This window comes from Novosphingobium sp. BL-S-19 (assembly GCF_055521675.1).
The window spans coordinates 1,649,770-1,706,568 of record NZ_CM145498.1 but is presented as its reverse complement, the minus strand read 5'-3'; the positions used below and the strand labels follow the sequence as shown (position 1 = coordinate 1,706,568).

The window sequence follows — 56,799 nt, the reverse complement described above, 5'->3', positions numbered from 1 at the left end:
GCTCGAGGCAGCACCTGGCATCAAGTACAAAGCCGCGCTTGGCGTTGCCTATGGTGCAGGCCTGCGCGTTTCTGAGGTCGCCCACCTCAAGGTCGACGATATCGACAGCGAGCGCATGCTGATCCGGGTTGAACAGGGCAAGGGCGGGCGCGATCGTAACGCCATGCTGTCGCCGCATCTACTTCAACTGCTCCGTCTGTGGTGGCGCGAGGGCAAGCGACGCGGCGTGATGTTTCCCCATGGCTGGCTGTTCCCCGGGCGCAGCTACACCGATCCCATCTCATCGCGGCAACTCCACCGCGCCGTCCAGGAAGCTGCTGAGGTCGCGGGCATCCGCAAGCGCATCAGTCCGCACACGCTGCGCCACAGTTTCGCCACGCACCTGCTCGAACAGGACGTCGATATCCGCGTCATCCAGGTTCTGCTCGGACACGCCAAGATCGATACCACTGCGGTCTATACCAAGGTCTCGACCCGCACGATCCAGGCCGTCGCCAGCCCGCTAGACCGGATCGTCGCTCTGATGGAGGGCAAGGCCCCTCCCGGTTGAGACCGTCCGCACCTCACTCGAGGTCGCCGATATCTTCCGCAGCGCCGGGCCCGGTTACAGGGCGGCCCATGCCGGACACCTGAGCCTCGCTCAACTCAAGGTCATGACGGCAATCGAGAACTGCCGCACCGCAGCCCTCGGCGGCCACATCGAAGCGTGCCAGGACTGTGGGCATTGGCGTCTCGCCTACAACTCGTGCCGCAACCGGCATTGCCCCAAGTGTCAGGGCGCGGCCGCGCGCACCTGGTTGGCCGAGCGCGAAGCTGATCTCTTGTTAGTGGGCTACTTCCACGTGGTTTTCACCCTGCCCGCCGAGATCGCCACCATCGCGCTGCAGAACAAGGCCCTGGTCTACGACCTGCTGTTCAAGACGGCGTCGGAGACGATGCTAACCATTGCTGCCGATCCCAAACATCTCGGCGCCCGCATCGGCATCACCGCCGTCCTGCATACGTGGGGGTCGGCGATGACCCACCACCCGCACGTCCACATGATCGTGCCGGGCGGCGGCATCGCGCACGATCGCAAACGTTGGATCGCTTCCCGGCCCACCTTCCTTCTGCCCGTGCGTGTTCTGGGCAAACTGTTCCGCCGCCTGTTCCTCGCCCGCCTTGCCGAGTTCCATCGCGCCGGGCGGCTCGGCTTCTTCGGGTCGCTGGCGGGTCTCGCCGATCCCCATGCCTTCCAGCGCCACCTCGCCCCTGTCCGCAAGAAGCCATGGGTCGTCTACGCCAAGCCGCCGTTCGCCGGTCCCGAAGCGGTGCTCGCCTATCTCGCGCGCTATACCCACCGCGTCGCTATCTCGAACCGCCGCCTCATCGCCTTCGACGAGAATGGGGTGACCTTCCGCATCAAGGATTACCGCCGTGACGGCGCCGACCGTCAGCGCGTCATGACGCTCGAGACCCACGAGTTTATCCGCCGGTTCCTGACCCACGTCCTGCCCCGGGGCTTCCATCGCATTCGCCATTATGGCCTGCTCGCTGGCTCCGCGCGCAAGGCCTCGCTTGCCTTGGCCCGCCACCTCCTCGATGTTGCCGCCCCGAGCGAGCCGCAGCCCGAGGAGGCTGAAGACTATCGCCCACCGTGCCCGTGCTGCGGCGGCCACATGCTCATCATCGAGGCCTTCGCCCGTTGGCGCCAGCCAAGAGCACCACCGCCACCGACCACGTTCGCCCGGATGCCTGCGCCATGACCCGGCATGGCTCGCGCCTCTCCAAGTCCGGCAGATCCGTACGCCGGGCAACCACCCCGCACGCATCTCATCTTATGAGCACCTGGCTCGGCACCCAACGAACGCTCTGGAAGCCCCTCTCCACCCTTCCGAAACATCCGGGCACCGTCGGCGCTAGCCCGCGTCGCACCGTGCGCGGTGGCCCCAACCAGACCACCCCAAAGCACAAATCCCCATAGACCAGCCTATGCGGCCCGCGGGTTCCTCCATGTTAGAATTTCGTACGCAAGCGCCCGAAATCCTTCGACATATCGGACGCCCAGCGCCTAATTTCCAATTCCTGAAAGCGGTCGTTCGTTCACGTTTGACCGGCCTGCCCAGCAAAGGAAAAGCTCCCAGTCGACCGCCATCCCCGTGGCGGATATTGCTGCGGCGGACTAAGAGTTCGGTATGCCGCCCGCGAAACCGCCGATGCCGCCACAAAAGCCCTGCGAACTCACGCCAGAGCAGGCCTCATTCATCCGAGAAACCGCGCGACGCTTTTTCGGAGACAATGTTGTCGTCCGCAATTTCGGCACCGATCCCGGCGCTCTTCGTATCCATGTCGAAACCAGCAATGGAAACGGAGTCGTTGCCGACTTCCTCGGCGCTCTTTTAACGCGCATCGATCACATACCGAGTGTGTCGGTCACCGAACGCGGGGCCAAAGTTCAAGGTGATGCGAAGGTCGCATACCGGCAGGGCGAGGTGCTTTAAGGCACTTCGCCCGACATCTGCTTCGCACGATTTCAGCCATTCGTGACACCCCCTAGCTCACCCAAAACCGGCCACCCAAATCGAAGTGTCATATTTCTGTCATATTGACCACTTGCGACTGATCGTCCTACCTCCCGGCCATTGGAGATAGTTCGTGAAGCTCAAAATCTCGATTGCCTTGGCCACTGCGGCTACCGTTCTGTTTACGGCAAACGCCGATTCTGCCGAGCGCCGCCGCGGCTACTTGGAGGCCGGTGAGTTCGACGTCACTCATGTGATCGAGCCGGCGCCGCGTCCAGGTGATCCGCGTTACGAGACAGATCGCAAAATCTTCCGGGCAACGCGCAAGCTTGCCGGATCGCCCCGTTGGAAGCTTGCAACGCAGGATGCTGACTACAGCGTGCCCGCTCTTGCGAGCGATTTCAGCTGCGCCGTTGGGGTTAAGCTCACGCCGGAAAACGCCCCTAAGTTGATGATGCTCATCGAGCGGGCAGGCTCCGATACCAGCGCACAATCGGGCAAGGCGAAAGCCGTATATGAGCGGCACCGGCCCTTCACGATCGACAAGGGACAGATCTGCCAGCCCGCTTCCGAGCTCTACGATGAGAAGGCCCATCGAATGAGCTATGACTATCCCTCCGGCCACACGACTTGGGGCTGGACATGGGCACTTGTCTTGTCGAGCATTGCACCAGACCGCGCACAGCAGATCCTTGAGCGCGGCCGGGCCTATGGCGACAGCCGGTTTGTCTGCGGGGCGCACAACGAAAGCGCCGTTGAGGCCGGCATGCTCTCGGCGACAGCCACCATGGCACTCGTGCAGACCAAGGCTGACTATTTGGCTGATCGCGCTGGAGCCAAAGCCGAACTCGACGCGCTGCGTGCTAGCGGCGAGCGCCCCACTGGATGCGAGGCCGAGACAGCCTTGGTGCGCGAGAGGGTAATGCCTCGCCTCTGATCAGGACAGCGGAAAGCGCCCAGGCAAACGGCTGCGTGATCCTACCGATATTTGCAATGTGACTTCCTAATTCCATCCGGACACATATGCTTCCCGCTGTCCGATCGCGCTTCACCATTGGTAACGAGTCGAAGGATGCCCGCTCAGTCGAACGCCCTACCCTACCGCCTGAATGGCGATATCTGCGAAGTCCTTCTGGTGACCTCGCGGCGCAAACGGAAGTGGATCCTCCCCAAAGGCAAGATCGAGCCGGGCGAGACCGCTTCGCAGCGTGCGGCGGCCGAAGCCTTTGAGGAGGCCGGCGTACTGGGAACGATATCTAAAAGCCCGCTTAAGACATCGGCGATGTTCGATCCGAGCCGGGCCAAAGTCTACGCCTTGCAAGTGGAGGAGGAGTTGGAGCGTTGGCCGGAAATGGCGTCACGCAAGCGGGCCTGGTTCTCGCTGTCCGAAGCCCGCACGGTTCTTCAGGATGAAACGCTTCAGCGAGCGCTGAAGGCCTTCGCCGCTGCACGCATGGAAGAACCGCTCAGGAAGTAGACTGAGTGGTTCCCAGGGCGGCAAGCGCCCCCAATTCCGTCATTCAGCGCACAGGCACGCATGACCCAAACCGGTCGTTCAAATTGCCGCTCCCACTTGGTTATTGGCCCTTGGCAGAATGGCACCGGCGCTGTTAGACAAACCACATCGGGATAAAGCAACCTCCCGGTCAGGCGTCACCGCCCAAGCGTTGCCTTGATTATCCGTGCTATCGCGGATGGAAAGGCATTGGTCAGAGTGACAGTCACGACGCCTAAACCCGAGTTTTCCGAACTCCTACGAGTCTTCGCCCGAATTGGGTTCCTTAGCTTCGGTGGTCCGGCTGGACAGATCGCGCTCATGCACCGCGAACTCGTGGATGAGCGGAAATGGGTAAGCGAAGAACAATACCTTTATGCCTTGAACTTCTGCCATTTGCTCCCCGGTCCCGAGGCCCAGCAACTGGCGACCTGGATCGGGTGGAAGCTCCATGGCCTGCGCGGAGGATTAACGGCAGGCCTGCTGTTCGTACTGCCGGGCGCTTTCGTCATTCTCTGCTTATCGATCCTTTATGCCTACGCCGCACACCTCGGCTGGTTTGCCGCCCTCTTCCTCGGCATCAAGGCGGCGGTGTTGGCGATTGTCGTGCAGGCGCTTATCCGCATCGCGGGGCGCGCACTCAACACGCCGGTTAAGCGGATACTGGCACTGGCGGCGTTCATGGCGCTCTTCCTCTTCAGCCTTCCCTTCCCGCTCGTGGTGCTTGGCTCTGGCGCAATCGGTATGGCGGTCGCCGCTTGGCGACCCGAGCTACTCGCCCTGAAGGTAAGCGGCGACAGCCCTTCCACCGCACCGCGACCATGGGGCCAGTCCTTCCGAGCGGTCTGCCTGTGGGGAGCGATCTGGGCCGCACCCATGGCTTTCGTCTTTGTTACGGTGGGCCCGGACCACGTGCTTTGGCGGATAGGCTGTTTCTTTTCCCAACTTGCAGTGGTGACCTTCGGCGGCGCCTATGCAGTTCTGGCCTATATGGCCCAGGAAGCTGTGCAGGGGCATGGCTGGCTATCGGCTGGCGAGATGGCGGACGGCCTGGGCCTTGCCGAAACGACGCCGGGGCCACTGATCATGGTGACCCAGTATGTCGGCTTCCTTGCTGCTTTTCGCACTCCGGAACCCTTCAACCCCCTGCTTGCCGGCCTGCTGGGCGCCGCGCTGACGACATGGGTGACCTTTGCTCCATGCTTTTTGTGGATCTTCGCATTTGCGCCATGGATTGAGCGCCTAGAACACGCGAAACGGCTGAAGGGCGGCCTGGCAGCCATCACTGCTGCAATCGTCGGCGTGATCGCCAACCTTTCGCTCTGGTTCCTGATCCACGTCATGTTCGCCAGCGTGAACGAGCAACGTTTTGGGGCCGTGCGGCTTTTCATTCCCGATCGGGGAAGCTTTGACTGGCGGGCGGCCGTACTGGCTGCGCTGTCAGGTGTTCTCATATTTCGCTTCAAAAGGAACGTGATCACGGTGTTGATCATAGCCGCGATAGGAGGTCTGCTGCTGGCAAGCCATTGAGCGAGCTTGCGTGGGATTCCCAACCTCACGGGGTCTATCTTGATGGGGTGAACCGCCGGTCGGCTAGCGCCCCCATTCCGGTCGCTCAAGCTGTCGTGTGTAGCTTCCTAAAGCGGCCGTTAGCCGAGGCCGAAACGGACCGAGTTCGTTTGCAATCGGACGAGCGTACGACCCAAATCATACAAGTCCACATTCCTTCCATGCCGCCAGCCAGCAACGACACGGAAGGAATGATGCCGGGAAAGGGACCGGTACGAATTTCGGCTCTTAATTTTGATTCGGGCTGGCGGTAGTGATCTTTTCCATTGCGTCGCCAACTGTAAAACTGGCCGCCTTGGCCCGAGGCGGGAACTCCTCAAAGCTCTCAAGGAGCTTCGCTACGATGGCCTGTGCGGGCACGAACAGGAACATCCGGTGCGCCGAATAGTCTCCGTAATAGATGCTCTCCGGTCCGCGCTCGAACGGGTCCGAGCGCAAATTGTACAGCATCGGTGCGCGTAGCGGAGTGAAAGCGCCTTGCCAGACACCAAGCGGGGTCTTGTGATTGGTTTCGGCGTTCTGCTCCAGGAACGCGACCTTCCACTGGTGCAGGCGAAGCGCCATCAGGTCGCCGTCATCGCTCCAGTAGGCAAAGCCTGGGCGCGGCCATTCCTTCGCTTCACCCTTGAAGCCGGGAATCAGATTATGGCCGTCAAGGTGCACTTTGAAGGTCTTGTCGCCAATCTTGCCGCCTTTCCGTACGCGGTCGACAACGTCGACATCCCCAGCTGCGGCGCCAAGCGTCGGCAGGAAATCCTCGTGCGCGCAGATCTCGTTGACCACCGTGCCCGGTTCGATCGTGCCTGGCCAGCGGATCACGCAGGGGACGCGAAATCCGCCTTCCCAGTTGGTCGCCTTTTCACCCTTGAACGGCGTGGTGCCGCCATCGGGCCAAGTGAAGCATTCCGCGCCGTTGTCCGTGGTGTAGACGACGATCGTATCGTCCTTCACCCCAAGTTCGTCGACCAATGCGAGCAACTCGCCGACATGGCCGTCATGTTCGACCATGCCGTCCGGATAGAGGCCGAACCCGGTCTTACCCTTCGACTCTTCCTTGAGATGGGTGAACACGTGCATCCTGGTTGAGTTGAAATAGCAGAACCAAGGCCCGCCTTCTTCGTGCTTGCGCTTGATGAAATCCTTGGCATCGCTGAGGAACTCCTCGTCGATGGTCTCCATACGCTTGGAGGATAGCGGACCGGTGTTTTCTATGGTTTGACTTCCTTTGCCGTCGGTCTTGCACTTCAGCACGCCGCGCGGGCCGAACTTCTCGCGGAATTTCGGATCCTTGGGATAGTCTTCGTTTTCCGGCTCTTCCTCGGCGTTGAGGTGGTAGAGATTGCCGAAGAACTCATCGAATCCATGCATCGTTGGTAGATGTTCGTCGCGGTCTCCCAAGTGGTTCTTGCCGAACTGCCCTGTGGCATAGCCTTGCGCTTTAAAAACCTCGGCGATGCAGGGATCGCTCGGACCCAGTCCAAGATCTGCGCCCGGTAAGCCCACTTTCGTCAGTCCGGTGCGGATCGGCGATTGTCCGGTCAGGAAAGCGGCGCGCCCAGCGGTGCAGCTCTGCTGCGCATACCAGTCCGTAAACCGGGCGCCTTCACTCGCGATCCTGTCGATGTTGGGCGTCTTGTAGCCCATCATTCCGCTGTTGTAACAGCTGGGGTTAAACCAACCGATATCATCGCCCATGATGAAAAGGATATTGGGTTTGCCGTTCGGCATGCTTCGCTCCTCATGCTCGCGCGAGAGTTTCACTGGAGGTCCTGGTGGAGCGAGCCTATTCGTTGCGTAACCGATGGGTATCGTGATTAACCCGCAAAATTGGAGCGAGAAACCTCAGAGGTCGTGCACACATTTGACGGCCATATTCCGCGAGGTGGTTTAGCTGAGCGGCCGGTCGGCCAAGCGCCCAAGTCGGTCGCAGCGTGTTTGATTTGACGCAGCAGGGAGCGGACCGACCGGTTTTCTTTTGCCGAGCAGGTTCGTCAGCAGCGGAGAGGGGGAGAGCGGAATGGCTGTTTTCGGTAATGTGGATGGCGATAGCGCCATTCAGGACTTGGTCGCTCGAAGCGGTACACCGCGCCTTCCGGTAAGATCACCTACTCAACGGCACGCGTTCCCGTCAGCAAAACCAGCAGGACATGATCAACCAGGTCGATCAGCCGCTCGCGTGTAACAGGCTCCCCGGCCGGTCCGCCGTAATGTGCGAGCATTGCAACGACGGTATCCCGCACAAGATCGAGTTCGACACTCGAGAGAGGCTTGTATCCCTCCCGGAGGGCACGAGCCGCGAAGCCTTCCAGTTCCTCACGCACGAAGGTACCAAAGCGGCCGGAAACGGTCCGATATAAGTCCGGGTGCGACCGTGCCATCTCATATATCGCGCTCACTAATTCCGAGTTGCCATCGCAACTGCCGGCTTGCTCTAGGAGCGCAAGCAGATCGTCGCGCATCGATGTGCCGGGGTAGCGCGGTGTCTTCATAGGGCTCAGGGTGGCAACGGCATCTGCCACGAGGTCTGCCTTCGCGGTCCAACGCCTGTACAGCGTCGCCTTCGACACGCCCGCCCGCGCCGCGACGTCCGACATTGTCAGACCGTGATACCCATTGGAGCTGAGAAGATCGAGCGCCGCATTGATGATGAGGTCGTCACGGCTGCTGTCTTGTGCGCGACCGCGTTGCGCTGGGGGCACGGGCGGATCGTCTCGACGGGCGCTTGGGGCATGGCTGGCCCAAGCCGAGCGGCGACCATCGACACACCATACAACCTTGCATCGCTGACAAAGCCGCTGACGGCAGAAGTCATCTTGCGTTTGGTATCGGCCGACAAGCTGTCGCTCGATGAGCCGATGGATCGCTACTGGAGCGACCCCGATCTGTCGTCCGATCCCCGGCGGACGAAGCTGACGGTCCGCATGGCGTTGAGCCATCGCACCGGGTTGCCGAACTGGCGCGATGCGAAGGGGCTCGCGTTCGATCATGATCCTGGCACAACCACGGGCTATTCAGGCGAAGGGTATCAATATGCGGCGCGCTACGCTGAGCGTCGCACCGGGCAGTCGTTCGAGGCGCTTGCAGAGCGGTGGCTGTTCGCCCCGGCCCATATGCCCGCATCCGGTTATGTATCCGCTCAAGGAGCGACCCAGCCACTCGCAGTGCCCTATGACGAAACGGGCAAGCTGCTGCACGTCGAGCCGGTAACGCGCTTCAATGCTGCCGATCTGGCCCATGCAACGGCGCGCGATTATGCGCGCTTCCTAATCGAGGCCCGCAATGATCGGGGCATTGCCGCTTCCATCGCGGCAGAGCGCAATCGATCGCAGGCCGACCTGACGCCCGACATATGCGTCGGAGCGAAGGCAACCACCTGTCCGCCTTGGACCGGTTTCGGGCTTGGCTGGCAGCTTCTCGGCTTTCCTGGCGAGACGACCATGCTCCACACTGGCAAGGATGCCGGGGCTTTCACCTTCGCTGCAATCAATCGCGCGAGCGGTGACGGGATCGTCATCCTGACCAACAGCGACAACGGATGGCGGGTCATCCTGCCCATACTCGAACGCACCGGCAGCGATCCGAGACTGATCGCCTTTCTCCGCGGCCAGATGAACTGACAGGAGCATGAGCATCAAGACCGCCATCGCCGTTGCCGCAGCGTTGCTAGCGGCGCCCATGCCGCCTCCGGCCGATCAGTTGACGACGGAGATTGGCGCCCTCGATGCCAGGGTATTCGACGCCTACAACCGCTGCGACCTGCCGACCTTCTCCGGCTATTTCGACCCCAAGGTCGCCTTCTATCACGACACCGGCGGTGCGACGTTCGAACGTGACGCGATGGTAGATGGTGTGCGCAAATACATTTGCGGAAAGGTGAAGCGCGAGCTGATCCCGGCCACGTTTCGCGTCTATCCGATCAAGGATTATGGCGCGATTGAGGAAGGCGAACACCGCTTCTGTGAACTCGCTACAGGGCGATGCGAGGGTATCGCCAAGTTCGTGATGGTCTGGGCGAAACAGGACGGCATCTGGCGGATCACCAGCGTCCTCAGCTACGGCCATCGCGCCGCGACGCCCGCCGAGCAGCAGGGCGCTGCTGGAAAATAGATCACAGTCCGCTTCCCGATTGGGAACATCCAATGGGACAGCTTGAGCGCAGCACGCGCCATATTAGCCCAGGGGCTGCAGTTTTCCCGAAATCTGATCCTGATTGCTTTGTCTCGAAACTGCCCCTCGAGAATAGAGAAATGGGACTGCGCGAATGGCGTGCTCAAGCAACCGGTATCGTCAGGAAATGACGCACGACGGATCGATTTTGATTGGAGAGATGGTGGTCGCCTGGCCAAGATTGGCAACTGACCGCTTTCGTCCGGAGCAGCCATCCGGAGCACGCTTTGTGGACGACTTGGGTTGGTAGAGATCGACGTTCGCGAACGGCAGCTATCGCCATATGCCAGCCCTGAACCGGACATTCGCCTATCGGCCAGATTTGCGGGAACTGCCGGGCGGCACTGCGCCCACCCCAGACCCCCGGCAGTCATTTTGACGGCCCTGGCTGCAGCACGTCCGCTTTACCACCTAGGCCCACAAACGGCTGGAGGTGGTGAACGATCCTTCCGTCGTTGATGATCGGGATTAACGGGAAAGCCGTCGGTGGGACAAACTACGATCGGAAGCGATCAACCGAATGCGCGGGATTTCCCCGATGTGCAACGCGCCCGTCATCAAGCAGAATTCCGCCGCTAAGTGACAGGAAATCGGGCGATGGAAGAACCTTTGCACGCGATAGCCGAATACATTGCAGCAGCAGTCAGTCTTTTTGCGATGCTGGCGATCGCTATCGGCGCTCTGCAAGGGGCGATAGGGCTTTCGAGATTGCTGATTTTCCAAGCCAGCGACGATCAGCTGAGGCCCGTGTGGCTGTCTCTCGCGAGATGGCTTGTTGCAGGCCTCACCTTTCAACTCCCCGCCGATATCGTGGAAACGACTATTGCACCGACCTGGGATGATATCGGCAAGTTGGCCGCCATAGCCGTGCTCCGGACATTTCTGAATTTCTTCCTGGACCGTGATCTTGATGGTTTGCGGGAGAGGGAAGCCAGGGAGAAGGAAGCAGAACGTGTCGCTGCAGCCCAAATGCCCGATGCCCACGTGCCAAAGCTTTGAATGTGCATATGGGAGCGACGAAAGGTTCACAGTAGTCAGGCGACTGGACATGATTTGCATCTCAAGTTTCCGGTCGAATGCCGAGGGCTCAGATTGAAGCAATGTAATGCTAGGAGAACAACGGGTGCCATCACCTCCATTTTGGGCTCAGCGGAACGCCAGTCGCGTTTTCTCCTTAATTACCTTCGATGCAGAAGGTGCAATAAAGCGCGTAGCGCACGAATTTCAGGGTGGCACTGCTGCTCGGAACTTCAAGCGTGCAGCTCTGGCAATCAAAGACCGCAGGATCGTCGCCAAAGGGCGCGGAATGCTGATTGGATGGCGGGGCGCTCTGCTTGCCGAAGATGAAAGTGAGATCGCCGATAGAACAATCGTTCTTACAGGCTTTACCCCTTACTATAACTCAAGCGGATTTGGTTACCACTGCGACATGCAAGGGATTTTTATTCAGAAGCACGCTTTGGCGCGTTTATTCGAAAGAGCCATTCAACCGCCAGAGATCGTCGCAGAAGCCCTGCTTGATCCCGCGTTCTTGCAGGTCTTTTCTGATTCCAATTTTGACGAAGCCAATCTGGGCTTTGCCGTTCCATTCAAAAATGGCCGGTTCGTCGGGTCCGTCGAATATGCGCGTGGCGTTCAAAATCAGCTTTATCCGACGTTCGCAATTCGAACCTGGCTTCCTGATCCTCTCGACCGTTTCATCTGGACAAACAAAGCCAGTCGCTCACTCCTAAAGGCCTTTGAGGTGGACAAGGCAAGACGGATTCTGAAGCTCATCGGAGCAGCCGAAGCAGGACCATCTTCAGCGCTCATTGATAAGCCATACGTCCTTTTCGACCTCCGTTAGGACGCGTAAACGCCTGTGCGATTCCGTCCATACCTTTACCGAGTACTGAAGGTGAGACCTCAATCCGGTGCGCGAGCGTCATGCGCCCGATAAAACCGCCCGCAGGCGGTTCGCTTCCCGCAGCAAAAGGACAAATCTTAGCGGGGTTTCCTAACGCTCCGAAAGCGGAGCGTTGCGTTGCCAATCAGCAGAAATCGGTGACCGATGATCCGCACACTCAGTGCCACCCTACCCGAGTATCGGGGTTTCACCCGATCCCGGCCGCGACGGCCGCTTGCTAACCAAGGCGCTCCAGAAAGCCTATCCGGAGTTGCGAGATGCCCAATGGAAAGCCCAATATTCTCGTCATTTGGGGCGACGACATCGGAATGTGGAACGTGGGTGCCTATACCCACGGCATGATGGGCGACACGCCCAACATCGACCGCATTGCCAAAGAAGGCATGATCTTCACCGATCACTACGGACAGCCCAGCTGCACCGCGGGTCGCGCCGCCTTTATCACTGGCCAGATTCCCCTTCGCAGCGGGATGACCACAATCGGCATTCCCGGATCGGCGCTTGGCCTGCAGAAGGAAGACCCGACGCTGGCAGAAGTGCTCAAGGAAGCCGGTTACAAGACCGGCCAGTTCGGCAAGAACCACCTTGGCGACCGCAACGACTTCCTGCCGACCGTCCACGGCTTCGACGAATGGTTTGGCAACCTCTATCACCTCAATGCCGAGGAAGAGCCGGAGCAACTCGACTATCCCGGCCAGAAGGATCCCGAATACCTCAAGAAGTTTGGGCCGCGCGGCGTGCTGCACGCCTGGGCGACAGAAGAGGATGATGACACGGAAGACGGTGTCTTCGGTCGGCGCGGCAAGCAGAAGGTTGAAAACACCGGCATGCTCACCCGTAAGCGGATGGAGACCTTCGACAAGGAAGTCCTCGACAAGACGATCGACTGGCTGGACCGCAACAAGGAAGGTCCATTCTTCTGCTGGTTCAACACTACCGCGATCCACATCTTCTCGCATCCGGCACCGAAGTACGTACAGATGGCGGTCGACGAAGGGCGGGCTGAAGAAGACGTCGTCCGCGCCCGCATGATCGAGCACGACGAACATGTCGGCGTGCTGCTGAAGTGGCTCGATGACAACGGCCTCGCCGAAGACACGATCGTCATCTACTCGACCGACAACGGTAACGAACTGATGTTCTGGCCCGATGGCGGCTACGCCCCGTTCCGCGCTGAAAAGGGCACGACTTGGGAAGGCGGTGTACGCGTGCCCATGATGGTGCGCTGGCCGGGCCAGATCGAAGCCGGCAGCAAGTCAAATGCTTTGCAGAGCCATGAAGACGCCTATGTCACGCTGGCCGCCGCAGCCGGGCTTACCGACATCAAGGAAAGGCTGCTCAAAGGCACTAAGCTGGGCAAGAGCGAGATCACCTACAAGGTTCATCTCGATGGCTTCAATCAGCTCGACCTGTGGACCGGCAAAACGACCAAGTCGGCCCGAAACGCTTATTTCTACTACGACGAAACCGACCTGATGGCCGTACGCGTCGGCAATTGGAAAATGCACATCGGCGTGAAGAAGGAAAACAGCTGGTGGAATGAAAAGTACTGGCCTTCGGTCCCTTACATCTTCAACCTGCGGATGGATCCGCTGGAAAAGATGGACCCTGAAGATGCCGAATGGGGCTATATCGGTCGCAAGTTCGTGGGATCGAAGTTGTGGGCTCCGAACGCGGCGTCCCCCTATATCGCGGCCCAGATGAAGAGCATCATGGATTATCCGCCGCGCCAGGGAGCGGACTCACTGAGCGTACACGCCACGCTCGAAAAGGCGATGGCGAAACTTCAGAACGCTAGCGCAAGTAGCAACTAGTTTTGTTGCCATTTGGCCGATGAACAAGGAATGGGCCGGCGCCTTCACGCCGGCCCATTCTCTTTTCGCAGCAGCAGCTTGATGGGCGCAAGTTTGCCCCCTAGAAATGAGGCGCAGCTATGTCTGCCTTGGCGGAGAACGTTTCCTTGAACCGGAGAGCAGCCGATCCGATCCGCGCGTTTTACACGGCCCACCCTTATCCGCCGCCTCTTCCCGATCTCGAGGGCGTTCGCAAGGCGTGGAGCGATCCCAACCGTGCGCGCGGCGAGTTTCACCTCTTCTGGCCGGATCGCCCCTACCGCACGGATATCGACATCCTTGTCGCCGGTTGCGGCACATCGCAGGCCGCTCGCCATGCGATTTCTTGGCCGGAAGCATCGGTCATGGGGATCGACGTCAGCTCGACAAGCCTGCAGGAAACCGAGAAACTCAAGCAGCGATACGCGCTTGCCAATCTCGAAACCGAACAACGTGCGATCGAGGATCTGGACAAGCTTGAGCGCCGCTTTGATCTGGTTGTTTGTACAGGTGTCCTACACCACCTCGCCGATCCTGAAGTGGGCCTCAAGGCCCTTCGTTTGGTGCTCAAGCCCGGCGGTGTCCTCTACCTCATGCTCTATGCGCCGTATGGCCGCACCGGTATCTACCTCCTGCAGGATTATTGCCGCCGACTTGGCATCGGCACTTCGCCCGAGGCAATCGCCGAATTGGTCGAGGCAGTGGAAGCGCTTCCCTGGCAGCATCCCCTGCGGCCGGCGCTCCAGCAATCGCGCGATTTCCTCGCCCCCGATGCACTCTCGGACGCGCTGCTCAATCCGCGTGACAGGGCCTACAGCGTGCCCCAACTGTTCGACGCCTTGGCCGCCAACGGGCTGACGTTCCACAGGTGGTATCGGCAGGCGCCCTATCTTCCGGCATGCGGGGCGATCGCCAAGACTGCGCATGGCGCGAAGATCGCTGAACTGGACATGCCGGAGCAGTATGCGGCGATGGAACTATGGCGCGGGGCAATGGCGACTCACAGCATCGTCGTCGGTCGCGACGAAGATGCTCCTGGTGCTGCGATCGATTTTCGGAAGGAGGCATGGAGGGGCTACGTGCCGATCCGTCTTCCTGCGACCTCCTGTGTCGAGGAACGGCTTCCGCCGGGGGCCGTAGGCTTGCTGTTCAATCGGACCCACAAGTTTCACGACCTCATCCTGCCCATTGGCCCGCAAGAGAAGGCTATGCTCGGCGCCATCGACGGAAAGCGGACGATTGCCGAAATCACGGATCGGGCAGGCAAGGACGCATTGCCGCTGGCGCGCGCGTTCTTTGACGCCTTATGGTCCTACGATCAGGTCATTTTCGACGCTTCGACCGCGCGTTGACGCAGCATCGCTTGCTGCTCCGCACAATAGACGCTTCCTCGCGCTCGAAACTGCCCAATGGATTTGGCCGGCTGTCATCCTTTCTAAGCGCGTAGCCAATACTCAATGGCAGCTTTCTCATCTTCGTCGCCGAAAGCCGTCGGTCTCTTCACGGCCACAAGCCGTCATTCTCGCTCACTTGAAATTTCGCCCCTTTCCGAACGTGTCGATATGCAAATCGGGGATCAGAATGTTGCGGGCGGCAGGATGCTTCTCGACCGGATCACGCGGATCGGGCCCGCCGCCATTCTTCGCTCCGTCGCCGCGCCCGAAAGGCAGCGGGAACGCGTCGTGAGTGCCGCCGCGCTCGCGCCCCACGGCAGATAGCAGCGGTGTCAGATCGACCAGCGTCTTAGCGATGACGTGGATCACGTCTCCCTCTCGCTGAACCACGCCCTCGACGCCTAGCATGCTCGCGCCCATGACGATCCGGCGGTTCTCCTCGAACATGCGCGGCCAGACGATGAGGTTGGCGATGCCCGTCTCGTCCTCGATAGTGATGAAGAGCACGCCCTTGGCAGAGCCTGGCCGCTGGCGCACCAGTACGAGACCTGCAAGCGAGATACGGCGCCCATCGCGAATGCTCTCGAGCGAGCGGCAGGGCGCGATCTTCCTGGCGTCGAGGTCCTCTCGGAGAAACGCCACTGGATGGCGCCTGAGCGTCAGGCCGACATGGCCGTAGTCCTCGACCACCTCCCTGCCCTCGGTCATGGCGCGCAGCAGAACGGGCTGTTCGACGATCTCGTGAATGAAGCCGTCAGCCCGCGCCTCCGCAGCGGCAAAGAGAGGCAATTGCTCATCGCGCAGCGCCTTGATCGCCCATAATGCTTCGCGCCTCGCCAGCTGCAGGGAGGGTCGAAAGGCGTCGGCCTCGGCAAGCTTGCCTAGAGCTGCCGCCGGGACATCGGCCCGGCGCCACAGCTCTTCAACGCTGATGTAAGGCTGATCCGCTCGCGCGGCGACGATCCTTGCCACGTCTGCTTCCGCCAACCCACGCACCATGCGCATACCGAGACGCACCGCAAAGCGATCATCCTCGCTGCTGTTTGCCGTGGGTTCGAGCGTGCAGTCCCAGCGCGAGGCATTGACGCAGACTGGCCGCACCTCGACGCCGTGCGCCTTGGCATCCGCCACGATTTGCGCCGGAGCATAGAAGCCCATCGGCTGCGCATTGAGCAGGCTCGCGCAAAAGACATCGGGATGCCAGCACTTCAGCCAACAAGACGCATAGGCAATCAGCGCGAAGCTTGCGGCATGGCTCTCGGGAAAGCCATAACTGCCGAAGCCCTCGAGCTGGCCGAAGGTCTTCTCGGCGAACTCGGCGGTGTAGCCGCGCTCGGTCATGCCTGTGACGAGCTTCTCCTTGAACTTCGAGACGCCGCCGGTGAACTTGAATGTCGCCATGGCGCGGCGCAGCTGGTCGGCCTCGGTCGGCGTGAAGCCCGCGCACTCGATCGCGACGCGCATGGCCTGCTCCTGGAACAGCGGGACGCCGAGAGTCTTGCCGAGGACCTTTTCGAGTTCGGGCTTGGGGTAATGGACCGGCTCCTTGCCCGCGCGCCTTCGTAGATAGGGATGGACCATGTCGCCCTGGATCGGTCCGGGCCGGACGATCGCGACCTCGATGACCAGATCGTAGAACGTGCGCGGCTTGATGTGCGGCAGCATCGCCATCTGCGCGCGGCTTTCGATCTGGAAGGCGCCGAGCCTATCGGCGGCGCGGATCATGGCATACGTGCGCGGGTCCTCGGGCGGGATGGAGCTGAAATCCATCTCGATGCCCTTGTGCTGGCTGAGGAAGTTGAAGCCGCGCTTCATGGCGGTCAGCATCCCGAGCGCGAGACAATCGACCTTCATGAACTTGAGGATGTCGATATCGTCCTTGTCCCATTCGATGACCTGACGGTCCGGCATGGCCGCCGGTTCGATCGGAACGAGCTCGTCGAGCCGGTCATGGGTGAGCACGAAGCCGCCCGGATGCTGCGACAGATGCCGGGGTGTGCCGATCAGCTCGCGCGCAAGGTCAATGGCAAGCCGCAGCCGCCGATCACCGAGATTGAGGTTCAATTCCTTGACGTGGCGGTCCTCGACGCCGTCTTCGCTCCAGCCCCACATCTGGCCGGACAGCGACTTGATGAGGTCTTCGGAGAGGCCGAGCGCCTTGCCGACATCGCGGATGGCGCCCTTGGCGCGGTAGCGGATGACCGTCGAGCAGAGCGCGGCGTGATTACGCCCATAAGTCTCGAAAACCCACTGCATGACGATTTCGCGCCGCTCGTGCTCGAAGTCGACGTCGATGTCGGGTGGCTCCTTGCGCTCCTGGCTGATGAAGCGTTCGAACAGCAGATCGGAGCGGGCAGGATCGATCGAGGTGATGCCGAGCACATAGCAGACCGCGCTATTGGCCGCCGAGCCCCTGCCCTGGCAGAGGATTTCGCGGCTGCGCGCGAAGCGGACGATCGAATTGACCGTCAGGAAATACGGCGCATAGCCAAGCTCGCCGATGAGCGAGAGCTCGTGCCTCAGCAGCCGCACCACCTCATCCGGGAGGCCCTCGGGATAGCGCTGCTCGGCTGCTTCCCAGGTCAGTTTTTCGAGGACTTGCTGTGAGGTCAGGCCGGGGATCGCGGTTTCTTCGGGGTATTGGTAGCACAGTTCATCGAGCGAGAAGCGGCAGCGCTCGGCGATCTCGATGGTGCGTGCCAGTGCCGCCTCATAGCGGCCGTGGAGACGGTACATCTCGGCAGGCGGCATGAGGAAGCGGTCGGCATTGGTTTCGCGCCGCGCGCCGAGTTCATCGATCGTGCAGCGATGGCGGATACAGGTCATGATCTCCTGCAACACGCGGCGATGGGGATGATGGTAGAGCACGTCTCCGGTGACGACAGTCGCCACCCCGTGCCGTGCAGCCAGAGTGGAAAGCGTATGGAGCCGCATCTGGTCGCCGGGCCGGCGATGCAGCGTCAGGGCGAGATAGCACCTGCCTGAGAAGATCCGCTCGAAGCGGGCAATGACGCGTTCAGCGTCCTCAACTTCGCCCGGAAGCAAAATCGCCAGCAGCCCTTCGGCATGATCTGCCACATCGTCCCAGCCGATCAGGCACTTGCCCTTCCCGCCCCGCTGCTTGCCCCGGCTGAGGAGTCGGCAAAGGCGGGCATAGCCTGCCCGGTCCATGGGATAGACGAGGAGCGAGTGCCCTTCGCTGAGATCGAGCCGGCAACCGACAATCAGGCGGATGCCCGTCGAGCGAGACGCGTCATAGGCGCGCACGATCCCGGCGAGGCTATTGCGGTCGGTGATGGCAAGCGCCTCAAGCCCGTGCGCCGCCGCCGTGGCGAACAATTCCTCGCAGCTCGACGCCCCGCGCAGGAACGAGAAATGCGAAGCGCATTGAAGTTCGGCGTACCGCATGGCTATTCAGCCCTTCAACAAGGCTTTCTCAGGCGTGCCCGTCCGCGAACAGGGGCAGCGCGGCGCCCGCTTCCCGCTGCTCGAAGCCCGATACCGTCACGCCGACAAGGCGCACGCCCTTTTCGGTCGGCAGCACCTGGCGAACGAGTGCGAGGCTTGCTTCGCGCAGCTGCTCAGGACTGCGCACGGCCATCGGAAAGGTCTTGCTGCGCGTGATCTGCTGGAAGTCGGCGTATTTGACCTTCACGGTCACCGTCCGTCCAAAGGACTGCGCCCGTTCGCACCAGGTCCAGACATCGTCGGCTTGGCCCAGCACGCCTGCCTCGATCTCCGTATCCGCGACCAGATCACGGTCGAAGGTCGTCTCGCTCCCCGACGACTTGCGTTCCCTATCCGGGTTCACCGGCCGCTGATCAATGCCTCGCGCAATCTGGTAGTACCATTCGGCGGAGCTGCCGAAATGCTCCTGCAGGAAGCCGAGCGTCTTGGCGCGCAGGTCGGCGCCGGTCTCAATGCCAAGCGCCTCCATCTTGCGTGCGGTGACCGGGCCAACACCATAAAAGCGCTTCACCGGCAGGGTCTCAACCCAGGCCGCGCCCATGTCGGGCGTCACGGCAAACTGTCCGTTGGGCTTCTTCTGGTCGGAGGCAAGCTTGGCGAGGAACTTGTTGTAGGAAATGCCGGCGGAAGCCGTGAGGTCGGTCTCCTCGAGAATTCGCGCACGGATTTCCTTGGCGGTCAACCAAGCGGTGGCAATCGACCGCCGATTGGCGGTCACATCGAGATAGGCCTCGTCGAGGGAGAGCGGCTGAATGAGATCGGTGTAGTCGGCGAAGATCGCATGAATTTGCCGCGAGACCTCCTTGTACACGTCGAAGCGCGGCGGCACGAAGATGAGGTCAGGGCAACGCCGTTTCGCGGTAACGGAAGGCAGCGCCGAAGGTGCGGGCCTCGTAGCTTGCCGCTGCGACCACACCGCGCGCCGCCGGATACCCCACAGCAACCGGCCTTCCTCTCAGCGAAGGATCGTCGCGCTGTTCGACCGACGCGAAGAAGGCGTCCATGTCGATATGAATGATCTTTCTGAGCGGAGACTCGGCCATTTGGCGAGCCTACACCAAATGGAACATTTCAGGAACAAAAACCAGCGCCCGATCAATGCCGAGCCTCCCGAAAGCTGGCATGCGTAGATCGGGGACTCAGAAATCACTCAGCCACCGCCAGGCTCACTCTTCGATCACGAGGCTCGAAGCGACCGTCGGCTGGCCATTGGCGGCTTCGGCGTCTTCGGCCTTGATACGCTCGGCAAACGATGAAACGTCGATTCCGATTACCATCATCTGCGGTGCCAAAGCATCAACAGAAGCCATCTCCCGTGCCATAACCTCTAAGTGTGTGATGACTTCGGCGAACGTCAAGTATGCGTCGCCCTTCTTCCAACCTTTGGCACGCACGGTGTTGTGAACGACAAGAAGAATGCCGAAACGATTATTCTTGTCGCGCAGATATCGTCCGCGCAGTTGCAAAGTCAGCGCATGCTCTAGGCGGCGTTGACAAATTAAGGGTGCGAGGCTCGGCGTTTATCTGGGTTGATCGCCCGTCGCAAATTGCACGACGAAGAACAGCACTGCGCACCCGCACCAAAAGATCGCCCATGCCGTGAAGGCCCTGCGGAACGTCGATGGGTATTCCGGTTTTTGGATGAACCAGACAAAGATATAGGGGCACCAGAGCGTCAGAAAGCCCATGACCGCCAGCTTCAATGTCGATGCCTTGGGCACAGCTTCGTCTATTGGCGTGGCTATCATAGGCACCTTATCTCGGAAAGCAGCGGCTTTCGCAATCGAACCGCTGGAAAGGCGCGCAGCGATTGACGTAAGGCGATGAAGTTGATTCAAGGCTGCTTTTTGGAGGCAGGCTTGAGCAGGGGCGATCTTACCGAGGCGGAATGGCGCATCCTAAAGGACTTGCTGCCGATCGAGTCCGAGAACCGTGGCAGAGGCAGGCCGCCCGAGCAGAACCGATCGATCATCAACGGTATTCTTTGGCGGCTTCGCTGCGGTGCTCCGTGGCGCGACGTGCCGCCCAAATACGGCAGTTGGAACACGATCTATCGCCGGTTCCGGCGCTGGAGCGAAGCCGGGGTTTGGGAAATCGTGGCGGTGACGCTGGCCGAGATTATGGCGGACAGCGGCCACTACAGCATCGACAGCACAACAGTCCGCGCCCACGTCTCGGCAGCGGGCGGAAAAGGGGGACTCATCGACGCGCTCTTGGCCGCTCGCGGGGCGGGTTCACCAGTAAGCTTCACTGCCTGGCTGATGCCCTCGGGCGACCGCTTGCCTTCCACCTGACGGTCGGGGAAGCGGCAGACTGCAAGGCGTATGATGCGCTCATAGCTTTGCCCGAGCGCACGCCCGACGCCCTGCTCGCCGACAAGGGCTACGACGCCGATTCCATCCGTGCCGATCTCGCCAAGCGGAAAATCGAGGCCGTCATTCCTGGCCGGTCAAACCGCCGCGTGAAAATCGAACATGACCGGGCGCTCTACGTGCAGCGCAACCGCATTGAGCGCATGTTCGGCCACCTCAAGATCAATCGCGCCATCGCCACCCGCTACGACCAGCTTGCCAACAGCTTCCTCGGCATGGTTCATATCGCTACCGCCAGATACTGGCTCAAATTTGTCCACGCCGCCTAGCTGCTGAAGCGACCAGCTGCCGGCCACCTTAATCTCAATTGGTGACTTCGCTGACGGATCTCGGAGAGAACCTAAACGAATGTCGGGCTCCTTTTCGTCCGCAACATGGGGTTCGCGTTCGAGCGAGTAGCTGTGGCTCGCCAAGGAAACCAATCTGTCAGCGAACCAGTTCTGGACGTCGACCTCATGAGGAAGTCTCGCGACAGTCAGGCCTTGATTGAAGTCGCCTTCCCGGAGCTGGTGTGAGATGTCGCCAAGGCGTGCCGCCGCGACCCGTTGCAAATCTGCGGATGTTGCCGGAACGAGTTCATGCCGCGTCTCGAACGTGAAGACATCCATCGCACGCGACGCTGCCGGTTCGGAATCTGCCGCCGCGCGATCGTACGCGAGCTCACGCAGGCGGCGATCCCAAACAGGAAAGTCGGGAATCTCTCGAAAGCGCTGAATCGCAGCGTAGGTGGCATAACCAGGCGTGCTGACCAGCGTATTGAACAGTCCGCTCCGAACGTCCTCTGCATCATCACGCTCATCTGGAGAATAAGCCTCACCGGCCGAGCGCTTGTTGTCCTCTTCGAGCCGGATTTGCTCAAAGGCAAGAAGGACCAATTGTTCGAGACTAGCAAAAGGAACTGGCGAAAATTTGAACTGGTCGAGACGATAGCGTGACCCGAACGCGCGCGGGAGCGCTGCCTGCGCGAGAAGCACCTGATCCCTGCGGTTCATAGTTTGAAACGCCCGGATCAACAGATCTGTAGCGACCGCCGGGTCGTGGGCGAATACAAGACCTATATATGCCGCACGCACCCGCCGACTGAGCGGCTCGAGGCTGCGGCGAGAGGCCAGCGGAATGGCATCCGCAAGGGTAACTGGGTCTCGTGCAATCAGTCGCAAAGCCATGTCGAGCGCACCGTCAGCAACGTCGGGTTGCGCGTTGAGCCAGCTCAGCATCAGCGGAGCAATCAGTGCTACCACCATTTCACCGGCACCAGCTACGTTTTGCAGGCGGATGAGGTCATCAGTCGCGTCGCTGGGCCCCAGGTCGACTGCTAGGTAGCGCCAAAGAATGTCCTTCACGATCGCCGGGTGTGTCACTGCGAGGTCGTCGATCCATTTCGGGAAGCCATTGAGCTCACGCATCGCGAAACGCGTGGCAAGCTCGGCCTCACCTTTGTCGAGCGCCCCTGCCCATCCCTTGTTGCTGCCCGCCTCCAGGGTAACGCCGACTATGCCGAGTAGATCTTGAGCCCCACTGAAGCGGCGCTGATCGGGGGGAACTTCAGACGGAAGTGATGTATGCAGCAACCGCCAATATTGCTGCATCGCCTTTTGGAAATTCTCCACTACCGCGTCACCGAAAAGCGGTCGAAGTGGTGAAACATCGGCAATCGCACGATGCGAACTGTTTCCGCCGATACGGCTTAGAAGCCGCCATAGGTGGTAGAGTCTTCGATCGACATTTCCATTCTCAGGCTTGGCATAACTGAGCAACTGACCCGGATCAGATTGCAGTTCGTTGCGAAAATCGATCCAGCTCTGATCTGCTCGCGCCTGTTCAATGGCGTCGTGCGCTTCCCGTTCCCTTTGCTCTTCTTCAAAACGCTCATGTTTGGGATCACGCGAAGGAGTTACGAGCCAGCTTTCGATTGTTTGCTGGACAACGGCTGCAGGACTAGCAGCGCGGATTTGTGACAGAGCTTCCGGATCTTCGCCGCATTCATGCCAGATGCTCATAGCTCCGTTCGTGGCCAATCGCAGATCATGCTCATCCGACCGCGACCCGATGTCAGCGACAAGCCAATCAAGGTCTTCCGCTTGAATGCGCGGCGCAAAACCGATGAACCGCAATTGCCAAGGATGGTTGAGCGGCGCCTCCCTCGCCAACCGAAACTGATCTGCGCACCGCCACAGTGCGATCCTTCGCCGCTCCGGTGTGCGGTTGATTTGAGCCTCGAGATCCAGATCATGTTGCTCACGGGAAGTTCGGCGGCGTCGCCCCATCCGTCGACTTTCTCCGATCCGGATGCCGGCATCGATGATGCTGTGAGGCAACTGGGTCGCCGCGATCAGGGTTGCATAACGGGCCGCAGCGATCTCGAGCGTTTCGAGAATCTGCTCATCTCTTGAATCTGAACTCTCCCGAAAAAGGTCCACTTTAACGACCAACCGTTCAAGCAACCCCTCTACAATGGCTTGAGCGGACGCCGTGTCCTCAATTCGGGAGGCCAAGCGGGGGCCCTGATAACTCAGGTCAGCGCCGCCATCACTATCCTTATCCCGTACTGAATCGATCAGAGCGAGCAGATTCTCGGCGGTAACAAACGTTGGATAAAGCTCATCGAGCGCATCCCAGATCACGCTGGGATGAAGCTCCACAGCATGCTCGACCAGAAACCGCACATACTCGTTCAGCTGTTCGGTCGAGCCGGTCGACAACAGCGCGCGTCCGGCAAAAATCGGCGTGTAGCGATCTCCATATCTGCCTTGCACAGCCTCAACGGCGATGTCAGCGCATCCATCAAGCTTGCCGAGGCTGATGAGCAACATCAGCAATGTTCGGGCCCCGGGTGAATCTTTCAGTTCAGACCAACGGTTGCGAAGGTAGGCCGTGAGGTCTGCCTGCGCGAACCGACGTAAGGCATCATGATCCGGTATGGCGAAATGCTCATCATTGACGGCGTCTTTCAGAATACCGTCGAGTGCCGCGACCCTGATTTCGAGCTTGAGGCTCGACGGGTCGCCTGCATCCATCAGCAGGCGGGGATCGCGCTTGACGATCTCTTGGGCGGTTTCAGCATCCCACAACGCAAGCCATGCAGCGGTGGCGCGCATTGAGGGGATTACCAGCTTCACGCCGTAAGTTTCGGCGAACAGGAGTTCGAAGATGCGAGACACCGCAAGGTTACCCTCCCTGCGCAGACGCACGAGCCATTTGGCAGCGAGAAATCCACGTACCACGCCTTGGTTGTCGTTATGCAACCGGACGAAACCAGGAGTAGCGGGGTCGAATATGGGCCGGCTACTGAGGGAAACTTGCTCGCCAGGCGTCAGATCAGATGCGATATCAGCGAGATCAAGAAATGGGACTTCGTGTCGGGCTTCGCTGTCAGTGTCGGGAACGACGATCGTGTCCAGCTTTTGCAGCACAAGAGCGGCGCCGATCCGCTCGACGACTTTCCTTGCCTTCATAGCGTCCAGCACCTCGCTGCGCGCTCGCGACAAGTTTGTCTCTTTTAATCGCTCGCCAATCGAGACATCCAGCATCTCTTGCAGTGAGCCGAAACGGCCATGGGTCCGCCAGTAGCCAGCTAACCAATCGAGATCTGTCGGTCGCCGGGCAAATGACCAGAGATTTTGCTGATCAAGCTCAGCGAACATATGATCGACGTCACAGATCCCCTTGGACCGAGCAAACGTTTCGACGCGGCCGCGGTCGAGCGCCGCCATCACTACGACCAAAGGTCCTTCAACCGCCGCTTGTTCCTTTCCTCGCCATTCATTGCGGACTGCCCGGATAAGTTCCTGGTCAGCGCTTATGGGCTCCAACTTCTCATCAGGTGGCGGTAGCGGAATCCGCTCAAGCAGCGTTTTTAAATCGCGTTTGAATTCCCAGTCGCTTACCCGACCACTCAGCACGATATGTATTCGCGCTGAGAAGCCGAGGATCGCATCGGCGACGTCAGTCAATATGTCCAAAAGCGAATATTCTGCTCGCTTTGCTTCGTCGACGGAATCCAGAAATAGCCAGCACGGTTCGGCGGTAGACTGCCATTGTTCGAAGCGGCGCCATTCGCTTGTGCCGAGCGCCGACTGTAGACCGCCTCGCTGTCCGATCTTTTGGAGCGTGGTAATAAATGCCTCTCGACCTTCGGCCCGTATGCGCTCGGCTTGCGCCGTTAACTCCGTCGACTTGCCGCTGCCCGCTTCTGCAAGAATGACCACACGCCGCCGCTCGAGAAGGGCTTTCCAGTCGTGATTGCCCGAATGACTCTCCAGGTAGCGGAGCCAGTCGACATCGATTGCCTCATCCTTGTCCCAACGCAGGAATTGACGGTCGAGTGGCACAAGTTCTGACATCTGGAGTTGTCTCGCTAAACGGCACTATCGGATCGCGAAGGTTGATGGCATCCCTCGCCAAGTTTCGATGAGAAAGTTTCGCCAAAACAGTGCCGTCGCAATCCGCCACACATCAGTTACGCACAGATCATATATTCCCAAGTCGCTTAAGGTCTGCAGATCTCAACCAAACAGGCCATGCAGGAACCAGCCCTGCCCGCCGGTTACTGCATCCATGCCATCGCCCTGCCGGAAAACCCAGTAGCGTGCGCCGGTCTCGTCCTCGACGAGGAAATAGTCGCGCACGCTGAGCCACTCCGCCTCGCTCAGATGCCATTCGCCGTAGATGCGCTCGGGGCCATCGGCGCGCTTCACGCGCCGGCGAACGCCGCGCCACACAAAATGAACCGGCGGATGGTCTGGCAGAAGCGCCATCGTCTCAATCGCCTCGGGCCTTGCGAAGAGGCGCGCCGGACGCGGCCAGCGCTCCGGCCAGCGCAGCAATGTCGGATCGGCCATCGGTGCGATCCGCATCAACGAACGCTCGGGAATATGGCTCTCGCGCGCCGCAACGCGAAACAGCCGCTCCTCGCCGACCCGATTGCCGAGGATATCAACGAGCGCCGAAACATCGGGAATGGGCTTGTCCCCGAGGCTCGACATGGTCCGAAGGCCCAGTGGCTCGATCAGCGGCGCCGACAGCACCATTCGTTCGATGCCGTAGCCGGGATCGACAGTCTCGATCCTGTCGCACAGCAGCCGGGCAATCTGCTTTTTCTCGCGGCTCGCCTTGGCAAGCCCGGCGCGGATGGCTTGGACGGCGTTATCGACGCGGTGGAAGCGAAGATCGAGCCGGCGCGCGCCGAGCCCCGCCTCTTCCAGCACTTGGCAGAGCGCGTCGACCAGTTTTCGGATGTAGCGCGCGATCGTCTCCGGGGCGCCGATCGGCTCGGCGAAGCGGCGCTCGACTTCGATCTGCCGCGGCGCCTCGACCGGTTCAAAGGGTTCAGACAGCCTCCCATAAATCTGGTCGAGCCGCCGGCCGGGATCGGAACCGAACCGCAAGGCGAGTGAAGCCCGCGGCATGGCCTCCAGCTCCGCAAGCACCTCGATGCCGAGCGCGGCGAGGCTTTCGATCGCCTTGGCCTCCAGACGAAGGGCCGCGAGCGGCAGGCGCGCGACCGCTTCGACAAGGTCTGCCGGATCGATTACGGCAAGTCCTTCGCTCCGCAACATCTCGCCGCCGAACCGCGCCAGTGCATGGGCCGCTCCGTAGGTCGGCGCGCAGACGGCGCGCGCGTCGGTCTCCACTTCGGCGAGCCGGCGCAGCATGTCGGCAAGCAGGCCCCTGGCCCCGCCGTGGCTATGGGTTGCCCCCGTCACGTCGAGCATCAAGCCGTCGGGCGGATCGAGCGCAATGAGCGGCGAGTATTTGCGCAGCGACCAGACCGCAAGGCGCTCCAGCGCCTCATCGTCTGCGTCGCGGTCGGCATCCATGATCAGCAGATCGGGCACCAGCGCCTGCGCCTGGGTTAGCGCCATGCCCACGTGTAGGCCGAGAGCGCGCGCACGCGCGCTCACCGCAGTCAGCACGCGGCGACGGCCTTCCACGTCCGCCAGGACCAGCGGCGCGTCAGGCGGCGGTGCTTGCCGCCCAAGCCTGCGCCGCAGCCGGTCGATCGGCCAGGTCGGCAGGAAGAGCGAGACGACCTGTCCCATCACAGGATTCCAGAAGAAAATCGGCGCTCTCGCCAGCCCGGCACCGGATGAGCTCGACGAACCAGCGCGGCCGCCCGACGCCGGGGACCGGCAAGACTTCGGACGGGACCGCCGTCACTCGCCAGCGCGTCGCGGCGGCCGTCGGCTGCCCGAAATCGGCCGCATCTTCGCGCCTCCGCCAACGGCGCAGCGCGATCCCGATCGCGCCGCTGTTTTCCGCAGCCAGCAGCAGGCGGCGAGAGACGGGCATCGAGAGCCGCGACACTTCGGCAACCACACCGCCGAGCCCGCCATGGCGCAGCCCCTCCTCGAAGCAGGCGAGCACTGAAGTCTCATCCTGCGCTTCAAGATAGATGACACGGTCAGGATCGAGCCCGGCCTGGGCAATGGCCGGCGCGAAGAGATCGGCCTTGGTCATGCACCAGAGGATCTTGCCTTCCACGCGCGCCATGATCCCAGCCGCAAATAGGGCAGCAGCCGCGCCGTCGGTAACCCCTTCAGCACCGCCCGCCACTTCATGAAGACTGCCGAGCGCGAGACCGCCTCCCGGCAACCGGGAATCGATAGCATCAAGCTCGAAAGGCAAAACATGGCACACACGCCTGTCGGTGCCCTCGATCTCGGCAATCCGGGCGCGCAGCGCATCGATACGTGAGGGCGACCCTCGATCTGTCATGAAGGGCCTCCTTGTGGCTCTGTGATGGGAATTATGTTCGCATTTTGTTCCAATCCGCCTGCGTGTCAATGGCCTCGCCAGTGACCGAGCTCCCCGGAGCCACCAAGCCAAGGAATACCGGAGGAAATTCACTTCCTTTCGGAGAACAGCGCGGCACGGAACACCAGGCGTTGGAGCATAGACGCGGCCGCGACGGCCCGAATCGATACTGTGCCCAGCCCCTTGGCCAGCAGGCGAGGTTGCCTTACTTTCCCCTTCCAGCATTCGCGAAAGGAGCGGCGCCATCTGCAATCTCTACCGCCTGACAACGCCTGCGGACGCTGTGGCTAAGCTGTTCGATGCGGTGCCATCTCCGGGTGCGAACTATGCAGCGGAAATCTACCCCGGCTATCCGGGGCTCGTTGTCGCGGATGGCCGGGTTCAGGCAATGGCATGGGGCTTTCCGCGCAAGAATGTCAGCAAGAAGACGGGCGCCCTTCTGAAGCCGACCAAAGTGAACAACGCGCGCGACGATCAGATTCGAGGCAATCCGATGTGGGCCGAGAGCTTTCACGAGCGCCGTTGCCTGATCCCGGTCACAGCCCGGGCGGAAGCCGAGGGGCCCGGCGGCAGGATGACGCGAACCTGGTATTCACTTCCCGGTGGCACGGACTTCGCCGTTGCAGGCATCTGGCGCCCGACTATCGAGTGGGGAGACGCCTATTCGATGGTCATGGTGCCGGGCTCGGAGCAAATGTCCGACGTTCACGACCGCATGCCAACGATCCTGCGGCGCGAGGATTGGGAGCAATGGACCTCGGGAACCTCGCAGGACGCGTTTGAGCTTTGCCGGACCTGGGAAGGCGAGCTGATCGTCGACCGCACGCCTGAGCTCTGGTTCAAGGCGAAGCCAAAACCGGGATCGAAATCTGAACCAACGGGGCCGCTCCTCTAGCATGCTCATGCGAACGCGGTCCCTTTCCAAAGGCGGCCAGCGTTCGCCTTACCGGGTTACGAAATTCCCGGTCCGGATCTTCCGCGACCGAACTGCCAGTTGATCCCGGCCTCGCGCATGATCCCGCCCGCCTGCTTCCCGACCTGTTTTTCCATTACCGGCCGCCATGGAACGAGCGTGAACTCGCGGCTCTTTTCGATCAGTGCGAAGCGGCCGGAAACAGCATCGATCCGTCTGGTCAGCTTACCCTCGATCCGCTCTCCGATCTTCGCTTCTGTGAAGGTCTTGCCGAGTTCATCGGAAAGGCCTTCCGAAATCCGCAAAAGCTCTCTCCGCTGCAGCACGGCCAAAATGCTGCGCCCGACCCGAGTGCTGCCTTCCTGGAGCAGCCCTTCATGGACCAACCATTGACGCCGGGCATCGAGCGCAACGCGCACCTCGCGCCCGAACCCGGTATCACGCATCTCCCGACCCGCAGAGCCGGCCAGTTCCCGGTCCAGCCATGACGCGCCCTCCACAGATGCGAGACGGTCTGGCGCCAAGGATGCCAGCACCTCAACGCTCACCGGCCGCGCTCGATGCTGCCTGGCCTCATAGCCTTCGACATGCGCCAGATGATCGGCACCGATCGACCATGTCCCATCGACGTCACGTTTCAGATCGCTGCCGCCTCGGCGTATCGCCTCCAGGCGGCGCAGGTGACCTTCGGCAAATTCTGCCGAAACCGATGGGTCGTGCGCCCGGTGCAACGCCGACGAATACCGCCCGCCATTAGCCTCAGCCACGGCCAGGATGGTGCGGTCCATCTCGCGAATCTGCGGTGGCCGGGCGGTCACCCGGATCGTCGCTCCGGCCGGCAAGACTTCGACCGATCCTACATTGCCGATCTCGACGTAATGGGAGCGTCCATCGGTGCCGTCGACGAGCAGGTAATGCCGATCCCTATGCTCGTCGGACAGGCCTCGCTGGACCACCCGGCCGATCAAGGTCGCGGATTCAGATGTATGAATTTGATGATCGCGCCGGTCGATCTTCGCGCGGGTCAATTCGCGCTGCATCAGGCGGATGATATCGCCTCGCTCACCCAACGCCCGGAGTTTCTCGTCTAGGCCTTCACCAAGCCGCCAGGATCCGCTGCCAAGATCTTCCGCCAATCCCATCTTGCCGAGCACGTTAAGCCGGCCGGTTTCAAGCGACTGAAAATAGCCGTCGCCCTGCTGGGGAACTACAAGCCGATCCGGCCCGACCCGCGCGAGCATGCGCCGGTCGATAACTGTCAGGCGCTCCTGGGTCACATCGTGTCGCAAGCGTTCCTCGATTTCGAGGTCGGTCCGCGGTCCCAGATCGCGCGTGATTATCTCGGCAGCGCGCTGACGAAGACCGCGCGAGATATACTCGCGGGCGATGATCAGATCCTTCCCCTTTTCATTCACGCCCCGCAGCACGATGTGGGTATGGGGATTTCCGGTATTGAAGTGGTCAACCGCAACCCAGTCGAGTTTCGTTCCGAGGTCATGTTCGACCTGTTTCATCAGCGTTCGGACATAGGGTTTGAGATCCCCATACCGGTCGCCGTCTTCGGCCGAAACAATGAAGCGGAACTGGTGTCGGTCGTCCTTGCTGCCGGCGAGAAAATCCTCACCCGAGATCCTGTCCGCCTCGGGGCCGTAAAGGACGCCCGGCTTGCCCTCCCGAGTGACCCCGTCGCGCTGGATGTAATGAAGGTGCGCCCGCGCTGCGCCCAGTCCCTTCGCCCCAAGCCTTGCCAGCCGCGTCTTCACGATCACCCGGCGCACACTCAGCCCAGTCGCGACCTCGCGCATGGAGAGCAAGCGCCCGACCGCAGCTCCGCGCCCGATCCTGCTGCCGTCGAAGCGGCGCGAGCCCCCGCCCGGCCGCCTGGCATTCAGTCCGGCTGCAACGGCAACACGCGCGGCGTAGCGCTGCGGCTTGCTCCGCCCGGCCCCGCCTTGCCGCCCCAGTTTGGGCTCGAAATCGTCGCCGTCAGGCATCTCGATGGCCCGTCAAAAAGGGCCTCGCAAGAGCCTCGCGTCGCGCCGACGAGGCTCGCGGTAACATGTTGTGCAGACCCGAAAATTGCAGGGCCGCGAGGCTCTGCTTCTATCTTGTTGTCCGCGCCCCTTCCCGGTAACCGTCCGAAGTTCGCACATTGTTCCGAGCCATATCGATGTCCCATTTGATTTGCTTTCCGAAGGGGAGGTGGCTCGATGTCGCGCCGAATATTCAGGAACAGGGGGAAGCGGGCCTGGTGGTCTGTGCACATCAAGGCATGGCGCGAGAGCGGACTTTCGGTTGCCGCCTATTGTCGTCAGCAGGATCTGACCCGCAGCGAATTCAAGGCTTGGCACGTCGAGATAGAAGAGTGGGAAGCGCAGAAAGCCGAGGCTAGACGGCGCTTTAAGCTGCGATATGCACGAGTATCGCAGGACAGCAGACAACGAGCGACGCAGGCGTTTTGGGCGATGCATGTGGAAGCCTGGCAATGGTCGGGTCTGCCATTGCGCGACTATTGCTCGACGCTGCGGCTGTCGTCCCACAGCCTTAGACGATGGCGCAATCTGATCGAGGCCGAGCAGGTCACGATCGACTGGCGAGCACTTTTGCATCCGTCGTCGAGGCCCCTCATAAGCACCAAACGAAGCACTAGGACTAAGGAAACCGAGCGCGTTCAGGCCTTGACAGCCGAGATTGAAGCCGCCGCTGAGCCGCTCAAAAAAGCGCGGCGCAGACACTTCTCGACCGAAGAAAAGATCGCGCTGTTGCTGGAGGCCGAACGTCATAACGAGACGATCTCCTCTGTCAGTCGACGCCATGGAATATCGACCAGCGTGCTGTTCCGGTGGCGCGACCAGTTCGGGCTGGGACGCGAGAAGCCCATGACGCTGGCAACGGTGCAGGTGGTCGAGGACAGAACCAAACCCGGGCGACGTGAAGCTTCGCTGTTGGCCGGGCTCCTTCCCTGCCCCGAAGACATGAAAGAGGTCGAACTGGCCGATGGACGACGTGTGTTCGCGCCCATCGAGGCCGATCCCGATGATGTGCGCCGCATAGTTCTGGAGCAGGAGAAACGCTCATGATGATCGTACCTTCGAACGTGAAAGTGCACATGGCGCTTGGCGTGACCGACATGCGCAAAGGCCTCGATGGTCTGTCGACACTGGTACAGGAGACCCTGAAGAAGGATCCGTTCTGCGGGCACATCTTCGCCTTCCGAGGCGGACGATCGAACATGGTGAAGCTGCTGTTCTGGGACGGCACGGGCCTGTGCCTGTTCACCAAAAGGATAGACCAAGGGCGCTTCGTCTGGCCGAGAATGACCGTACCGGGCGAGACGATCCCTTTGTCTCCGGCCCAGCTTGCGATGTTGCTCGAAGGCATCGATTGGCGACATCCCGAACGGGTCTGGCAGCCTAAAAAGGCGGGCTAGAATCGGCAGAAATCCGCCAATAATAGTTGGTCCGGCACGTAGATTCTGGTAGTATCGGGCATGCGGCTCGATCTCGATAATCTGCCGTCCGACACGGCCCTGCTGCACCAGCTGGTGCGCGATATGGCGGCCGTCGTCGAACACCGCGAAGGCGAGATCGAGCGGCTTCAGGCCATCATCAAGAAGCTCCAGCGGATGCAGTTCGGTCGTAGATCCGAACGGCTTGATCCCGACCAACTCGCACTTGGTCTGGAAGACCTCGACGCCGACATTGGGCGTATCGAGGCAAGCCGTCCGGTCATCATCGGCGCGACTGCCGAACCACGACCGCACCGCAAACCGCTGCCCGATCACCTGCCGCGTGAGGATGTGCTGATCGACACTGCGCACGATGCCTGTGCGGGCTGCGGCGGCGCACTGCACGGTATCGGCGAGAGCGTCAGCGAGATGCTGGACTGGGTTCCTGCACAGCTTCGCGTGGTACGGATCACTCGTCCCAAATACGCCTGCCGGACATGCGGCACAGTAGCTCAGGCGCCCGCACCGGAGCGTCCGATCGCAGGTGGTCTGGCGACGCCGGCGCTGCTCGCGCAAGTGCTCGTCAGCAAGTATTGCGACCACACTCCCCTCTATCGGCAATCGCAGATCTTCGCGCGGCATGGCGTAGATCTGGCCCGTTCCACGCTCGCGGGTTGGGTCGGCGGAGCGTGCTGGTGGCTCGAGGCCCTGCACGAAAGGCTGTGCGCCGACGTGTTCGCCAGCAACCATCTCTTCGCCGACGACACCCCCGTTCCAGTACTTGATCCGGGCCGGGGAAAGACAAAAACAGGCCGATTGTGGGTCTATGCCCGCGAACAAAGGGGCTGGAACGGGCCGGCACCTCCAGCTGCCGTCTACCTGTTTGCGCCGGACCGAAAAGCCGAGCGCCCGGTGGCGCATCTCCAGCACTTCAAAGGCGTGCTGCACGTCGATGGCTATGCCGGGTTCGAGCGTGTGGCAGCACGCGATGGCGTGAGGCTGGCCGCTTGCTGGGCGCATACCCGGCGCAAGTTCTACGACGTCGAACAACAAACCGGTTCCCCGATCGCGGCCGAAGCGTTGCAGCGCATCGCGACGCTTTATGAGGTCGAAAAGAAGGCTCGAGGACAATCGCCGGCACAGCGAATGGCGTGGCGCGAGTCGTTCTCGCGCCCACATCTCCAGTCCCTGAAGCTCTGGCTGGAAGCTCAGCTTGCCCTCATTCCAGCGCGCAGCACGCTCGCTGAAGCCATCCGCTACGCACTCGCCCGTTGGCAGGGACTTAGCCGGTTCCTGGATGATGGCCGCATCGAACTCGACACCAATCCGGTCGAGCGGGCAATCCGACCCGTGGCCATCGGACGGAAGAACCATCTGTTCGCCGGCAGTGATGGCGGTGGCCATCGCTGGGCGGTGATCTGCTCGATGATCGAGACGGCCAAGCTCAACGGCGTCGAGCCATATGCATGGCTGAGCGACGTGCTCACCCGCATGGTCGAAGGCCATCCGGCCAGCCGACTCGACGAACTTCTGCCGTGGAACTGGGCGGCCAATCATCCCGCTGCCGCCTGATGTGCTTCTACCGGACGCATACCCTTCCCGACCAGAAACCCCTCCAGCTGCACAATCCGAAGGGGCAGCACCGAACCGGCGCCGCCCCAGAATGCCCTGGCGTCAGTGCGCCCGGGCATAGGCCTGTTCAGCGGCCTTGCGCCTGGCAAAGTCGCGCCGCGCGATGAGCCCGAGGACCTCGCCGTCACCATTGACGATGACTGTCGCCGCGAACCACCGTCGCCCCAACCGCCCGACGACCGCGACCCGATCAAGCTCGATCTCCTCTTCGGTATCAAGGCATTCGTAAGCGCCGAGCCAACGCTCCGAGACGCGCGCATCCCAGAGAAAATCGCTTTCCTCGGCATCGATGAAACGCTCCGCAAGCGCATGGCCCGCGCCCTCTCCGAACTCGACTTCGAGTCCGTGGACGAGACTTGCAAAGACGCCGCTATGCTTGCCGGCGATGGTGCGATCGATCTGCATGTGAAGCTCCTCAAGTGACCGTTCCCGACGATGAGAACGGCCCCTCGAAGACGGGCGGTGGGCGGTCTGTCAGGGCCGCAGGGCTTCAGCCCTGCGCCGCGAAGCGGACGTGGGGGGAACCGATTTGCGCAGCAAATTGGGGGGTACCCGCGGGCCTTGATAGACCGACCGGCGGCCGTCACACTTGGAATTCTCAGACGAGCATAAAACCTCTCGTGTGGGCACAACCTCTCAATGCGCATCGTGACGAACCGCAAACAACGGATCGATGGCGGGCGCGGTGATTTCGGTGGCAGGCGCTACCTGCTCCGAACCTTCCGCTCGATTAGCGAACAAAGACGGCGCCACCCCCAGAGTAATCCCGCCGCCTCCTGAACCGACCGCAGAGAGATACCCGATCGTTTCGGCAGGCAGCGGCACACCCGCGAGGTACTTTTCGTAGCGCCCCGGCCCCGCATTGTAGGCGGCGAAAAGCCCGGGGTAGCCGTAATGATCATAGAGCTGGCGAAGGTAGAACGTCCCCGCCAGGATGTTGTCGCGGGGATCGTCGGGGTTGTTGCCGAGCCCCAGCCGAAATCGCAATTCGGCCCATGTGCCCGGCATGAGCTGCATGAGCCCCATCGCGCCTTTGGGGCTACGGATCGGGCGGCCATCAAGTTCGACGCGCCCTCTACTTTCGGCATGCATGACGCGCAAAATCCAGCTGGCGGGCACCCCGAAACGCTGGGACGCTTCGGCGATCAACGGATCCCAACGCGTAATTTCGTCCGCGGAAACACTGGATGCTGCGACCATCGCAATGGCAGCGACAAGCCCTCTCAGCGCGCCCAAAGCAGCCTCGCGGGACCGGTAATGTCGGATGCGGTGGAAATGCCGAAGTAGCGACCATCGAACGAGTCCGGGCTGCCCCTCATAAGCAGGAAGAACTGCCCCTGCTGCAGACGAAGACAGCCCTCCCACCACGGCATGATCCGGCCCTGCCCGTCCCGCGTCCGGCGAACCGCCACGGGCGCGCCCTCCACGAAAACACGGGGACCGATCCCACAGACTTCGTCGCCTGGCCCTGCTGCGACGCGCTTCACAAGCGGCACGTTCGAAGGGAGGTAACGCCGGGCCGCCGCAAACTCTCGCCAGGAATCCGGCAGCCACGCGATGACCATGTTCCCGGTCGCGATAGGTGCGCCGGGATCGACGGAATAAAGGCCGATAGTTGCGCTGGCGCTGGCATTCCAGACGACGCGCGGCGCAGGCGGAAAACCAATCGTCAGGCCAACCGAGCTAACCAAGACGCCCAGGCCAATCGCGGTCCGGCGAACGCGGCGTTTGCGTCTGCGGGCAGCACGCAAAATCGAGCCCCAGGCGTGCAACGGCGCATCGCCGCGCGAGGTTCTGAGGGCGCTCATCGCCCTACTCCCCGACCGAGATTTTCCTCGCTCCAAATGTCCAGGTCATCAATGTGATACTGGAGATACTTGCCGTGACGCCGATAGTTCGGCCCCTTGCCGGTCTGCCGCATCCTGCGCAGAACGCGGGGCGTGAGCTTGAGATAATCGGCTGCCTGAAACGGGTTCAGATAAGGCGAACCATGCTTGGCCCGATGGGCCCTTTCAATGTCGTGAGACTTGTCCATGTCGGGGTGCCTCCCTGACCGCGGACGGCCCTATGCCGGCCGCATGGACACCTCATCTGTACCGAAAAAAGACCTCGCGGCAGGGTCGAAAACGGGGGGTGCCGTATTCGACCCCCTTCCCTGATTTCAAAGGTGCAGGTCGGGCGGCGATCAACGCCCCGGAATGGCCCTCGATCGAGCTGTGATCAGCCAGGCTTTCGCCTCAGATTTCGGAAATGCGCGTCTCGGCCAGCGCCTTCACTTCGGCCTGGAGCAGTTCGACGCGCTCGACGATCCACTCGAGTTCGATGTCGCGGATCTCGTAATGGGGCGAGTAGCGGGCCTTGATGTAGGCTTGGTGCAGCAGCTCGAAACAGCGCCGCGTAAACTTGGCATCGCGGGGCCAGATCGGGATCAGATCGCGGGCAATGTCCTCGGCCCGGCCGCGCAGGAAATTGATGTTGTGCGAGCGCGGGCTGTAGAGCGTCTGCACCAGCAGCACCGTGTGATAGAAATGCTCGGTCGCTTGGTGAAGCATGAACGCGGCGTGGTTTCCCAGGCCTTGTTCGATCATGAGCTTTGCACCGATTAGGAACCCAGAGGCGCTCTTGAACCACTGGTCGAAATGGTGCTGCGTTTCTGCGCGAATTTCATCGGGATTGAGGAGCTTCGGCGTCTGGAACGGCGTTGCGTCCATCTCGTAAAGCACGATCCCGTCGCGCAGCATGTCGACGAAAAACGGACGCCCCCGCGAGAGCTGGTAGTTCACATCATCGAGCGAATGAATGACGATGTTTGCCGGTGCAGAAAGGCGCTCGAAAATGGCGTATTCGCGCGTCAGCGTATCTTTCGCCTTGCCCCAGTACTCGATCTCGTCGGCAAGCCTCTCGTCGCTTACGACGACGAGCAAATCGAAGTCCGACTTGTAGCCGTTCACGTTGTCGTCGACCCAGTCGCCGCGCGCGTATGAGCCGTATAGGATCACCTTCAGGATCCGGCCCTGCTTCTTCCAGCCTTGCGTCGCAAGCGCGCGAACGTCCTCGAATTCGGTGAAGATGATCTTCAACGCATGCGCGAGGTCGCGGCGCTTCCTGTCAGGCAGATGTTCAAGATCGGTCTTCATAATCACCTGATTCTAGACGAGTTCGGGGAGAGAACAACAGCCCTGTTGCGCCCTTGCGGAAGAAATCCCCGCGCCTTTTGCGGCGCGGGGACGGAGCGTCAGTCGGCCGGATTCCAGATGATGGCGAAGCTGTCCTCGTCATCCTTGCCGGCAGCACGGCCGAGGTTGGCGTAGAGCCGCCGGGGTCCGAATTCCGGCGCCGCGAGTGTCAGCGACACGTAATCGTTGCCCGACGCTTCGCTGCGTCGAAGCCAGCCGGCACCGACCTCGATGCCGCTGGAAGTGACCCGGAAATCCGGCTGGGTATCAGTGGTCTTGCGGTTGTTAGGCGCGATCTCGATGTCGGCACGGATCGAGAGGGTGCGAAGCTGGCCCTTGAAGCTGCGGCCTTCGCGGGTGACGTATCCGATTGCGGGCATTTCTCGTCTCCTTGAGCGGTTCGCCCGAACCACTTCCGGGCGATGGCCCGAACGTCAGGGACGGTTGCAGCGCCGCTTCGAACCGACAGGCCGAAGCCTTGGCGAAGGACCGGAGACGACGGTCATATTTGAAAGCGCAGCGGCCGCGAGGAGCCTGCCTCAGCAGGCGGGGAAATATGCCGATCGGCGATGGTTTCGAAGCGGTGCGACCGTCCCAGGTCGATGGCCGAAGGCTGGATTTGGTGAGCAAACCTCGCAGAGTCGAGAGACTGCCGAACGGTTCACTTCACGAGGTGGCCATCCACGAAAGGCGCGCTATGCAGCCTCGACAACCGCGTGACACCAATCATGCCATCAACTCAGGCAAATTGCCTGAGACCATCGATTTCCTCTACTCCCCGAGGAGGCAGGCCATAGCATTTGGCGAGCCCGTTGATGGCAGCAGCGACAAGGTCGACAATGCTCGCCTGATCAATCGAGGTGAGCGTGCCTTCGAACCCAAACGAGCTCGCAAGTGCAGTGAACCCCGTGTTGCTGAACGCGCTTTTAGGGGGCCACCAACTGTCTGAAAGACCAGTAATCCCTAGGCGCACATGAAGCGGCAAGCCTCCCCCTGATGCCGCGGCAAGTTTGGCCTGCCTGGCAACGAATTCATACCAATGCTCGGCTGCATAAGTGGGCGAAACCATTCGCCGGCCATCACCGGAGGTACTCCAGAAACCGTTGTCTATTCCCCAGACTTCTCCAGTTTCCTCGAACCACTGCGTCAGTGCGCCGGTTTCTCGCCAATCCTGAACCTGCTCCTCGCACCGGTAGGTCATCGCACCACCCTGACAAAGCCCGAAACCGATAGCGTTCCCCGATCTGCCAAGGACGCCGGGCCGGCCACCTGTTGAACAAATGAATTCTCTGGAGGTTACTGAGCGGTCCCAACGGGACGGAATCATGCGGGCGTAGCCATGGTGGCGCTGTTTGTAGCGAACTAGTCCGGTTCCATGATCTGGATCATTTACCGGCATCTTCTGCCCGGTCTGAAACCAAAAATCAGACAAATTTCCAGTCGTCGATTGCCATTCGATAGCTTCAGGAGCGGCCACTTGCGCTTCGCCGAAGACTGCCAAAAGAGCAACCTTCAGTACTTTGGAAAGTTCGGTTCGAACCGCCCTGAGAGTACCTCTATCGGCATCAACCGGAAGATTGAATCCAATGGGTGCACGGCACCCTCTCAGATCGAACGGCAACCCATCTAGGTTCGCACCTGCGAATGCCGTGTTCCAGACTTGGATAACGCGTTCGAACCCCAAAGACTTAACGGCATAACCCATCTCAAAGAGGACATTCGGATTGGCGATGGCCTTCCCAGTGCCGGACATCGCAATCGGCGTTACATCTGCAACGAAGGCCCCCGACGTCGCGATTTTCTTGAGAATAGTGGGCACGATTTGAGGAGATCCGGGCACCCCCTGAGTGTCGGATGTCACGGTTGGGCGGTCCGCCTCGTTCAGTTCGGCCGCAATGCTGGCAACAGCGTCTTCGAGAGCGACGCGGACGACGTCGCGCGTCACCCGTTTCTCAAGATCACTCTGCCATGACCAAAAAACGATCCTGCCCACTAACGTGTTCTCCCACTCGCACCGTCGCAACCGTCCTACAAAAAAACAGGGATATCAATGCCTAACAGCGCACCCGCCACTCCGGATGAGCACTGGCGCTTACGCCTCTAAAACGGCAGAATTTCCGGAACAACGAACAAGCCCGGGAGAGCTACCGATGGATGAAGATGCCGTGTTTGCATTCGGCAGCGCGCTTGCCGCCATCGCCGGACTGCTCGAGGAAAAAGGCGTCTGCACTGCGACCGAAGTGTCCCAGTCGCTCGGCCATGCCGCGATGGTCCACCTCAAGGCCGGCGAGGAATACCATGCGCGCGGACATTACCTCAGGGCCTGGGCCGTTTCGGTAAAGGCGGCTGCTGACGGCGCGAGTGGCCCCAAGCGGCACTGACGCCCGATCCGTCGGGCATGGTGCGCCCTCGCGCCATGTGACATCGCCTGCAATAGATGTCGCGGGAGACGACAGTGTATCGGCGGCGGAATTCTGCCGATTCCGACAGGAACCGTTCAGGGGAAATGCTCTCGATAAGCCGCGCGGGACGCGGCGCATATCGAAGGAGCATCCTCATATGATATCGATTATTCTGAGAAGCCTGCGCTGCCGGTTCGACCGGCATCGCCCCGAGACCGGAAAGGTCTTCTGGGACGGCCTTTGCTACGTCGGAAGGTGCAGGAATTGCCGGGCGGCAATCCGCCGGGCGAGCAAGACGCGCTGGCACCGCGAAGCTCTGGGGAATGGCCCCGGGCTCGCCTGAGCCTTAGCTCCCGGCACTATCCCCGAAAGGGCAATCCATCGTGAAAAACGGTTCTGTGACGGCAGTTCAATGACGCTTTGTGACGAGGCGAATTTCTCCGCACAGACTGCATGTGTCTTTCCTGCGTTCGAAGCCATTCGAACCTGCCAGCTCGCGCGCCGCATGGTCGGCGTTTTCGAGGGGAGAAAGGCCAAGCGTCTGGGTAATGCAGTCATCGCAGACCGGCTCGGGTGAGAGCCGTGTGACGAGCTTTTCGATGGAGTGAAGTTCGGTCATGGCCCTGCCCTGGTTCTATCGCTTTCCTGATGCGGTGGCGTGCCGGGCAGGCAAGGGCAACGAACTTTTAGTGTTAGCGGCGGGGCCGCGCCTATCAGGGCGCGGCCCCGCCGCAGAATTTTCCAGCCCCCTCAGGAAGATCGACCGGAGACGGAATTTTCCGCCTCCGGTCCATTTCATCAGGCAGCAAGCCGATCATCGCCAGGGTGAGGTTCGCCTGCAGGATCGGGGGCCGGATCGTCCCCCGAATCGGCGCCACGGCAGGCGAGCGAATCGTCTGCTGGTCCGTCCGCTGATTCGCCCGAAACACCGGGTTCCGGCTGGCCGTCCGTCGCCCCCACCTCAGGGGACTCCGCCTCAGGCGAGTCGAACCCGGCAGCCTCGCTCGCTTGTTCGCGCGGTTCCGCAGCCTCCGTTTCGGGGCCGGTTTCGGCACCATTCTCGGCCCCGTCCTCGGCTTCGGCTACGGTTTCCCCTTCGGCTCCGGTCTCGTCTTCCGCCTCGCTCTCGTCCTCTGCCGGGCCTTCGCTATCCAGCGCCGCGAAAGCCTTTGCATGGGCCGCGACCGTGCCCACACCTCCGCGCGCCGTGTAGCTGGAGGGCGGGAAGGCCATCCATCGCGGCACCCAGCCCTCTCGCCTGGTGCGCCCGCCCTCGCCTGTCAGATGCCCGCGAATGATCGTGCGCAAGGTCTTGGCCTTTTCGTTCGCGTTGGCGTCCGCCACCAGTTTTCCGGCGACTTCCGCCACCATGCCCAGCAGCACCTCGCGGTCGCGCAGCGTATCGAGGAAGGCATCGTCCGCTTCCCACCACTTGGCCATATCGATCTCGATCTCGGTGCCGACTGCCTCGATTGCCGCGCTTCCTGCGTCCAGCGCCTCGCCCATGACGATGGTCAGGACTTCCATCACTTGTGCGTCGGGGAGTGCGAGCAGGCGTGCGAGCAGCCTGCACAGATGGCGCTGCGTGCCGCGCATGCCGTAGCCCGATCCGCCGATGATCGTGGGTTCGTCATCGGGCAGACCCAAGAGCGCCAGAACGGCGCGCCGCCGCTCGTCGAAGACGGCTTCGGCCCAGCTATCGTGGACACTGGCCTTGACCGCGTCACTCTTGGCGGTCTGAGGTTCCACCACGATCCTCCAGAGGGAGGAGCCCGCAATCGCATGAGCCACCATCAGGCGCAGTGCGATCCCCGGCCGCTCGATCATGGCCGCGCGAACGGCGGCATGGCGGTGCAGATCGATATAGGTCTGCGTCACCGAAGTCAGTTCCGCGCGAACGGGCTTCGCAGCGGCAAATTCATCCCCTGCCCCGCCGCCCGCTGACGCTTCCATCTTGGCGAGGCGCGCGGCTTCCTTGCGGCTGAGATAGCCTTCATGGATCACGACCTCGCCATTACCGCGCACCTCGAGATAGACCCGCCCGCCCTTGCGCTTGGCGGTCTTCTCATGCTCCCACGAATGGAAATGGGTTCCGGGAGGGAGGATAACGGCATCGGCCCAGCCCTGTTCGAGACAGGCGGCGCGCTTCGCCTCTATCGCCGCGTTCTGTGCGGCCCAGAAGGCATCGGTATCGGCAAACAGCGGATGCTCGCCGAAGAGATCGGCAATCGTTACAAGCCCGCTCGCCTCGACATCGAATAAGGCATGCCCTGCCGAAACCGATTGCCCGCCGAATAGCCACGAGCGAAGCTGATGTCCGCGGGGCACGTAGGCGGCGGGATCGTCGACCAGCGCGAGCCATGCCTTCTGCTGGGCCTTGGATGCGAGCGTCAGGTGCCGGATGGTGGCGACGTCGATTTCCTCGGCGCGATACATTTCGCGAATGCGGGGCAGCAGATTGCCGAGCGCTAGGATGCGCTTTACCGCGAGGTCGGGCAGGCCGAACGTCAGGGCAATATCTCCGATGCTACGACCTTCCTTCACCAGCCTCGTGAAGCAAGACCAGCGCGAAACCTCGTCGGGATCGAGCCGTGCGATGTTTTCGATAAGCGAAGCCTCGACGGCGCTGGCATCGTCCGCGTCGTCAAGGATGGCGCAAGGCAACATGGCGATTTCCGGGTCCGGCTCGCCCGCCTCGCTGCACGCCGCCTGCCGCTCGGCGGCGACGATCTGCGCTGCATGGAAGCGGCGGCATCCCGCAACGATCTCGTAGCGTCCGGAGCCAAGTTGGACCGCCTCTCCATCACTTTCGCGGCTGGGCCGCACAAGGATCGGCTGGATCACGCCGCGCGCACGCACGGTCGGCAGAATGTCGGAAACGTCGGGAGCCTTCCTGGCATAGCGCATGTTCGATTTGCTCACGGCAAGGTTGCCAAGTGCGATAAATTCGAGTTTCACGAGCGTACTCCTCATTTGAGAGTGCCGGTCCATCGAGTTTGTAATGGGATAAGGTGGACCGGCTTAGGGTTCGGCGGTGAACGACCGCCTGCGTCTTCCCCCTCGGCGGGGCGAAAGCCTCATTGTCACCTTGCCGTGCAGGCGAGGCATTTCATGCTGCACCTGCTAACAAAACACTTGCCCAGCGATGCAAAGTTGCGCTTCATTGGGGCGTACCTTTGGGTCGCATCGAAGGGGGCTGATCCACCGCGCTTGGCGGAGCGGTGGGTCAGCGTTGGCCAAAGCGCCTGTTTCCAAGGCATCATTGCATGATCCCCACTCGCTCAGCGCGGCGAGAGCCGGATGGCGGACGGGTCCTCACGGGTAAGCCGGTCCAGCAGCAAAGCCGCATCCGGGATCGATCCGGCGAGACGCGCCGCCTCGGTCCAGACCGAAAGCCGGTGCCGGGTGGAAAAGGCGATATCGCGCTCGATGGTCAGCCCCATCGGCAGGCGGATCGCCTCGATCTCGCGAAGCGAGGAAATGCCAAGTTCCGGGCTCCCAAAGCCGAGGTCCGCCAGCCCGAAGAGGGTGTCATCGTCTGCATAGAGCTCGCTCACCAGCCAGACCGCGCGGCCCATCGGATTGAACAGGCGAACCAGCGGCAGCGGATCGAACCGGGGATTTTCCATGCAATGCCCGAAATTGGCACTGAGCATCGAGCGGATGGATCGGGTGAGCAGGGTCATTGCACGGCCCTCCCCGCGTGATCGGGTGTGAGCGCAGCACCGCGTGCCGAGCGCAGGGCAGGAACAGATCCCGCAGAAGGGTCCCCGCTCTTTCCCGAACGAATTTCGTCCGTTAGGTCCATCTCCGGGGCAATGAAGGGGCCCGCCTTTGTCTCCGACTTCGGGGAGCCCTCATAGCGAGCGAGCAGCCAGTCGGCCGCTTTGCTCGCCATGCTTGCCGCCCGAAAGATCGCGCGATTGTCCTCGCGCAGGCATTCGAGCCACGCCCCCAGATAGTCCGCATGGCACACGGTCGGCACGATCCCGAGCGAGGCGCACAGAAAGGCCGAACCCATTTCGGCCACCAGTTCCTCGCGTGCGTAGTCCTTGGAACCAAACGAATTTGCGAGATTTCTGCCGAGTCGCGACGCATGGCCCGTCGCGTGCGAAAGTTCGTGAAGGCACGTCCTGTAAAAGTTCACCTGATCGTGAAAGGCTTGCTGCGGCGGCACCTGCACGAAGTCCGCGCCCGGCGAATAGAACGCCTTGTCCCCGCCGATGCGGAAATCGACCCCGCTCGCGGCAATGACGGCTTCTGCCACCGGCACGATTTCCCGCTCGGGCAAGGCCACCGGTTCGGGCAGCAACCCGTCTCGAAGTCCCTCACACTGAGCAACATTGAAAACCGTGAACCGCTTCAAGAAGGCCACGGTGCGCGCCTCGCCGCCGCTTGTAAGCGCCCTCTCCTTCTCCGCCTCGGGCGTGAAGCGGTCGGCATAGACCACTTGCGTGCCATGCTCGCCTTTCCGCACATTGCCGCCCGCCGCGAGCGCCTGCCGGAATGTGAGCCAGCCCTGCGAGGGCCAGCCGTTTGCAATGACCGCGCCCCACAGGATCAGCACATTGATCCCGCTGTACTTGCGCCGGGTCAGGGCATTGAGCGGAAGTCCCGCGACCGGGCCGGTTCCGCCAGCGCCTCCGACTGCGGCCGCATTGCTCCAAGGCTGCACCCAAGGAACGCCCCCCTGCTCAAGCTGGGCAATGATCCGCGCCGTCACTTCGTCGTAAAGCGAGGCCCGCTCGCTTGCGCCATGCCCCCGCCCATGCCCGGCCCATTGCCCGCGTCCCGACGCCCGGCTCCCGGCTGCTTGACTTTCCGGCACTCCCCCGGCCTCGGGGCCTTCCTGTTGGTGCTGCACCGTACCAGTGGCTTCGGCCTGCCGCCCGCCAGCCTCGATGCAAATTCCCGATTGCGACCCCGCGCATGACGAGGGCTTGCGATTGCTGCGCATGTCTCACCTCCATGCCTGCCCCAAAACCCACCATGGGCCTCCCCCGCAAAGGCGGGGGGTGGGCGGCACGGACGACCGACAGGGCCAGCATCAAGCGGCGCCTGCATCCGCAGCCTAGTCCCCGATCCTCACAGGATCGGGGTGGCAAGGACCGGAACGCGAGTGGAGGAGCCGCGACGAAGGAGCGGCTTGCAGGGGCCGATGGCTGGCCCAGACGGACGTCGAGCCCACACCCCGACTTTGTTCGGGAGAGGCTCACAAGAAGCGCCGCGCACGGGCGCAGCCCGGGCGCGTCAACTTCGAGGCCGAGCCTGCTCGGCCTCGCTCGCGGCAGCGATCGTTACCGACCGGCCGAGCCCCCATGGCAAAGCCTCATGGGGGCTCGGTGCCCTGCGCGCGGATCGAGGGGCGATAAGCCCGTCCGACGCGCGGCATAGAGCGCGCTCGCGCCGGCATGGCGCGAGCCGCCCTTGGTCATTGCCCTGTCATCGCCTGACCCTCGTTCCGAATGTGCTTTCGAACGCCATCAGGAAGAACTGGCCTTACTGCGCAGCCGAAACCGCCGGGTAACGATTGACGGTCGGCGCCCATACCACTTCATTACAGCGGGCCGTGCGGTTCGAAATCTTCTTGGGATCGACAGGGAGTGTGGCGCAGACATCCCTGAGTATGAGATAAAGTGGCGCGACCTTGAACTTGTCTATCGAGAAGTCCTCCGCAGTCGTTTTCTTGATGTCATTGACCGCCTTGACGACGTTGGCATCCGGATAGGCCTTGCCGTCCATCGTCACGATCGCTGCGAACAGCTCACGCTCCGATCGCCTCAGGGCTGCTGCATTATGGGCCGCGACGACCGATTTCTTGCCAAGATCCCAGACCGAAGTCGCAATCCCTAGCGGGTTACCGCTCGTCGCATTCTCCAAAAGGTTTGCGGCTTCGCGCTGCGGAAGAGCTGCGACACCCAGCCGGACCATATGGCCTTCCATGGCCGGCAGATCGCTTTCGAACAGGAATTCGTAATCCGTGCAGTCGGCATTCAAGCTGTTGCACGACTTGCCCTGGAGATCCTGAATATGCCCCGCCAGATTCTTGATGTCGGTGGAGACCGCGACAAGATATTCCACGAAAGCATTCGCGTCATCCGGGTCGCGAATGGTCACGGCAGCTACCTTGGAGATGAGCGCAGCGCCGACAATCGTCCGGTAGAGCTCCATGTGCTTGGGATTTTTGATATATTTGCTGTCCTGAAATCTGCCGCCGGGCGACTTTTCGAGCACGGCACTATAGTCTGTATTGCGATCCACTACTCCGCCCACTGCACCGCCATGATAGCCCAAGTCTTCATGAACGGTCTGGCAACCCGACAACAGCAGAGCGGCGGAAGCCAGTATTGCATTCGTTTTCATAAGTCCCCCCTATATTTCCCCAAGCGCCGTCTATGGACGTCAAGCGAAGCCAGCAAGAGCTGCTCAATCCGCAACGGAAGGAATGGTCTGAAGGATGAGGGCGAAGCATTCGACAGGCGCAGATTTTCATAGGTTATGAGCCGCAATCATTACCGGTTGGGGAAAGTAATCGCGGATGCGTTACCCTTAATGCAAGCGAAGCGGAGCCACTTCGCTCCTTTGGCCAGGCCCAGGCACCGCCGCGATCCTCACCGCAAGGCCCAGACCCCAAGGCGAAGTCTCTTGGGGCTCGGTGTCCCGCCCGCGGATCGAGGAGCCATCGGCCCTTCCGCCGCACGGCATAGAGCGTGGTCCCGTCCATCCGGGAGTTGCTTCGGCCTGGAGAACCGGCCCGCCTCGAGGTCAGATGGCCCTCACGGTTCGCCAGCCGCCCCCCCCTCTGCCAGGTCCCTCGCGCCGTTCGAGCAAGGCACGTATCCGGTCCCATTCGGCCAGGACCGCCTTCTTCACCGGCATGGTAAACAGCACTGCGATCCGCCTTTGCAGATAGCCACGCTCAGAAGCTTCCACCATGATCCTGCGAACCTCGTCCTCGTCCCACGCGGTCCATCCGCCCGCGACCGAGACTAGGTTGCCCCCAAACACGGGCAATACCTCGCCCGTCAGGATCCGCTCGAGCATCGCGTCATCGTAAGGCGAGGCGGCAAGGACATCGGCAATCCGTGCGACGTCATTCATGGACAACTCGGTGTCGAGGAAAAGCTCGCTGAGCGCTGTCCAGACCGGCAGTCTCTCATCAATGGGACTGCGCTCGCTCATAAATTCGAGCATGCCCGACCAGGGCGGCGTGCGCCAGTACTACATCGGCCATGCCTGCCGCCCGCTAATCCTTTTGAATCCTTGCTCATTCTCGCGACAAGTCCATAGTGATCGTCTTCAGATGAAGGGAAAGGGGCTGGGAGGTGCGACCCGACCCAGCAACGGCGGCCGGCTCTTCGAACCCCTGAGCTGCCGCCGGCCCTGCCTTTCCCGATCATATCGCCTCCGACAGTCGCATGACCAGGCCGGATCGGCGGCATCGCCTTGCGTTCCAGCCGTCTTTTGCAAGAATGCTGCGATGCACAATTCAGCACGGTCGGCACTGACGCTGGGCTCTCCCCTCCTCTTTGCGGCAAGCGGCGCGATCGGCCGCTTCACTTTCCAGATGGTGGAGACACGCTACCAGATCCTGAAATTCTGCTTGCTGGCAGCACTCCTGGAATTGTCGGTATCGCCGGAAGATCCTGCCCCCGCGGTCTGGCGGATCATGGCGAACTCCACCGCCGCGGCGGTAGCGATCATCGCCGTAAAATGGCACCTCGAGGGCGTTTCGCCGCTATTGCTGCAGGTCCTGAGCTAACGCCAGGAAGATCGTTCCGCCCGGAAGGCCGTGATCAGCCCTCCGGACGGATGCAATTCGTCAGAAATCGGTCCAGTCACCATCGCTTCGAGCCGAAGCCCGCGGCGCGACAGCCCGTAGCGGGGATACCCTGACCGGCGAGACGAAGCTGCTACCACCGACAACCTGCGGTCGGAAGCCGCCGGCGGAGGCGCCGCCGACCTTGAAGGCAGCCGCCTGCTCGGAGAGCATGGAAACCTCGCTTGAAAGATTGCGCGCAGCGGCCGAGGTTTCCTCGACCATGGCCGCATTCTGCTGGGTGGACTGGTCCATGGCACCAATCGCCGCGCTGATCTGGGTAATCGCAGTCGACTGCGCCTGGTTATCCGCCGCCATGGTCCCGAGCAGGCCATGGACTTCGCCGACATCGGCAGCGATGGCCTCGAGCGCCCGGTCAACCTTCTGCACCATCTGCACCGCGGATCCGATGTCGGTCTGGGTTGCAGTGAGCTGGTCCCGGGCCCGGCCCGCTTCTTCCTCGGCGCGCATGGCAAGCGCCGACACAAGGTCCGCGACGACCGCGAAGCCGCGTCCTGCTTCTCCTGCCCGGCCAGCCTCGACCGCCGCATTCATGGCGAGAACGCGCGTCTGGAAGGCGATCTTGTCGAGGCCTTCGATCACGTCGTCGATGCCCTTGGCACTGCTGGAAACGCGGGTCATCGCCTCCACCGCTTCACCGGCAGTCGCTCGTCCACTGGTAACGGTCTCGATCGCGCCATCGGCGCGCTCCACCGTGCGCCCCGCCGAACCGGCGGTTGCGCGCAGCCGGCCGTCCATCTGGGTAATCGCTGCAGCCGTCTGCTCAAGGCTCGCGGCATTGGCCTCGGTCCGACGTGCCAGGTCTTCCGAGGCCTGCGCGATTTCGCCCGAACCGGTACGGATGGCATCCGTACTCTCGCTGACGGCTGCGATGAGCTTGCTGAGGCTCGCCAGCGCATCGTTGAAATTCGTCTTGAGCGCCGCATAGTCAGCTGGAAATTCCGCCCGGATCTCGGCCGTGAGATCGCCCTGGCTGAGCGCTGCCAGGCCGTCGCGCAAGGTCGAGGTAACGATCTGCTGGGCGGCCGCAGCCCGAGCGTCGGCTTCGGCCCGCTCGACTGCTGCAATACGGAACTGCTCGACGGCATTGGCGACATCGCCAAGCTCGTCGCCGCGGCCCCGGTGCGGAACTTGCGCATCGCCGCCTTCGGCCAGAACTGTGGTCGCCTCGGCAAGGTCGGCCATGGGGTTCGAGACCGTGCGAGCAACCAAGCGCCAGATAGCGAAGAGACAGACGAAACCAAGGACGGCCATGGCCACGACCGACCAGAACGCGCGCGAGGCGAAGGCCTGGCCCGCATCGTTCGAAGCCTTGGCGCGCTTCTGCTGGAGAGCGATGAGGTTCTTTGCCTCATCGGACGCGGCGTCGGAGGCTTCCTTGCCCTCGCCTTGCACCAAAGGCAGGGCGGCGGCAGCGCCCTGCGTGCGCCGCGTCTCGAAGATGCGGGCATTGATTTCGTCGAGCGCCGCGACCTTGGTTTTCAGCGCATCGAACTGCGGGGCGAACTCGCCCGCGAGCGGCTGATAATCGCTGAGCGCATCCTCGATCACAGCTTTGTTCTTGGCAAACCGGTCGGCGTATTTGGCTTCCTGCTCAGCCGAGGTGACATACATCTGCGAGAAGACGATGACCCGGTGCTCGCGCAGGCCCACCATCATGCGCCCCAGAGCTTCGGTCCCGGCAATACCGCGCTCGACGTGCCGGTTCGCGATACGGCCCAGCTCGGCCATCGCGTAAATTCCGGTGCCGGCAATCCCGGCCATCAGCACTCCGATCACAAGGAACGTAACCAGCATTTTTCTGGACAATCGCCAGCTGTTGAAGACCTCGATCATAAAACTTGCCCCCTGGATCAGCCTGACAGGCGTCAAACGCCCCCAAGGGAAATATAGAGACAAAGGCCAAGGCTCGGCCGCAATGGTTTGCAGTTATTACACAATTTGCTCCGTTACAAAGCGTGACCTTATCGCCTTCCAGGCAAATTCAATAGGGGTGCCCCACAGATATTGGCAGCGATCCCGTTTCGTTGCGGCATTTGGTGGTCGACCTGACCCGCAACTCCAGCTTACCTCGAGGAGCCCGCAATGCAGCGATCGGCAGCAATTCGAAAGGCACGAGCATCATGGGAGGACCCGTACCCTACAAGATCACGCCGGTATTCGACGAGGAGACCCTGCCAGCGGCGATCCGCGGCGCCCACAGCACCAAGGCGGGGGTATGGGGTCTCCTGCGCGTCCTTCATGGCAGCGTGGACCTGATCTTTCATGAGCCCTACGCAGTGCGAGTAGTCACGCCGGACAACCCCGCGCAGATCAATCCCGAGGACACTCACCATGTCGAAGTGAGCGGCCCGATGCAGATGCAGGTCGAATTCTACCGCGAACCGCCGCTCGCACCCGAACCGTGATGCGGGAATCTGCGGCAGGCGCTAAATCCCGCCCATCCCGGCAATGCCGGACAATGTAAGACGCGGCCGCGGCCGTGAGTTCCTAGAATGCGAAGGAAAGCTGGTCGGGATGCACCTTGCGCCGCCGCGTACCGCGCTCGCGCCCATTGTCCTGATCGACGGTTCCGAACACGACCTTGATCATGGTCAGCGCCCGCGAATTTACTCTGCCCGATGCCTCGAGCCGCCGAACGGCGCGGGCAGGATCGCGGTAGCCAATAGCCTTGCCAAGCTCGGTCTCCGACAGTCCGCGGTTTTTGCGGGCAAGAGCGAGTTCGGCGCCGGTCATCTGTTCCTCCGTGGGTAAGGCGTGAAGCGGCAGAAAGGGTCGTTTCAGCGACCCATGCTGCCGGCGGCCGGGCGCTCTAGGCGAGTCGCGAATCGGGGACCAGACCGCTCGAATCGGTTATCCACACCCTGTCCCCAGTTTGCCGACAGGGTTTCCCCTGCCCTCAGCCCGCCCGATCCGGGTGCCCACAACACCGCAGGAAAGGCCGATAGAGGGCGCCGATATAGGACATGGTAGTCCGCCCGGTGGCCACATTTGTCAGCTATTATCGGGCGACCTGGAATGAGATCATCGGGGCATGACGCAACGAGGAGAAAGGACCTCGCGACATGGTCACAGTTCCAGCTCCGACCCACAAAACCTCACACGACACCCTGCACGAACTCCGCAGGCACAACATCGAAACGCTGGATCTCATCAGGGCTGCTGCGAGGATTGCGGCCGGCGATATTGCCGCCCGCTCGCTGCTGCGCTCGAGCAAGGCGAAGCGCGACCTCGCCGATCAGCTCGAAGGCGAGTTCGCTGCCTGCTTCGGATACTGGGATCTCTATTTTGCAAGCGGCGGCGATCGGGTCCCGAAATCGGCAATGCGGCCAAAGCCGGCCAACAGGAAGAAACCCGGCATCAAGCTCCTGCCTCGACAGGGCTGACCGGGACCCGGGGGACCGGCGCATGGGTGAACGGCCGGTCCATGAATATCCTTACACAAAAACCGCCCCCCTAGATATTCGAGAACCAGTACACCAATTACACCAGGAACTGGAGATACTTACATCGAACCAACCTGAACGAATAGAATATTACATTGTGCAACTGCGAACTTTGCGAGATCGTATTGCTGAAAAGGGGGATTCTCATGGCCGCCAATTCGCAGATCGAGACCGATGGACCGCCGCTGCGCTCATTCGAGTTGCCGCCGGAATTCGTCGAACCGGCTGTCGGCATGTGCCGATACTTCAATACGATGCTCGATGCCGTGTTCTACGACGTCCCGGGCCTGCTCTCCGATCTCCATGCCGAAGACGTGGTCGTCGAGACTTCCCCGAAGAGCAACGAAAAGCGCCCTTCGCGCATCCTCGATCTCGGCGCCCTCGCCAACCCGGAAGGATGCCTGCTGCTGGTGGACACGGCCAAGCGGCCATACGTTCACCGTTTTGACAGCGTCGAGGCCTTTCTGGATTCCGCACACCCCGCGACCAAGAAGGTCGATGTCGCGACGATCACAGGCGTTGGAAGTTCCGCCCTCGGCAGTGCCGCCATGGCCTGGAACATCTCGAAGGCCCTCCAGGCGCCGGTCCTTGCCATCGTGCCGGGCTACGGCCTTGCCGACATGGTGCTCCAGGGCCTGGGCGGTTGGTTCGGCTTTGGCATGCACGACTGGCTCGGCACCAAGGCAAGCGTCCAGACGGCGATCGCCAATGTTGCGCCGGAAAATGCCAAGATCGGCCGCAAGCTGGCAGCTTCCGTGCCCGAGGCGAAGACGCTGAACGGCGCGCCGGTGTTCCGGCATGGCTCGGGCTCTTCCGATGTGCTTCATGCCCTCGTCCGCGACCGGGCAAGCCCTTTCAGGCTGCTCGTCGGGCACAGCAAGGGCGCGCTGCAGATCGGCAATGCGATAGCCTCGCTCGATCCTGAAAAAACGAAGGACCTCGAGGTCGTCACGCTCGGATGCCCGATCCGCAAGGCTTCCGGCACGGGCAAATACGCCCAGTACCTCGGGATCTTCGATGCGCTCGGCCAGCTCAACATGTGGGGCAATCTGCCAAGTGACTGGGTAATTTCCTGGCACACCACCAATCCATGGCTGCCGCCTTCCATGCCTGCGGGAGAGCTGGCAGTGCAGAGGCCGAACTAGGCGAGCGGCCGGCGGCGCATCAATGCAGCGATGACTGGACCAAGCGGTCGGCGAACAGACGCATGTCCTCGGTGACGCCGGTCGACAGCCGCGAGCGCTCCGAAAGTGCCTCGATCACGTCGGCCAGGCGCCGCAGCTCGCGGGCGCAGGCAATCGCATCATCATTGGGCAGCCGGCGCGTATCGGCCTCGACGTTGGCACAGGTCGCGATGAGGCGCATCGAAGTTCCGGCCATATCAACGGCGGCGGCTAGCAGCATGTCCAGGGTCATAAAGTCCTCAGAAATTCCGGTGATTGCGCCCGCGAGGCCACGGCATAGGCGATTCTCCGGACGGGTTTCGTGAGCCCGATCACACCTGGGAGCACGCCGCATCACCCGGCGGAGGGCGGTCAAGGAGGCAACGGGTAGGTATTCGCGACACGAGTGGGCCGCAGGACGCTGTCTTCAACCCGAAACGCCTGGTCTTGATGACTTTACAGGGTCCCCACCGCGCACGCATAAATCCCGGTGCGTAAAAACAGGGGTGGCCAATTAAAATGATGCAAAACGCTCTTATCGAACTGACCTCGGAAATCGTGTCTGCCCACGTCAGCAATAACACCGTTACGACCGAAAAACTTCCTCAGCTGATTACGGCGATCTACGATTCGCTGTCGTTGCTCGGCAAGGAATCCGAACCCGTCGAAGAGGAGCGCAGGCCTGCCGTTTCGATACGCGCATCGGTCAAGCCCGACGTCATCACCTGCCTTGAATGCGGGGCAAGGCAGAAGACGCTAAAGCGCCATCTCGGCGTCCAGCACAACCTCTCGCCGGACGAATACCGCGCACGCTGGAAGCTGCCTCCGGACTATCCGCTGGTCTCGGCCGATTACGCGGCAAAACGGGCGGAGCTCGCCGTCCAGATCGGCCTTGGCAGCAAAGGGGGACGCAAAAAGGTAGATTCGCCGACCTCGGGCAAGGCTGCCGCGAGCAAGTCGGAGCAAGCCAAGGCGCCACAGCCCACGGCAGCGCAGCCGGAAGTCGCACAGCCGAAGCGCGGCAAGGCCGCCAAAGCCGCCAACGCCGCGCCTGCTCCTAACGCAGGGCGCAGAGCATCCATAAAAGGTGACACCGCACCCAACTGATCGGTGCTTTCGGGATCGGTGCGAGAACGCGAAAGGCAGGAGTTCAGGGGCTCCTGCCTTTCAGCAGTTCGCGATAGGCGCCCCGCGCAAACTGGCGCGCCAGACGGACGCGGCGCCGCACGCGCGATCGCACGGCATCGGCAATTCCCTCCCCGTCCTCGTTCTGGGCAGCAAAGCCGAAAACGGCCTGGGCGATCTCGCGCTGGCTGGCGCAGCCCTGCAGTGCGTCGTGCACGCGCAGGATCTCCAGCCAGTGCTTCATCCTCGGATCGCAGGGGAACAGACCGGCGACGAACCGGCCGCCTCGGCACAAGGCCTCGAGTCGCTGCAGCGGCAGCAGCTTTGCTGCCAGCGAGGCCATGCCCTCGACTTCGAAGCGCAGGACGACTGGACCGTCTTGAAGTGTTCCCGAAGTGACGTCGAGACGAACGCGGCGAAGGCCATCGCTCAACACCGCATGCTCGCATCCGCCCTCTCCAGACACAACCGTCAGCCAGGAACCGAACGCCGCGGGATCGAATGCTTCGGGATCACCGCGTAGTGCAGGCACTGCTGTCACGGTGAGAGTGCCGGGATCGATATCGGCATGCCAGATGAGTCGGGCCGCCGGTGCCGGCGTCGCCGGGTCTTCTGCGAAAGTGGAGCCCCCACCGCATCGCGGCCTCCGGATCGTGCCCGCGCGTTGCGGCGCTCGCAGCGTCGTACCACTCGATATAAGCGGCATCGCGCCTCAGCCACTCCCACATCAGCCCGGCACGATCGATGCCCTGCAAGGCATCGTAGAATGCTGCGCTGCGCCACTCTTTCATTTCGAGCGGCGCGCCGCGTTTCACGCGCTGGCCTCGCGGCCGTAGGAGAAAGATGTCAGTTCTAAGACAATTAGGTATTTGTGCGGCGCAGCAGATTGGTTATGTTCACCAAGCGACATAACAGCATCGCTTCGCCGAAATGAAGGTCGGCGCCGCGATAGCAAGAAGTGACGAAGGACGGCCCGGCACGAGTCTGCGGCATGGTACGCCGTGACGGGGCGATGCAGCCCATGCATATTTTCGACACGTTCAACACTTTTGATCTGCGGATGAAAGCGCAAATCTCCTTGATCTGAACTCGGTCCTGGCCCGCACGGCACGCGATCTGGGCTACGATTACTTTGCGCTTACCCACCATGTCGACTGGAGACGAAGAATTCCAGGGGCAGTGCGACTCCACAATTATCCCGACCGCTGGGTCCAGTTCTTCGATTCCAGTGGTCTGGGCGGTGCCGATCCGGTTCAGCGCGCCAGCGAGAAGGCCGGTTTCGGATTCAGCTGGCGCCGCGTCGGCAACTTCATTCCCCTGAGCGCGCAGGATATCGAGATCTTCGCCCGGGCCGAAGAGCATGGGATCGGCGACGGGTTCACGGTGCCCTTCAACCTTCCCGGCGAGCATATGGGTTCGTGCTCTTTTGCCGTCCGGCCGGGGCGCTCGCTGGCCGCGCCAAACCTCGTGCTCGCCCAGTTGATCGGCCTCTATGCCTTCACTGCGGCAAGACGCTTTCTCGACCCGCAACTCTTCCTGATGCCGAGGCGCCCCGCCCTTCTCACCAATCGAGAGGCCGAGATCACCCGTCTCGTAGCCGCCGGCAAGACCAACTGGGAAGCAGGACATATCCTTGGCATCAGCCAGTATACGGCACGCCAGCATGTCAGCGAAAGTTTCGGGAAGCTGGGTGTCCATGACCGGGCAGCTCTCACCTATCGCGCCTTGCGCAGTGGAGAGATCAGCTACGCCGAAGTTCCGCTTTGAGCGTATCCTACAAGTGTAGGATACGCCGCAATGTCTGCGAAGTTCAGGTTTGGGCCTCCTGAATACGGAGGCCCAGATGATCCATCAGATTTCAGAACTACCGCAGGTAAGCGAGCAATCGATCTTGAAAAGCATGTTCGAGGCACGCAAGCGCGTCTTCATCGATCTTCTGAAGTGGGATGTCCCCTCGCTTGCAGGACGGTTCGAACTCGATCAGTTCGATACGCAGGCTGCAAAGTACATCGTGCTCGCCGACAGTAACGCGCGCCACCAGGCATCTGCACGGCTTCTGCCGACCCAGGTGCCGCACCTGCTCGACACGCTTTTCCCCTGGCTGTGCGACGCCGGAATACCGCGCGGACCGCATTGCCTCGAGATCTCCCGCTTCTGCCTCGATCCACGCCTCTCCAGTGCAGAGCGCCGCGCAGTCCGGGATGAACTCATCCACGCGCTTGTCGAGCATGCGCTGGAGAATGGCATTACCCAGCACACCGGTATCGCCGAGGAGGCATGGCTGAGGCAAATACTGGCCTTCGGGTGGCGCTGCCGGCCGCTTGGGCCGGTCTGCCTGAACGGCAGCAAGCGGCTCGGCGCAATGATCATCGATATCGACGCGAACACGCATGCCCTGCTCGAGCGCGGCGGCGTGTTCCCAATGCGCGGTGCCAGGGAGGCTCTCCATGTCCATTGAACCTCGATGCACAAAGCCGCCCGCCCTTTCGGCCATGATCGCGGCAGACCTGCGCGCCCATGGCTACGCGGTCCTCAGAGGTATCGTCGAGCCCGAACTGATCGACGAACTCGACAAGGACCTAGCCCCCGCCTTCGAGACCACTCCATTCTGCAACGGTGATTTCTACGGTCCTCGCACCAGACGGTTCGGACGGGTCTTGCTACGCTCCCCACTTGCCGAGGCCTTGGTTCGCCACGAAGCGGTCCTCAGCGCGGCCGAAGAGATCCTCGCGCCCTGGTGCGACACCATCCAGCTGAACCTTACTCAGGGCCTTGCCCTGCATCCAGGCGCGCCCGCCCAGTTCCCGCACCGCGATCAGGACATGTGGCGCGGGATTACCGGAGAAGTCGAATACCTCGTCAACGTCATGTGGCCCTTCACGACATACCGCGAAGAGAACGGGGCAACGCTGCTCTGGCCAAAGAGCCACGGAGCCGCCGCCCTTCGCGAAGAACCGAACGGCGATCCGATCGCAATCGATATGCAGCCCGGCGATGCCCTGGTGTTTCTGGGTTCCACGCTGCACGGCGCCGGTGCCAATCGCAGCGACATGGTCCGGCGCGGCATGATCGCAAGCTACTGCCTCGGCTGGCTCAAGCCGTACGAGAACCAATGGCTCGCCTATCCGCCCGCCATCGCGCGGCGATTCTCGCCCGAGCTTGCAGCGCTTGTCGGGTATCGGCAGCACCGTCCCAATCTCGGCAATTACGAAGGCCTTTGCCCCTCGGTATTGCTCGAGCCCCATCCAGCCGACCTGCCCGGCGCAACCGATGCATTGCGACCGGATCAGGCAGAAGCTCTTGCGACCTGGGCAGCGACCCGAAGGGGGCCGGAATGAATGCCGGAACGCGGGCCGAACAGGCTTACGAAGAGGTCAAACGCCTGTTGATGTCGGGGTCGATCATTCCGGGCCTGCGTCTCGATCCGAGCCGAATCGCCGATGCCGTTTCCGCAGGCGTCACACCTGTGCGCGAAGCTCTGTTGCGGCTCGCCGGCGAGCGCGTGGTCGAAATGCGCAAGAACACCGGCTTTCATATGCCGGTGCTGACCGAAGCCATGCTGGTGGACCTCTATCGCTGGAACTTCGAGGTCCTGAAACTGGCACTGGCCTCCCCTGGCTGGAAGTCCGGTGAGGATGCCGCGCGGCGGCTAGCGGCCGGTGCTGCGGACAGTCCGGCCTCGCTTTTTGCAGCGATCGGGCAGCGGTCGGGCCGGCCCGAAATCGCGGCGCAGATAGCTTCGGCAAATGACCGGCTCACGGCTGCGCGCACGGTAGAAGTCCTCGTTCTGGGAGAAACAGGATCCGAAATCGCGACCATCGCCGGCTCAATTGGAGCGGCAGCTCCGCTCCTTACAGCAGAACTCAGAAAGTATCATTCCCGCCGGCTTGGCAATGCACGCGCGCTGGTTTCAGAAATATACAAGATATCGGAGACGCAATCCGAGTAGACCGCAATTTTATAATCAAATTATAAACTTTTTATAATCATCGAACGGCGTCATCTTCTCGTGTCGCAATTTTGCGACATCGAACGAGGAGAATGACATGGACCGTCAAGACGACACCATCGATCTGGGCACTGCCAGCGCCGAAACCAGGGGACCGGTCGGCACAGGATTCGACATGGTCCTTGGCCAAGGCGCGCAGGCCCTTTCGGAAGACTGAAACAGCTTACCCGAAATAAAGGATGCGC

At 61.7% G+C, this 56,799-nt stretch carries 53 protein-coding genes and 2 pseudogenes (1 of these 55 only partly in view); 28 read left to right on the top strand and 27 right to left on the bottom strand.

Features of this window, described 5'->3' with window-relative positions; translation table 11 throughout:
- The 6 genes from ACZ1JV_RS16245 to chrA all read left to right on the top strand — a co-directional run.
- A protein-coding gene (locus tag ACZ1JV_RS16245; protein ID WP_465152369.1) for a tyrosine-type recombinase/integrase crosses the window boundary here: on the top strand, positions 1 to 550 show its 3' portion. Its footprint begins 356 nt before the window's first position; the window shows 550 of its 906 coding nt (coding positions 357-906); its start codon lies off the left edge, out of view; it ends in the stop codon at positions 548 to 550.
- A gap of 31 nt (positions 551 to 581) precedes the next feature.
- Entirely contained in the window at positions 582 to 1,745 is a 1,164-nt protein-coding gene (locus ACZ1JV_RS16240; protein WP_465152588.1) for an IS91 family transposase, read from the top strand.
- 429 nt (positions 1,746 to 2,174) lie between these two features.
- Positions 2,175 to 2,480, top strand: a complete 306-nt coding sequence (locus ACZ1JV_RS16235) for a hypothetical protein (RefSeq protein WP_465152368.1) — start codon at positions 2,175 to 2,177, stop codon at positions 2,478 to 2,480.
- A 154-nt stretch (positions 2,481 to 2,634) separates the two neighbouring features.
- A complete protein-coding gene (locus ACZ1JV_RS16230) occupies positions 2,635 to 3,438 on the top strand; it encodes an acid phosphatase (RefSeq protein WP_465152367.1) in 804 nt (267 codons plus the stop codon).
- A 198-nt stretch (positions 3,439 to 3,636) separates the two neighbouring features.
- The gene (locus tag ACZ1JV_RS16225; protein WP_465152366.1) at positions 3,637 to 3,978 is read left to right on the top strand and encodes an NUDIX hydrolase; all 342 of its coding nucleotides are present in this window, start codon (positions 3,637 to 3,639) and stop codon (positions 3,976 to 3,978) included.
- 237 nt (positions 3,979 to 4,215) lie between these two features.
- Entirely contained in the window at positions 4,216 to 5,526 is a 1,311-nt protein-coding gene (gene chrA, locus ACZ1JV_RS16220; RefSeq protein WP_465152587.1) for a chromate efflux transporter, read from the top strand.
- A 267-nt stretch (positions 5,527 to 5,793) separates the two neighbouring features.
- Here chrA and ACZ1JV_RS16215 read toward each other — a convergent pair whose 3' ends face one another.
- Positions 5,794 to 7,293, bottom strand: coding sequence for an arylsulfatase (locus ACZ1JV_RS16215; RefSeq protein ID WP_465152365.1), 1,500 nt, complete (start codon positions 7,291 to 7,293; stop codon positions 5,794 to 5,796).
- A 377-nt stretch (positions 7,294 to 7,670) separates the two neighbouring features.
- On the bottom strand, positions 7,671 to 8,159 hold the full coding sequence (locus ACZ1JV_RS16210) for a TetR/AcrR family transcriptional regulator (RefSeq protein ID WP_465152364.1): 489 nt from the start codon (positions 8,157 to 8,159) through the stop codon (positions 7,671 to 7,673).
- A gap of 9 nt (positions 8,160 to 8,168) precedes the next feature.
- Here ACZ1JV_RS16210 and ACZ1JV_RS16205 point away from each other — a divergent pair, with 9 nt between their 5' ends.
- From ACZ1JV_RS16205 to ACZ1JV_RS16180, 6 genes are all read left to right on the top strand, one after another.
- Positions 8,169 to 9,182, top strand: coding sequence for a serine hydrolase domain-containing protein (locus tag ACZ1JV_RS16205; RefSeq protein ID WP_465152363.1), 1,014 nt, complete (start codon positions 8,169 to 8,171; stop codon positions 9,180 to 9,182).
- Between the two features lie 7 nt (positions 9,183 to 9,189).
- The gene (locus tag ACZ1JV_RS16200) at positions 9,190 to 9,672 is read left to right on the top strand and encodes a nuclear transport factor 2 family protein (protein ID WP_465152362.1); all 483 of its coding nucleotides are present in this window, start codon (positions 9,190 to 9,192) and stop codon (positions 9,670 to 9,672) included.
- Positions 9,673 to 10,329: 657 nt separating this feature from the next.
- Positions 10,330 to 10,731, top strand: a complete 402-nt coding sequence (locus tag ACZ1JV_RS16195; protein WP_465152361.1) for a DUF1622 domain-containing protein — start codon at positions 10,330 to 10,332, stop codon at positions 10,729 to 10,731.
- A gap of 124 nt (positions 10,732 to 10,855) precedes the next feature.
- A complete protein-coding gene (locus ACZ1JV_RS16190) occupies positions 10,856 to 11,578 on the top strand; it encodes a hypothetical protein (protein WP_465152360.1) in 723 nt (240 codons plus the stop codon).
- Between the two features lie 317 nt (positions 11,579 to 11,895).
- Positions 11,896 to 13,452 (top strand): arylsulfatase, encoded by a 1,557-nt coding sequence (locus tag ACZ1JV_RS16185; RefSeq protein WP_465135718.1) that lies wholly within the window; start codon positions 11,896 to 11,898, stop codon positions 13,450 to 13,452.
- A 128-nt stretch (positions 13,453 to 13,580) separates the two neighbouring features.
- A complete protein-coding gene (locus tag ACZ1JV_RS16180; protein ID WP_465152359.1) occupies positions 13,581 to 14,822 on the top strand; it encodes a class I SAM-dependent methyltransferase in 1,242 nt (413 codons plus the stop codon).
- A 174-nt stretch (positions 14,823 to 14,996) separates the two neighbouring features.
- Here the strand turns inward: ACZ1JV_RS16180 and ACZ1JV_RS16175 are convergent, their stop codons facing one another.
- The 4 genes and pseudogenes from ACZ1JV_RS16175 to ACZ1JV_RS16160 all read right to left on the bottom strand — a co-directional run bounded on the left by ACZ1JV_RS16175 (position 14,997) and on the right by ACZ1JV_RS16160 (position 20,080).
- Entirely contained in the window at positions 14,997 to 18,272 is a 3,276-nt protein-coding gene (locus tag ACZ1JV_RS16175) for an error-prone DNA polymerase (RefSeq protein WP_465152358.1), read from the bottom strand.
- A 28-nt stretch (positions 18,273 to 18,300) separates the two neighbouring features.
- Positions 18,301 to 19,375: pseudogene (dinB, locus tag ACZ1JV_RS16170) on the bottom strand (DNA polymerase IV).
- A 123-nt stretch (positions 19,376 to 19,498) separates the two neighbouring features.
- Complete coding sequence (locus ACZ1JV_RS16165) at positions 19,499 to 19,798, bottom strand: hypothetical protein (RefSeq protein WP_465152357.1); 300 nt, start codon at positions 19,796 to 19,798, stop codon at positions 19,499 to 19,501.
- A 54-nt stretch (positions 19,799 to 19,852) separates the two neighbouring features.
- Complete coding sequence (locus ACZ1JV_RS16160; RefSeq protein WP_465148548.1) at positions 19,853 to 20,080, bottom strand: hypothetical protein; 228 nt, start codon at positions 20,078 to 20,080, stop codon at positions 19,853 to 19,855.
- A gap of 75 nt (positions 20,081 to 20,155) precedes the next feature.
- Here ACZ1JV_RS16160 and ACZ1JV_RS16155 point away from each other — a divergent pair.
- Positions 20,156 to 20,973, top strand: a pseudogene (locus ACZ1JV_RS16155) (IS5 family transposase).
- Positions 20,974 to 25,209: 4,236 nt separating this feature from the next.
- Here the strand turns inward: ACZ1JV_RS16155 and ACZ1JV_RS16150 are convergent.
- Together ACZ1JV_RS16150 and ACZ1JV_RS16145 are read right to left on the bottom strand one after the other, a co-directional pair.
- A complete protein-coding gene (locus tag ACZ1JV_RS16150) occupies positions 25,210 to 26,745 on the bottom strand; it encodes a Y-family DNA polymerase (protein WP_465152356.1) in 1,536 nt (511 codons plus the stop codon).
- The gene (locus ACZ1JV_RS16145) at positions 26,660 to 27,421 is read right to left on the bottom strand and encodes an ImuA family protein (protein ID WP_465152355.1); all 762 of its coding nucleotides are present in this window, start codon (positions 27,419 to 27,421) and stop codon (positions 26,660 to 26,662) included. The genes ACZ1JV_RS16150 and ACZ1JV_RS16145 overlap by 86 nt, the downstream gene beginning before the upstream one ends.
- A 262-nt stretch (positions 27,422 to 27,683) precedes the next feature.
- Between ACZ1JV_RS16145 and ACZ1JV_RS16140 the strand changes: the two genes are divergently transcribed.
- Positions 27,684 to 28,355 (top strand): SOS response-associated peptidase, encoded by a 672-nt coding sequence (locus tag ACZ1JV_RS16140; RefSeq protein ID WP_465152586.1) that lies wholly within the window; start codon positions 27,684 to 27,686, stop codon positions 28,353 to 28,355.
- Between the two features lie 56 nt (positions 28,356 to 28,411).
- Here ACZ1JV_RS16140 and rlxS read toward each other — a convergent pair whose 3' ends face one another.
- Complete coding sequence (rlxS, locus tag ACZ1JV_RS16135; protein ID WP_465152354.1) at positions 28,412 to 30,367, bottom strand: relaxase/mobilization nuclease RlxS; 1,956 nt, start codon at positions 30,365 to 30,367, stop codon at positions 28,412 to 28,414.
- Positions 30,368 to 30,583: 216 nt separating this feature from the next.
- Between rlxS and tnpA the strand changes: the two genes are divergently transcribed.
- Genes tnpA through tnpC form a run of 3 tightly spaced genes read left to right on the top strand, consistent with a single transcriptional unit; the run spans position 30,584 to position 33,393 of the window.
- Positions 30,584 to 31,453 carry an IS66 family insertion sequence element accessory protein TnpA gene (gene tnpA, locus ACZ1JV_RS16130; RefSeq protein WP_465149500.1) on the top strand — a complete coding sequence of 290 codons (870 nt, stop codon included), beginning with the start codon at positions 30,584 to 30,586 and terminating at the stop codon, positions 31,451 to 31,453.
- Entirely contained in the window at positions 31,450 to 31,803 is a 354-nt protein-coding gene (gene tnpB / locus ACZ1JV_RS16125) for an IS66 family insertion sequence element accessory protein TnpB (protein ID WP_465149499.1), read from the top strand. The genes tnpA and tnpB overlap by 4 nt, the downstream gene beginning before the upstream one ends.
- A gap of 60 nt (positions 31,804 to 31,863) precedes the next feature.
- On the top strand, positions 31,864 to 33,393 hold the full coding sequence (tnpC, locus tag ACZ1JV_RS16120; protein ID WP_465152353.1) for an IS66 family transposase: 1,530 nt from the start codon (positions 31,864 to 31,866) through the stop codon (positions 33,391 to 33,393).
- 102 nt (positions 33,394 to 33,495) lie between these two features.
- Here tnpC and ACZ1JV_RS16115 read toward each other — a convergent pair whose 3' ends face one another.
- The 7 genes from ACZ1JV_RS16115 to ACZ1JV_RS16085 form a co-directional block, all read right to left on the bottom strand.
- Positions 33,496 to 33,858: a hypothetical protein gene (locus ACZ1JV_RS16115; protein WP_465152352.1), complete on the bottom strand. Its 363-nt coding sequence runs from the start codon at positions 33,856 to 33,858 to the stop codon at positions 33,496 to 33,498.
- A gap of 231 nt (positions 33,859 to 34,089) precedes the next feature.
- Positions 34,090 to 34,689 (bottom strand): lytic transglycosylase domain-containing protein, encoded by a 600-nt coding sequence (locus ACZ1JV_RS16110; RefSeq protein WP_465152351.1) that lies wholly within the window; start codon positions 34,687 to 34,689, stop codon positions 34,090 to 34,092.
- Positions 34,677 to 35,261 (bottom strand): S26 family signal peptidase, encoded by a 585-nt coding sequence (locus tag ACZ1JV_RS16105; RefSeq protein WP_465152350.1) that lies wholly within the window; start codon positions 35,259 to 35,261, stop codon positions 34,677 to 34,679. The genes ACZ1JV_RS16110 and ACZ1JV_RS16105 overlap by 13 nt, the downstream gene beginning before the upstream one ends.
- On the bottom strand, positions 35,258 to 35,488 hold the full coding sequence (locus ACZ1JV_RS16100; protein ID WP_465152349.1) for a helix-turn-helix domain-containing protein: 231 nt from the start codon (positions 35,486 to 35,488) through the stop codon (positions 35,258 to 35,260). Before ACZ1JV_RS16100 ends, ACZ1JV_RS16105 begins: the two co-directional genes overlap by 4 nt.
- 202 nt (positions 35,489 to 35,690) lie before the next feature.
- Positions 35,691 to 36,590: a HEPN domain-containing protein gene (locus tag ACZ1JV_RS16095; RefSeq protein ID WP_465152348.1), complete on the bottom strand. Its 900-nt coding sequence runs from the start codon at positions 36,588 to 36,590 to the stop codon at positions 35,691 to 35,693.
- A 98-nt stretch (positions 36,591 to 36,688) separates the two neighbouring features.
- Entirely contained in the window at positions 36,689 to 37,009 is a 321-nt protein-coding gene (locus ACZ1JV_RS16090; protein ID WP_465152347.1) for a DUF736 domain-containing protein, read from the bottom strand.
- A gap of 359 nt (positions 37,010 to 37,368) precedes the next feature.
- Positions 37,369 to 38,622: a hypothetical protein gene (locus ACZ1JV_RS16085; RefSeq protein WP_465152346.1), complete on the bottom strand. Its 1,254-nt coding sequence runs from the start codon at positions 38,620 to 38,622 to the stop codon at positions 37,369 to 37,371.
- Between the two features lie 157 nt (positions 38,623 to 38,779).
- Between ACZ1JV_RS16085 and ACZ1JV_RS16080 the strand changes: the two genes are divergently transcribed.
- Entirely contained in the window at positions 38,780 to 39,010 is a 231-nt protein-coding gene (locus ACZ1JV_RS16080; protein ID WP_465152345.1) for a hypothetical protein, read from the top strand.
- Positions 39,011 to 39,440: 430 nt separating this feature from the next.
- On the opposite strand, the gene ACZ1JV_RS16075 is transcribed toward ACZ1JV_RS16080, so the two are convergent.
- From ACZ1JV_RS16075 to ACZ1JV_RS16050, 6 genes are all read right to left on the bottom strand, one after another.
- Positions 39,441 to 39,650, bottom strand: a complete 210-nt coding sequence (locus tag ACZ1JV_RS16075; RefSeq protein WP_465152344.1) for a hypothetical protein — start codon at positions 39,648 to 39,650, stop codon at positions 39,441 to 39,443.
- Between the two features lie 179 nt (positions 39,651 to 39,829).
- Positions 39,830 to 41,989, bottom strand: a complete 2,160-nt coding sequence (locus tag ACZ1JV_RS16070) for a ParB/RepB/Spo0J family partition protein (RefSeq protein WP_465152343.1) — start codon at positions 41,987 to 41,989, stop codon at positions 39,830 to 39,832.
- A 323-nt stretch (positions 41,990 to 42,312) separates the two neighbouring features.
- Positions 42,313 to 42,717, bottom strand: a complete 405-nt coding sequence (locus ACZ1JV_RS16065; protein ID WP_465152342.1) for a DUF2958 domain-containing protein — start codon at positions 42,715 to 42,717, stop codon at positions 42,313 to 42,315.
- A complete protein-coding gene (locus ACZ1JV_RS16060) occupies positions 42,714 to 43,988 on the bottom strand; it encodes an ArdC family protein (protein ID WP_465152341.1) in 1,275 nt (424 codons plus the stop codon). The genes ACZ1JV_RS16065 and ACZ1JV_RS16060 overlap by 4 nt, the downstream gene beginning before the upstream one ends.
- Positions 43,989 to 44,530: 542 nt before the next feature.
- Complete coding sequence (locus tag ACZ1JV_RS16055; RefSeq protein WP_465152340.1) at positions 44,531 to 45,394, bottom strand: hypothetical protein; 864 nt, start codon at positions 45,392 to 45,394, stop codon at positions 44,531 to 44,533.
- Positions 45,395 to 45,796: 402 nt separating this feature from the next.
- The gene (locus tag ACZ1JV_RS16050; RefSeq protein ID WP_465152339.1) at positions 45,797 to 46,225 is read right to left on the bottom strand and encodes a DUF7079 family protein; all 429 of its coding nucleotides are present in this window, start codon (positions 46,223 to 46,225) and stop codon (positions 45,797 to 45,799) included.
- A gap of 286 nt (positions 46,226 to 46,511) precedes the next feature.
- Here ACZ1JV_RS16050 and ACZ1JV_RS16045 point away from each other — a divergent pair, with 286 nt between their 5' ends.
- Positions 46,512 to 46,793: a hypothetical protein gene (locus ACZ1JV_RS16045; protein WP_465152338.1), complete on the top strand. Its 282-nt coding sequence runs from the start codon at positions 46,512 to 46,514 to the stop codon at positions 46,791 to 46,793.
- 60 nt (positions 46,794 to 46,853) lie between these two features.
- Here the strand turns inward: ACZ1JV_RS16045 and ACZ1JV_RS16040 are convergent, their stop codons facing one another.
- Entirely contained in the window at positions 46,854 to 48,707 is a 1,854-nt protein-coding gene (locus ACZ1JV_RS16040) for a methyl-accepting chemotaxis protein (RefSeq protein ID WP_465152337.1), read from the bottom strand.
- Positions 48,708 to 48,994: 287 nt separating this feature from the next.
- Here ACZ1JV_RS16040 and ACZ1JV_RS16035 point away from each other — a divergent pair, with 287 nt between their 5' ends.
- Positions 48,995 to 49,279 carry a TehB family protein gene (locus ACZ1JV_RS16035; protein WP_465152336.1) on the top strand — a complete coding sequence of 95 codons (285 nt, stop codon included), beginning with the start codon at positions 48,995 to 48,997 and terminating at the stop codon, positions 49,277 to 49,279.
- 82 nt (positions 49,280 to 49,361) lie between these two features.
- Here the strand turns inward: ACZ1JV_RS16035 and ACZ1JV_RS16030 are convergent, their stop codons facing one another.
- On the bottom strand, positions 49,362 to 49,607 hold the full coding sequence (locus ACZ1JV_RS16030) for a hypothetical protein (RefSeq protein WP_465152335.1): 246 nt from the start codon (positions 49,605 to 49,607) through the stop codon (positions 49,362 to 49,364).
- 329 nt (positions 49,608 to 49,936) lie between these two features.
- Between ACZ1JV_RS16030 and ACZ1JV_RS16025 the strand changes: the two genes are divergently transcribed.
- Both ACZ1JV_RS16025 and ACZ1JV_RS16020 read left to right on the top strand, forming a co-directional pair.
- Positions 49,937 to 50,257 (top strand): hypothetical protein, encoded by a 321-nt coding sequence (locus ACZ1JV_RS16025; protein ID WP_465152334.1) that lies wholly within the window; start codon positions 49,937 to 49,939, stop codon positions 50,255 to 50,257.
- A gap of 206 nt (positions 50,258 to 50,463) precedes the next feature.
- Positions 50,464 to 51,462, top strand: a complete 999-nt coding sequence (locus tag ACZ1JV_RS16020) for a hypothetical protein (RefSeq protein WP_465152333.1) — start codon at positions 50,464 to 50,466, stop codon at positions 51,460 to 51,462.
- Between the two features lie 19 nt (positions 51,463 to 51,481).
- On the opposite strand, the gene ACZ1JV_RS16015 is transcribed toward ACZ1JV_RS16020, so the two are convergent.
- Positions 51,482 to 51,733 (bottom strand): hypothetical protein, encoded by a 252-nt coding sequence (locus ACZ1JV_RS16015; RefSeq protein WP_465152332.1) that lies wholly within the window; start codon positions 51,731 to 51,733, stop codon positions 51,482 to 51,484.
- Positions 51,734 to 51,999: 266 nt separating this feature from the next.
- Between ACZ1JV_RS16015 and ACZ1JV_RS16010 the strand changes: the two genes are divergently transcribed.
- A complete protein-coding gene (locus tag ACZ1JV_RS16010; protein ID WP_465152331.1) occupies positions 52,000 to 52,587 on the top strand; it encodes a Ros/MucR family transcriptional regulator in 588 nt (195 codons plus the stop codon).
- Positions 52,588 to 52,630: 43 nt separating this feature from the next.
- On the opposite strand, the gene ACZ1JV_RS16005 is transcribed toward ACZ1JV_RS16010, so the two are convergent.
- Positions 52,631 to 53,038 (bottom strand): DNA -binding domain-containing protein, encoded by a 408-nt coding sequence (locus tag ACZ1JV_RS16005; RefSeq protein ID WP_465152330.1) that lies wholly within the window; start codon positions 53,036 to 53,038, stop codon positions 52,631 to 52,633.
- Positions 53,039 to 53,117: 79 nt separating this feature from the next.
- Entirely contained in the window at positions 53,118 to 53,396 is a 279-nt protein-coding gene (locus ACZ1JV_RS16000; RefSeq protein ID WP_465152585.1) for a transcriptional regulator domain-containing protein, read from the bottom strand.
- Between the two features lie 292 nt (positions 53,397 to 53,688).
- On the opposite strand from ACZ1JV_RS16000, the gene ACZ1JV_RS15995 reads away from it, so the two are divergent.
- The 5 genes from ACZ1JV_RS15995 (at position 53,689) to ACZ1JV_RS15975 (ending at position 56,771) form a co-directional block, all read left to right on the top strand.
- Positions 53,689 to 54,372, top strand: coding sequence for an autoinducer binding domain-containing protein (locus ACZ1JV_RS15995; RefSeq protein WP_465152584.1), 684 nt, complete (start codon positions 53,689 to 53,691; stop codon positions 54,370 to 54,372).
- Between the two features lie 76 nt (positions 54,373 to 54,448).
- Positions 54,449 to 55,063 carry an acyl-homoserine-lactone synthase gene (locus ACZ1JV_RS15990; RefSeq protein WP_465152329.1) on the top strand — a complete coding sequence of 205 codons (615 nt, stop codon included), beginning with the start codon at positions 54,449 to 54,451 and terminating at the stop codon, positions 55,061 to 55,063.
- Complete coding sequence (locus tag ACZ1JV_RS15985; protein WP_465152328.1) at positions 55,053 to 55,943, top strand: phytanoyl-CoA dioxygenase family protein; 891 nt, start codon at positions 55,053 to 55,055, stop codon at positions 55,941 to 55,943. Before ACZ1JV_RS15990 ends, ACZ1JV_RS15985 begins: the two co-directional genes overlap by 11 nt.
- A complete protein-coding gene (locus tag ACZ1JV_RS15980) occupies positions 55,940 to 56,554 on the top strand; it encodes a GntR family transcriptional regulator (RefSeq protein ID WP_465152327.1) in 615 nt (204 codons plus the stop codon). Before ACZ1JV_RS15985 ends, ACZ1JV_RS15980 begins: the two co-directional genes overlap by 4 nt.
- Before the next feature lie 97 nt (positions 56,555 to 56,651).
- Positions 56,652 to 56,771, top strand: a complete 120-nt coding sequence (locus ACZ1JV_RS15975) for a benenodin family lasso peptide (RefSeq protein WP_465152326.1) — start codon at positions 56,652 to 56,654, stop codon at positions 56,769 to 56,771.
- Positions 56,772 to 56,799: the final 28 nt, after the last annotated feature.

Excerpts from the sequence above, each read along its gene's own strand:
- ACZ1JV_RS16235 (WP_465152368.1), top strand. The coding sequence starts at position 2,175 with ATGCCGCCCGCGAAACCGCCGATGCCGCCACAAAAGCCCTGCGAACTC.
- ACZ1JV_RS16215 (WP_465152365.1), bottom strand. The coding sequence starts at position 7,293 with ATGCCGAACGGCAAACCCAATATCCTTTTCATCATGGGCGATGATATC.
- ACZ1JV_RS16210 (WP_465152364.1), bottom strand. The coding sequence starts at position 8,159 with ATGTCGGACGTCGCGGCGCGGGCGGGCGTGTCGAAGGCGACGCTGTAC.
- ACZ1JV_RS16200 (WP_465152362.1), top strand. The coding sequence starts at position 9,190 with ATGAGCATCAAGACCGCCATCGCCGTTGCCGCAGCGTTGCTAGCGGCG.
- ACZ1JV_RS16195 (WP_465152361.1), top strand. The coding sequence starts at position 10,330 with ATGGAAGAACCTTTGCACGCGATAGCCGAATACATTGCAGCAGCAGTC.
- ACZ1JV_RS16185 (WP_465135718.1), top strand. The coding sequence starts at position 11,896 with ATGCCCAATGGAAAGCCCAATATTCTCGTCATTTGGGGCGACGACATC.
- ACZ1JV_RS16175 (WP_465152358.1), bottom strand. The coding sequence starts at position 18,272 with ATGCGGTACGCCGAACTTCAATGCGCTTCGCATTTCTCGTTCCTGCGC.
- ACZ1JV_RS16160 (WP_465148548.1), bottom strand. The coding sequence starts at position 20,080 with ATGATAGCCACGCCAATAGACGAAGCTGTGCCCAAGGCATCGACATTG.
- ACZ1JV_RS16150 (WP_465152356.1), bottom strand. The coding sequence starts at position 26,745 with ATGGGACAGGTCGTCTCGCTCTTCCTGCCGACCTGGCCGATCGACCGG.
- ACZ1JV_RS16145 (WP_465152355.1), bottom strand. The coding sequence starts at position 27,421 with ATGACAGATCGAGGGTCGCCCTCACGTATCGATGCGCTGCGCGCCCGG.
- rlxS (WP_465152354.1), bottom strand. The coding sequence starts at position 30,367 with ATGCCTGACGGCGACGATTTCGAGCCCAAACTGGGGCGGCAAGGCGGG.
- tnpA (WP_465149500.1), top strand. The coding sequence starts at position 30,584 with ATGTCGCGCCGAATATTCAGGAACAGGGGGAAGCGGGCCTGGTGGTCT.
- tnpB (WP_465149499.1), top strand. The coding sequence starts at position 31,450 with ATGATGATCGTACCTTCGAACGTGAAAGTGCACATGGCGCTTGGCGTG.
- tnpC (WP_465152353.1), top strand. The coding sequence starts at position 31,864 with ATGCGGCTCGATCTCGATAATCTGCCGTCCGACACGGCCCTGCTGCAC.
- ACZ1JV_RS16115 (WP_465152352.1), bottom strand. The coding sequence starts at position 33,858 with ATGCAGATCGATCGCACCATCGCCGGCAAGCATAGCGGCGTCTTTGCA.
- ACZ1JV_RS16105 (WP_465152350.1), bottom strand. The coding sequence starts at position 35,261 with ATGAGCGCCCTCAGAACCTCGCGCGGCGATGCGCCGTTGCACGCCTGG.
- ACZ1JV_RS16100 (WP_465152349.1), bottom strand. The coding sequence starts at position 35,488 with ATGGACAAGTCTCACGACATTGAAAGGGCCCATCGGGCCAAGCATGGT.
- ACZ1JV_RS16095 (WP_465152348.1), bottom strand. The coding sequence starts at position 36,590 with ATGAAGACCGATCTTGAACATCTGCCTGACAGGAAGCGCCGCGACCTC.
- ACZ1JV_RS16090 (WP_465152347.1), bottom strand. The coding sequence starts at position 37,009 with ATGCCCGCAATCGGATACGTCACCCGCGAAGGCCGCAGCTTCAAGGGC.
- ACZ1JV_RS16080 (WP_465152345.1), top strand. The coding sequence starts at position 38,780 with ATGGATGAAGATGCCGTGTTTGCATTCGGCAGCGCGCTTGCCGCCATC.
- ACZ1JV_RS16075 (WP_465152344.1), bottom strand. The coding sequence starts at position 39,650 with ATGACCGAACTTCACTCCATCGAAAAGCTCGTCACACGGCTCTCACCC.
- ACZ1JV_RS16065 (WP_465152342.1), bottom strand. The coding sequence starts at position 42,717 with ATGACCCTGCTCACCCGATCCATCCGCTCGATGCTCAGTGCCAATTTC.
- ACZ1JV_RS16060 (WP_465152341.1), bottom strand. The coding sequence starts at position 43,988 with ATGCGCAGCAATCGCAAGCCCTCGTCATGCGCGGGGTCGCAATCGGGA.
- ACZ1JV_RS16055 (WP_465152340.1), bottom strand. The coding sequence starts at position 45,394 with ATGAAAACGAATGCAATACTGGCTTCCGCCGCTCTGCTGTTGTCGGGT.
- ACZ1JV_RS16050 (WP_465152339.1), bottom strand. The coding sequence starts at position 46,225 with ATGCTCGAATTTATGAGCGAGCGCAGTCCCATTGATGAGAGACTGCCG.
- ACZ1JV_RS16045 (WP_465152338.1), top strand. The coding sequence starts at position 46,512 with ATGCACAATTCAGCACGGTCGGCACTGACGCTGGGCTCTCCCCTCCTC.
- ACZ1JV_RS16040 (WP_465152337.1), bottom strand. The coding sequence starts at position 48,707 with ATGATCGAGGTCTTCAACAGCTGGCGATTGTCCAGAAAAATGCTGGTT.
- ACZ1JV_RS16035 (WP_465152336.1), top strand. The coding sequence starts at position 48,995 with ATGGGAGGACCCGTACCCTACAAGATCACGCCGGTATTCGACGAGGAG.
- ACZ1JV_RS16030 (WP_465152335.1), bottom strand. The coding sequence starts at position 49,607 with ATGACCGGCGCCGAACTCGCTCTTGCCCGCAAAAACCGCGGACTGTCG.
- ACZ1JV_RS16025 (WP_465152334.1), top strand. The coding sequence starts at position 49,937 with ATGGTCACAGTTCCAGCTCCGACCCACAAAACCTCACACGACACCCTG.
- ACZ1JV_RS16020 (WP_465152333.1), top strand. The coding sequence starts at position 50,464 with ATGGCCGCCAATTCGCAGATCGAGACCGATGGACCGCCGCTGCGCTCA.
- ACZ1JV_RS16015 (WP_465152332.1), bottom strand. The coding sequence starts at position 51,733 with ATGACCCTGGACATGCTGCTAGCCGCCGCCGTTGATATGGCCGGAACT.
- ACZ1JV_RS16010 (WP_465152331.1), top strand. The coding sequence starts at position 52,000 with ATGATGCAAAACGCTCTTATCGAACTGACCTCGGAAATCGTGTCTGCC.
- ACZ1JV_RS16000 (WP_465152585.1), bottom strand. The coding sequence starts at position 53,396 with ATGAAAGAGTGGCGCAGCGCAGCATTCTACGATGCCTTGCAGGGCATC.
- ACZ1JV_RS15990 (WP_465152329.1), top strand. The coding sequence starts at position 54,449 with ATGATCCATCAGATTTCAGAACTACCGCAGGTAAGCGAGCAATCGATC.
- ACZ1JV_RS15985 (WP_465152328.1), top strand. The coding sequence starts at position 55,053 with ATGTCCATTGAACCTCGATGCACAAAGCCGCCCGCCCTTTCGGCCATG.
- ACZ1JV_RS15980 (WP_465152327.1), top strand. The coding sequence starts at position 55,940 with ATGAATGCCGGAACGCGGGCCGAACAGGCTTACGAAGAGGTCAAACGC.
- ACZ1JV_RS15975 (WP_465152326.1), top strand. The coding sequence starts at position 56,652 with ATGGACCGTCAAGACGACACCATCGATCTGGGCACTGCCAGCGCCGAA.